Source organism: Variovorax sp. GW821-FHT09D05, assembly GCF_059416325.1.
The window spans coordinates 330576-385583 of record NZ_JBWKOZ010000002.1 but is presented as its reverse complement, the minus strand read 5'-3'; the positions used below and the strand labels follow the sequence as shown (position 1 = coordinate 385583).

The window sequence follows — 55008 nt, the reverse complement described above, 5'->3', positions numbered from 1 at the left end:
GCGCCATCGCCGCAATGTCCTCAGCCATCACGCGGCCCGGCAGGCATTGCGCCGCATCGATCTCCGCGCCCGATTCGGGCTTGACCCACAGCTTGATCTGCCGCTCGGTCATCACCCAGCCCGGCACGATCGAATTCACGCGAATGCTCTGCTTGCCCAGGTCGCGCGCCAGCGAGCGCGTGAGGCCGCGCGCCGCCGCCTTGCAGGCCTGGTACACCGGGTAGCCCTTGCCCTTGATCATCCAGCTGATGGAGCCGAAGTTGACGATCGAGCCGCCGCCCAGCGCGCGCATGTCGTCGGCCACAGCCTGCGCCGCGAAGAACTGGTGCTTGAAGTTGACGGCCACGAGGCGGTCGAAGTCGTCGCTGGTCACGTCGGCCATCTCGTGGCGGCGGTCGTTGGCCGCGTTGTTCAGCAGCACGGCGATCGGGCTGAAGCGCTGGCGCACTGCGTCGATGGCGGCGGCGAGCGCGACTGTATCGGTCACATCGCACGGCACGAACAGCGCCGGGTGCTCGCCTTGCAGCTGGGCTGCGAGCGCGTTGCCGGCAGCCGCATCGAGGTCGCAGAAACCGACCTTCGCGCCCTGCGCGTGAAAGGCCCGCACCAGCGATTCGCCGATGCCGCTGGCGCCGCCGGAGATGAACACGGTGCGCCCGGCCAGCGAGGGATAGCGGGCGGTGTAGGGCGAAAGTTGTGATGCGTTGGTCATGTGAATGCAGCAACAGCGGTAAGGAGAGGCGGCAAGCGTACCGGATGCATGTGCCCCTGCCGGGCGCGGGGCCGCCGGCCGGTGTATGGCTTACGGCGAATGGGCAGCGCGGGCCTGTGTGACTAGGCTTGCCCGCATGACGAAGACCTTTCCCCGCCGCGCCCTCCTTGCGCTCTCGCTTCTCCCTGCCGCCCTGGCGGTGCGCTCAGTTCGCGCCCAGGCGCCGGCAGCGCCCGTGCAGCTCTTCAAGGTGGTGTCACCGCGCGACGAGGTCGTCGTGGGCGTCGATGCGGCGCAGCTCGGCGCGGGTTCCAACCCCGCCGTGGAGCGGCTGGCCGCACAGCTCGCGGCGAAGGGTCAGCTCACGCTCTGGCAGTACGCCTCGCACAAGGATGCGAGCGGTGCGCTGGTGCAGGCGCCGCTCAAGCAGATCGTCGTCTTCAAGAACGAGCTGCTGCGCATCGAGCCCTATGCGACGCCGCTACCGATTCAGCCCTTGAAGTAGCGGCCGGCAGCCCTGGGCGTCAGACGCCGCGTGCGCGCTCCGACTTGAAGCGCGCGCGAAACTCCGTGAACGTGCCCGCGTCCAGCGACTCGCGGATCTCGCTCATCAGGTTCAGGTAATAGTGCAGGTTGTGGATGGTCGTGAGCATCGGCCCCAGCATCTCGCCGCAGCGGTCCAGGTGATGCAGGTAGGCGCGGCTGAAGCCCTCGCGCCCGCCGTCGTTCCAGCTCACGCCCGAGGTGCCCGCGCAGGCGTGGCAGGTGCAGCTCGGGTCGATCGGCTGCGGGTCGCTCTTGTGGCGCGCGTTGCGCATCTTCAGGTCGCCGAAGCGGGTGAAGAGCGTGCCGTTGCGCGCATTGCGCGTGGGCATCACGCAGTCGAACATGTCGACGCCGTCGGCCACGCCCTGCACCAGGTCTTCGGGCGTGCCCACGCCCATCAGGTAGCGCGGCTTGTTCGCGGGCAGCCGGTGCGGCGTGTGGCCCATGATGTGCAGCATCTCTTCCTTGGGCTCGCCCACGCTCACGCCGCCGATGGCATAGCCAGGAAAGTCCATGTCGACCAGCGCGGCCAGCGACTCTTCGCGCAGGTTCTCGAACATGCCGCCCTGCACGATGCCGAACAGCGCGTTCGGGTTCTCGAGCCGCGCGAACTCGCTCTGGCAGCGCTTGGCCCAGCGCAGGCTCAGCTCCATCGAGATGCGCGCCTCGGCCTCGGTCGTGATGTGGCCCTTGGTGTCGTAGGGTGTGCACTCGTCGAACTGCATCACGATGTCGCTGTTGAGGATGGTCTGGATCTGCATCGAGACCTCGGGCGTGAGGAACAGCTTGTCGCCATTGACGGGCGACGCGAACTTCACGCCCTCTTCGCTGATCTTGCGCATTGCGCCCAGCGACCACACCTGGAAGCCGCCCGAGTCGGTGAGGATGGGCTTGTCCCACTTCTCGAACTGGTGCAGCCCGCCGAAGCTCGCCATCACGTCGAGGCCGGGGCGCATCCACAGGTGGAAGGTGTTGCCCAGGATGATCTGCGCGCCCATCTCTTCCAGGCTGCGCGGCATCACGCCCTTGACGGTGCCATACGTGCCCACGGGCATGAAGATCGGCGTTTGCACCTTGCCGTGGTTGAGCGTGAGCGTGGCGCGGCGCGCGTGGCTGTCGGGGTCGGTCTTGAGGAGTTCGAAGTTCAGCATGTCATTCAGTCCTTGGTCCGTGCGAGCAGCATGGCGTCGCCGTAGCTGAAGAAGCGGTATTGATGGGCGATGGCGTGGGCATACAGCGCCATCACGCGCTCGTAGCCCGCGAAGGCCGAGACCAGCATCATCAGCGTGCTCTTGGGCAAATGGAAGTTCGTCACCAGCAGGTCGACGTGCTCGAAGGCGAAGCCCGGCGTGATGAAGATGCGCGTGTCGCCCGTGGCCTCGCCGCTCTTGGCCCACGACTCGAGCGTGCGCACGGTGGTCGTGCCGACCGCGACGATGCGTCCGCCCCGCGCCTTGCACTCGGCAATGGCGCGCTGCGTGGCCTCGGGAACCTCGTAGCGCTCGGCGTGCATCGTGTGTTCGGCGATGTTCTCGGTCTTCACCGGCTGGAAGGTGCCGGCGCCCACGTGCAGCGTGACGTTGGCGCGCTGCACGCCTCGCGCTTCGAGCTCGGCCAGCAGTCCTTCGTCGAAATGCAGCGCGGCCGTGGGTGCCGCCACCGCGCCGGGCACGCGCGCGAACACGGTCTGGTAGCGGCTTTCGTCGTCGGCCGAATCTGTATGCGTGATGTAGGGCGGCAGCGGCACGTGGCCGCAGCGGGCCATCAGCGCGTACGGGTCTTCGCCCGCGTCGCTCTCGAAGCCGAAGCGGAACAGCGCACCCTGCTCATCGGGCCAGCGGCCGAGCAGCGTGGCGCGAAAGCCGCCGACCATCTGCAGCGTGGTGCCGACCGGAGGCTTCTTGCTGACCTTCATATGCGCGACCACCTCGTGGCCCTGCAGCACGCGCTCGACCAGCAGTTCGAGCTTGCCGCCGGTCGGCTTCTCGCCGAACAGGCGCGCCTTGACCACGCGCGTGTCGTTGAAGACCAGCAGGTCGCCCGCGCGCAGCAGCGAAGGCAGGTGCTTGAAGATACGGTCGACCGGTGCGGGCCCTGTGCCGTCGAGCAGACGGGAGGATGTGCGTTCGGTGGCCGGGTGTTGCGCCACCAGATCGGGTGGCAATGCGAAATCGAAATCGGAGAGCGTGAAGGCGCGCATGGTGCTTGAGGGCCGGACGGGCCCGTGCCAAGGAGGCATGGGGAAAAGAAAAACAGGGCGGGAGCCGGGCAGAATTGTCCCATGCCCGCCGCGTCCAAGCCCGAACCGCCCGAAAAGACCGCAGCCGCGCCTGCGGCACCGGCGGCACCAGGTTCGGGCCTGAGCCTCGTGCAGCGCGCGCTGCGCAAGCTCGGCCTCGTGCGCGACATCGACTTTGCGCTCTACCTGCCGATGCGCTACGAGGACGAGACGCGCATCGTGCGGCTCGCCGACACGCGTGACGGCGACATGGCGCAGGTCGAAGGCGTCGTCACCGAATGCGAGGTGGTGTACCGCCCGCGCCGCCAGTTGCTGGCGACCATCGACGACGGCAGCGACACGTGCCAGCTGCGCTTCTTCAACTTCTATCCCTCGCAGCAAAAGCAGCTGGCGATCGGCGCGCGGGTGCGCGTGCGAGGCGAGATGCGCGGCGGTTTCGTGGGGCGGCAGATGATGCATCCGACCGTGAAGGCGGCCGGCACCGCGCTGCCGAATGCGCTCACGCCGGTGTATTCGACCGTGGCCGGGCTGGCGCAGCCTGTGCTGCGGCGCGAGGTGCGTTCGGGCCTTGCCCGCGCGGTGCTCGACGAGACGATTCCCGTGCAGATCGGCCTGCGCGGTGCGTGGGACCTGCGCGCCTCGCTGAGCTTTCTGCACTACCCGACGCCCGACGTGGCGATGGCCACGCTCGAAGACCACAGCCATCCGGCCTGGCAGCGCATCAAGGCCGAGGAACTGCTCGCGCAGCAGCTGTCGCAGCTGCAGGCCCGGCTGGAGCGCGCGGCGCAGCGTGCGCCGGTGCTGCCCGCGCCTGCCGAGCCGGTCGCGACTTCGCTGCACGCGCAGCTGCTCGCGGTGCTGCCCTTCGGCCTTACCGGCGCGCAGCAGCGCGTGGGCGAAGAGATCACGCGCGACCTGGGGCGCGAGATCCCGATGCACCGCCTGCTGCAGGGCGACGTGGGCTCGGGCAAGACCGTGGTGGCGGCGCTCGCGGCGGCGCGCTGCATCGACGCGGGTTTCCAGTGCGCGCTGATGGCCCCCACCGAAATCCTCGCGGCGCAGCATTTCGGCAAGCTGGTCGGCTGGCTCGATCCGTTGCTGGCCGAGCGCGGCCTGCGCGTGGCGTGGCTCACGGGCAGCCAGAAGAAAAAGGAGCGCGATGGGATGTCGGCCGCCGTCGAAAGCGGCGAGGCGGCGCTGGTCATCGGCACCCACGCGGTCATCTCGGAGAAGGTGCGTTTCAAGAACCTCGCGCTGGCCATCATCGACGAGCAGCATCGCTTCGGCGTGGCGCAGCGCCTGGCCTTGCGCGGCAAGGCCGGCGGGCACCTGGAGCCGCATCTGTTGATGATGAGCGCCACGCCCATCCCCCGCACGCTCGCGATGAGCTACTACGCCGACCTCGACGTGTCGACGCTGGACGAGCTTCCGCCTGGCCGCACGCCCATCGTCACCAAGCTGGTGGCCGACCACCGGCGCGATGAAGTCATCGACCGCATCCATGCGCAGATCGCGCAGGGCCGGCAGGTGTACTGGGTGTGTCCGCTGATCGAGGAGAGCGAAGCGGTCGACCTGCGCAACGCGACCGAAACGCGCGACGAACTGGCCGAGACGCTGGGCGATCCCATTCAGGTCGGCCTGCTGCATTCGCGCATGCCCACGGCCGAGAAGCAGGCCGTGATGGCCGCATTCACCGCCAATGAAATCCAGGTGCTGGTGAGCACGACCGTGATCGAAGTGGGCGTCGACGTGCCGAATGCCTCGCTGATGGTGATCGAGCACGCTGAGCGCTTCGGCCTCTCGCAGCTGCACCAGCTGCGCGGCCGCGTGGGGCGCGGCGCGGCGGCCTCGGCCTGCGTGCTGCTCTATGCGCCGGGCGACAGCGGCCGCGTCGGCGAGGCGGCGCGTGCGCGGCTCAAGGCGATGGCCGAGACCAGCGACGGCTTCGAGATCGCCCGGCGCGATCTGGAGATTCGAGGGCCCGGCGAGTTCCTTGGCGCGCGGCAGTCGGGCGCACCGCTGCTGCGCTTTGCCGACCTCACGACCGACACGCTGCTGCTCGACTGGGCCCGTGAGCTCGCGCCGGTCATGCTCCGCAAGCATCCCGACCTGGCCCAGCGCCACATCGACCGCTGGCTCGGCACCAAGGCCGAGTACCTGAAGGCCTGAGGAAGATCAGGCTGCAGGACGGCGCGTGAAGGCCAGGATGAGGCCGAAGCCGACCATCATGCTGCCGCTCACCCGGTTGAACCAGCGCATCGCACGGCTGCCATCGGCCAGCCGGCGCATGCGCGCACCGAGCATCGCGTAGAGCGCGATCGCGACCAGCTCGAACACCAGGAAGGTCACGCCCAGCAGCATGTAGCTGGAGGCGTAGGCGCCCGGCACCACGAACTGCGGAAAGAAAGCGGTGAACACCAGGATGGCCTTCGGGTTGCCCGCCGCCACGGTGAACTCCTGCCGCGCCAGCGCGCGCATGGAGGGCGGCGCGGATGCGTCGCGCGCCTGCACCTCGGCCGTCGGCGCCGGGGCGCGCAGCAGGCGGATGCCGATCCACACGAGATACGCCGCGCCGATGTACTTGATGACATCGAAGGCCAGCTCCGACGCCACCAGCACCGCGCCCATGCCCAGCCCCGCGATGGCGATCATGATCGCGAAGGCCACCAGCCGGCCGCTGGCCGCGATCACCGCCGGCGACACGCCGTGCTTTGCGCCGTTGGTCACCGACAGCAGGTTGTTGGGGCCGAAGGCCATGTTGATGGCGAAGCAGGCCGGCAGGAAGAGCAGGTAGGCAGACAGGGTCATGGCGGGTCCGTCGGCGGGGCGTTGCAGGGGCTGCCATTATTTCAGCTCATCCCGAGAAAGCCGCGGCGAATGCCATGACAACGAATTCCCCTCTGAAGATACGCAAGGCCGTGCAGGTCGATCTCCCCGCCATCACCGCCATGCTGGCCGACGACGTGCTCGGCGCAGCGCGCGAGCGCCTGGGGTTCGAGGCCACGCACGAGGGCATGAAGCTCGAACTGGCGGCTGCCTAGTTGTCGATGCCGCTTTCCGGCATCTGCCGCGCGTAGACCGCGAGCACGATGCGCTCGGAGTGAATGAGGTAGTCGTTGAGCGCCACCGCTCCCTCGGCGAACTTGCCGGCCTCGATGAGTTCGAGCAGCTTCGTGTTCATGTCCACGTAGGGCGCGTGCAGGAACTCCGGGTCCTTGAGCAGGCCGAAGGCCAGCCGAAGCTCGACCAGGATGTGCGCGAACAGCACGTTCAGCCGCTCGCTGTCGGCCAGCTCCACGATGCCCTTGTGGAACTCCATGTTGGCCGTGCCCACGCCCAGCCAGTCGCCTGCGTCGCGGCATTTCAGGGCCATTTCCACCGCCTCGCGCATGTGCTTCTTGGCCGGGTGGCGCGGGTAGGCCTGCGCCAGCGCCTGGCATTCGATGAGGCGGCGCACCCGGTAGATGTCGATGATCGACGCGATGCTCGGCACCGCCACGAACACGCCGCGGTTCGGCGCGTGCTTGAGCAGCCCTTCCTTGGTCAGCGTGCGGAACACCTCGCGCAGGGTGTTGCGCGAAATCTCGAAGCTGTCGGCCAGCGCGGCCTCCGACAGCCGCTGCCCCGGCGAGAACTCGCCCTTCACGATCTTCTGGCGGATGAGCTCCGCCACCCTGTCGTTGAGCGTCTGCGCGCCGGCGGCTGGCGAGGCGGGTGAAGTCGGGGAGGCCAGTGGAGTCATGCCGGAAGGGGGTGGAAGGAGCGGGGAGTCCGGGCGTTTGTAGCAGGTTTTCCCCGCCGGACGGCACCCGCGCGGCCGCCGGCCGATGCACCAAGTGTTGACACGCTCAGGGTTTTCATGGGGTCAACCGAGCACTGTTGTTGGGCACACTCGTATAAATTGTTCAACAATTTATGAGAAATGAGTGATTCAGATGATTTGAATTGCTCATTCATTGGCACGCAGTTTGCAAGAAGCGGCTTGCCGGCGCCCCCGCGCAAGGTGTCTCCGAATCCAGAACCGAAAGACCAACATGACTCCTGACATCCCTCATCTGTGGCCGCTGATCGGCGTCGCCGTGATCATTGCGGGCTTCATCCTGCGCTTCAATCCGATGCTGGTGGTGATCGTCACGGCCATCGCCACGGCGATCGCCGCGGGCTTCGGCCCGATGGCGATCCTCACGGCCATCGGCACCGGGTTCATCAAGACCCGCAACCTGCCGCTGATCATTCTTCTGCCGCTGGCGGTGATCGGGCTGCTCGAGCGCCACGGCCTGCGCCAGCACGCGCAGAACTGGATCAGCCGCATCAAGTCGGCCACCGCCGGGCGCCTGCTGATCGTCTACCTCGCGGCGCGCGAACTCACGGCGGCAGTTGGCCTGACCAGCCTGGGCGGCCACCCGCAGATGGTTCGCCCGCTGCTCGCTCCCATGGCCGAAGGCGCCACCGAAACCCGCTACGGCAAGCTGCCCGACCGCATCCGCCACAAGCTGCGCGCCTATGCAGCGGCCACCGACAACGTGGGCCTGTTCTTCGGCGAAGACATCTTCGTGGCCTTCGGCGCCATCGTGCTGATGAGCACCTTCCTGCACGAGGCCGGCATCGACGTCGAGCCGCTGCACATCGCGCTGTGGGGCATCCCGACCGCGATTGCCGCCTTCATCATCCACGCCTGGCGCCTGCGCCGGCTCGACCAGTCGCTGGCACGTGAACTGGGCGGCGCACCGGCGTCCGATGCGCCCGCCGTTCCGGCCACGCAGGAAGGCCGCTGATCATGATTCTCTCGATCCAGCACCTCTACATCCTGGTCGGCCTGATCCTCGCGATCACGGCGGTCATGACGCTGGCCGACCGCCAGCACCCCAAGCGCTACACCAGCGCGCTGTTCTGGGGGCTCTATTCGCTGGTCTTCCTGGTCGGCGACAAGCTGCCGCCCGCATGGGTCGGCGTGGGCGCCATCGGCATGGCCGTCATTGCCGGCCTGCGCGGCGTCGGCGCGGGCAAGCACAAGGAGCCCACGCCGGCCGAGTACGAAACCAGCGCCAGGCGCCTGGGCAACAAGCTCTTCATGCCGGCGCTGGCGATTCCGCTGGTCACGGTGATCGGCACCGTGCTGATGAGCAAGGTGAAGATCGGCGACGCCTTCCTGCTCGACCCCAAGAACACCACGCTGGTGAGCCTGGGCGTGGGCTGCGTGGTGGCGCTGGCGCTGGCCTGCTGGCTGACGCGCGAGACGCCGGTGCAGGGCATGCGCGAGTCGCGCCGCCTGACCGACGCGCTGGGCTGGGCCGTGGTGCTGCCGCAGATGCTGGGCATGCTGGGCCTGGTGTTCTCCGACGCGGGCGTGGGCAAGGCCGTGGCGTACATCACCACGAGCTACATCAACATGGACATCCGCTTCGTCGCCGTTGCGGTGTATGTGCTGGGCATGGCGCTGTTCACCATCATCATGGGCAACGGCTTCGCGGCCTTCCCGGTGATGACGGGCGGCGTCGGCGTGCCGGTGCTGGTGGGCGTGTACCACGGCGACCCGGCGGTGATGGCGGCCATCGGCATGTTCTCGGGCTACTGCGGGACGCTGATGACGCCGATGGCGGCCAACTTCAATATCGTGCCGGCGGCGCTGCTGGAGCTGCCCGACAAGAACGCGGTGATCAAGGTGCAGATACCGACCGCGGCCGCGCTGCTGGTGGTCAACATCTTCCTGATGTACTTCCTGATGTTCCGCTGAGGCGCCGAGCATGACGAAGACCACCGATGGCGCGGCGCCCCGCGTGCTGCTCGCGGGCTTCGAGCCTTTCGAGAACGATCCCGTCAACCCTGCGTGGGAAATCGCGCGCTCGCTCGACGGCTGGGCCTGCGAAGGCACCGTGGTGCAGGCGGTGCAGCTGCCCTGCGTGTTCGGCCGCGCCATCGACACGCTCGACCAGGCGCTGGTGGGGCCGCCCCCACGGCTGGTGCTGTGCATCGGCGCGGCAGGCGGGCGCACCGAGATCTCGCTGGAGCGCGCGGCGCTGAACGTCGACGACGCGCGCATTCCCGACAACGCGGGCTACCAGCCCATCGACACCGAGGTGGTCGCGGGTGGGCCGTCGGCCTACTTCTCGACGCTGCCGATCAAGGCCATGGTGCGCGACATGCGCGCAGCGGGGTTGCCTGCGGCGGTGTCGAACAGCGCCGGCACCTTCGTGTGCAACCACATCTTCTACGCGCTGATGCACCGCATCGCGACGAGCCCGGCGCTCGCACACACGCTCGGCGGATTCATCCACGTGCCCTACCTGCCCGAGCAGGCGGCCTCCAAGCCGGGCGTTGCCAGCATGGCGCTGGCCACGCAGGTCGAAGCCTTCCGCGTGGCGATACGCACCGCGCTCACCGTGCGCGACGACGTGCGCGAGACCGCCGGCCGCCTGCATTGATGACCCTGGGACCGACGATGAACATCGACTTGAACAGCGACCTCGGCGAGAGCCTTGGCGTTTGGCGCATGGGCGACGACGCCGCCATGCTTTCTCTCGTGAGCAGCGCCAACGTGGCCTGCGGCTTCCATGCGGGCGACCCGGCCGGCATTCTGCGCACGCTGCGCCAGGCGAAGGAGCGCGGCGTTGCCGTCGGCGCTCACGTGGCCTACCGCGACCTGGTGGGCTTCGGGCGCCGCAACATGGACGTCGACAGCGCCGACTTGCGCGCCGACGTCATCTACCAGATCGGCGCGCTGAAAGGCCTTGCCGCCGCCGCCGGCACCACCGTGCGCTACGTGAAGCCGCATGGCGCGCTCTACAACACCATCGCCCACGACGAGCGCCAGGCGCGCGACGTGATCGCTGCCATCCGCGAGATCGACCCCGGCCTGTGCCTGGTGGCGCTGGCGGGCTCGCCGCTGCTGGGCTGGGCGCGCGGCGAAGGCCTGCGCGCCGTGCCCGAAGCCTTTGCCGACCGCGCCTACACGCCGCAGGGCACGCTGGTGTCGCGCCGTGAACCCGGCGCGGTGCTGCACGACGCCGACGAAGTGGCCGCGCGCATGCTGCGGCTGGCCACCGATGGCACGGTCACGGCCATCGACGGCAGCACGGTGCGCATCGAGGCCGAATCGGTCTGCGTGCACGGCGACAGCCCGGGCGCGGTCGAGATGGCGCGGCAGGTGCGCGCGCGGCTCGAACAGGCAGGCGTGACGATCCGCTCTTTCGTGGATTCAGCCGCATGACGATGCGCTTCCTGCCGGTCAATTTGAACGCCGTGCTGGTCGAGCTCGACGACCTGCCGCAAACCCTCGCGCTGCTGGCCTCGCTGCGCGCCGAACCCATCGCGGGCGTCGAAGAACTGGTGCCTGCGGCGCGCACGTTGCTGATCACTTTCCGCCCGGCCGCCATCACGGCCGATGAACTGGTGCGGCAGGTCGGCGGGCGCAGCCTCGGCGCGCGCGAGACGCGCATCGACAAGCGCATCGAGATTCCCGTGCGCTACGACGGCGAAGACCTGGCCGAGGTGGCCGGTCTGCTGGGCATCGCGCCCGAGGAGGTGGTTCGCCGCCACACCGGCAGCGACTACACCGTCGCCTTCACCGGCTTCGCGCCGGGCTTTGCTTATCTCTCGGGCGGGCACCCGAGCTTGAACGTGCCGCGCCGCACGGTGCCGCGCACGCGCATTCCGGCGGGCGCGGTCGGCCTTGCGGGCAGCTTCAGCGGCGTCTATCCGCAGGCCAGCCCTGGCGGCTGGCAGATCATCGGCATCACCGATGCGCCGATGTGGGACCTGGCGCGCGAGACGCCGGCGCTGCTGCAGCCGGGCGACACGGTGCGCTTCGTGGATGTCACCGGATTGCCGCAGGCTGTGCCTGTGACCGTGGCGCCTGTGCCTTCGCAACCGGCTGCTGTGGAAGGCGGCTGCGCCTTCGAGATTCGCGCTGCGGGCCTGCAGGCACTGCTGCAGGACGGCGGCCGGCATGGCCAGGCCGGGCAGGGCGTGTCGGCCTCCGGCGCGATGGACCAGCGTTCGCTGCAGGCGGCCAACCGGCTGGTCGGCAACGCATCGGACATGGCCTGCGTGGAGATTGCCTATGGCGGCTTCCAGCTGGTGTGCCGTGGCGACGCGGTGGTGGCGATCACGGGTGCGGACGGCCCCGTCACGCTGACCCGTGCCGATGGCGCGAAGTGGCCGCTGCCGCGCTACCAGCCCATCGCGCTGGCCGATGGCGACGTGCTTGCGCTCGGCGAGCCGCAGGCCGGCATCCGCAGCTACATCGCCGTGCGCGGCGGCTTCGACATCGCGCCCGTGCTCGGCAGTCTCTCGACCGACACGCTGGCCCGCGTCGGCCCGCCAGCCATTGCCACGGGCGACGTGCTGCCCGTGCGTGCGGTCGCCACCGGCGCCGTGGTCGGTGCGCCCGAATCGCCGCCGGCGGACCTGCCCACCGTGCCGGAAGAAGTCGTGCTCGACATCGTGTTCGGCCCGCGTACCGACTGGTTCACGCCCGATGCGGTCGAGCTTCTGTGCAGCCAGCCGTGGGTGGTCACGCCGCAATCGAACCGCGTCGGCATCCGGCTCGCGGGCGAGGTGCCGCTGGCACGCGCCAATCACGCAGAGCTGCCCAGCGAGGGCACGGCGCGCGGCTCGATCCAGGTGCCGCCCAGCGGCCAGCCCGTGCTGTTCCTGGCCGACCATCCGCTGACCGGCGGCTATCCCGTGATCGCCTCTGTCGCCACCCACCACCTCGACCGCGCGGGGCAGATTCCCGTGAATGCGCGCGTCCGCTTCAAGCCGATGGCCGACGCCGGCTTCGTCGAAACCTTTGCACCGTGAGAGCCTCCCGATGAAAAAACTCCTGATCGCCAACCGCGGCGAAATTGCCGTGCGCATCGCACGCGCCTGTGCCGACCACGGCGTGCAATCGGTCGCGGTGTATGCCGATGCCGACTTGAATGCGCTGCACGTTCGCATGGCCGACGAGGCCTATGGGCTCGATGGCAACAAGCCCGCCGACACCTACCTGAACATCGGCAAGCTGCTGGCGGTGGCCGCGCGCAGCGGCGCCGACGCGGTGCACCCGGGCTACGGCTTTCTCTCGGAGAGTGCGGCGTTCGCGCAGGCCGTCATCGACGCCGGCCTCACGTGGGTCGGCCCGTCACCGGCCGCGATCGCGATGCTGGGCGACAAGGTGCAGGCCCGCAAGCTCGCGATGAAGGTCGGCGCGCCGCTGGTCGCGGGCACGGCCGATCCGGTGAAGAACGCTGGCGAGGTGCTTGCCTTCGCCGAGAAGCACGGATTGCCGGTTGCGATCAAGGCCGCGTTCGGCGGCGGTGGCCGCGGCATCAAGGTGGCGTGGCGGCTCGACGAGGTTGAAGGCCTCTACGAATCGGCCGTGCGCGAAGCGGTAACGGCCTTCGGTCGCGGCGAGTGCTATGTCGAGCAGTTCCTCGACCGCCCGCGCCACGTCGAGGCGCAGGTGCTGGCCGACACGCACGGCAACGTTGTGGTGCTCGGCACGCGCGACTGCTCGCTGCAGCGGCGCAACCAGAAGCTGGTGGAAGAGGCGCCCGCGCCCTTCCTGAGCGACGAGCAGCGCGAGCGCATTCACCAGTCGGCGCGCGACATCTGCGCGGAAGCCGGCTACACGGGCGCCGGCACGGTCGAGTTCATGCTGAGCGCGAGCGGTGCGATCTCTTTTCTCGAAGTGAACACGCGGCTGCAGGTGGAGCATCCGGTGACCGAGGAAACCACGGGCATCGATCTCGTGATCGAGCAGCTGCGCATTGCCGAGGGGCTGCCCTTGTCGGTCAGGCAGACGCCGGTGCCGCGCGGCCATGCCTTCGAATTCCGCATCAATGCAGAGGACGTGGGGCGCGGCTTCATGCCTTCGCCCGGGCCGGTCAAGGTGTTCGATGCGCCTTCGGGCCCAGGCGTGCGTGTCGATGCCGGTGTGGATGCCGGCTCGCAGGTGCCGGGCACCTTCGATTCGCTGATGGCCAAGCTCATCGTCACCGGCGCCACGCGCGAGCAGGCCATTGCGCGGGCGCGTCGTGCGCTGAAGGAGTTCCGCATCGAGGGCCTGCCCACGGTGCTGCCGTTTCATCGTGCCGTGATGGCGCACCCCGACTTCGTGTCCGGCGATGCCTTCAAGGTGCACACGCGCTGGATCGAGACCGACTTTGCGAACGGCGAGGCCGCAGCTATGCGGCCGGACCCGTTGCCCGATGCGGCCCTGCTGCGCACGTCGATCGAGGTGGATGGGCGGCGGATGTCGCTGGGCCTGCCTGCCGTGCTGCTGAGCGGGCTGTCGGCGGCCGCTGGCGGCGCGGGCGCTGCACCGGTTGAAGCGGCAGCAGTGGTGGACGCCGCTGCAGTGGCCGCGCCGGTCTCCGGCACGGTGCAGGGCTGGAAGGTCGCTGACGGCGACGAGGTCGCAGCGGGCAGTGTCATTGCCGTGATGGAGGCGATGAAGATGGAAATGCAGGTGCTCGCGCATCGCGCCGGACGCATCGTGTTCTCGGTCGCTGCGGGCGGCTACGTGGCGGCCGGCGCCGCCATCGCGACCATTGGCTGAGGCCATGAGCCAGCACCTCATCACCCGCCGGACCTTCGCACTGCTGGTGGGCGGTGCGGGCGCCTTGTCTTCCGCCGCATCTGCTGCTCCCGGGGCGACGGTGTGGCGGCTGGCCACCGGCTATCCGTCGGAAAACTTCCACACGGCTAATTTGCTGGCCATGGCGAAGGAGGTCGAGCGCTCGACTGCAGGGCAATTGCGCATCGAGATCCACGCCGGGAACTCGCTGTTCGCGCTGAACGCCATCCGCGCGGCGGTGCAGGACGGCAAGATCGAGGCCGGCGAAGCCATCATGAGCAGCCTTGCTGCCGACGTGCCGCTGGCCGGCGCCGATTCCGTCCCGTTCATCACCAGCAGCTATGCCGACGCGCAACGGCTCTGGCGCATCCAGCGCCCGCTGATCGAACAGGCCTTCGCCGAGCGCGGGCTGCGCGTGCTCTACGCCGTGGCGTGGCCGCCGCAGGGCCTGTACTCGACCAAGCCGCTCGGCGCGATGAGCGACCTGCGCGGCATGCGGATGCGTGCCTACAACGCCACCACCGCGCGCATCGCGACGCTGATGGGCGCGGTGCCCGTCGACGTGCCGGCCACCGAACTCGGCAAGGCGCTGGCGGACGGCCGCATCGACTGCATGATGACCTCCGCCGTCACGGGCGTGGAGAGCCGGGTGTGGCAATCCATGCGCTTCTTCTACGAGATCAATGCCTGGTTTCCCAAGAACCTCGTGTTCGTCAACGACAAGGCCTGGAGCGCCCTCGAGGCGCCTTCGCGCGATGCGCTGAAGGCCGCCGCTGCAGCCGCCGAACTGCGCGGTTGGGCGAACAGCGCTGCCGCAGCAGCACGCTCCATGGACGAATTGCGGCGCAACGGCATGAAGATCGAGCAGGTGTCCTTCCTGTTCAGCCGTGATCTCCAGCGCCTTGGCGAGCACTTCTCGCTGGACTGGGTCAAGCAGGTGGGCGTGGCCGCCAACGGCGTTTTCATTCCGTATTTCGACAAGCGGTGAGGCGGCGAACAGAGGGAAGACCCTACTCGTCGCTGAAGAAGTTGCTGCACCGCAACATGCTTTTGTAGCGGTTTTTTTTCGCAATACGACTAAAGATTCCCAATTCCGGAAACCGCGAATTGGGTGATCGCTTTGCGATGAAATCTTTCGCGCTCAAAGCTCCACGTGAAATGTTTTCACCCGGAAAGCTGTCTCTGAAATTGTTGAAACAGCTTGTACATTGATTCGGAGTTTGCGATTGTTTCCTGAGGGATTCGATCGCTGCCGATTCAATTCAAGACGTGGAGAAGTTCATGAGCACGGTCGATCCCCAGGGCGCCGCATCTGCCCTTACCTCGGGTCAGATGGCGATGTGGCTCGGCGCGAAATTCGCCTCGCCCGACACCAACTTCAATCTCGCCGAAGCCATAGAAATCGACGGCTGGATCGATCCCGCCGTCTTCATGGCCGCCATGCGGCAGGTGACCGAAGAAGCCGAGGCCACGCGCCTGAGCTTTGCCGACACCCCGCAGGGGCCGCGCCAGATTGTCGCGCCCGCTTTCATGCGCGAAATGCCTTACCTGGACTTCAGCGGCGCAGAGGATCCGGCCGCCGCCGCGCAGTCGTGGATGCACGCCGACTTCAGCCGCAAGGATGACCTGGCGCGGGACCAGCTCTGGATGTCCGCGCTGATCCGCATGGCGCCCGAGCGCCACATCTGGTACCACCGCAGCCATCACATCGTGCTCGACGGTTTCGGCGGCGGCCTGGTTGCGCGCCGCTTCGCCGACGTCTACACCGCACGCATCAACGGCACCGAGGTGCCCGAGGCTTCGCGCATCGCGCCCATCTCGCAACTGGTCGAGGAAGAGAAGGCCTACCGCGAGTCCGGCCGCTTCCCGCGCGACCGCCAGTACTGGACGGAACGCTTCGGCGACGCGCCCGACCCGCTGAGCCTTGCTTCGCACCGCTCGGTCAACGTCGGCGGGCTGCTGCGCCAGACGGCGCACCTGCCGGCCGCCAGCGTGCGGGCCCTGGCGGACATCGCGCAGCAGCTGGGCACCACGCTGCCGCAGATCCTGATTGCCACCACTGCGGCCTACCTGTACCGCGCCACCGGCATCGAGGACATGGTGATCGGCATTCCCGTCACGGCGCGCCACAACGACCGCATGCGGCGCGTGCCCGCGATGGTGGCGAACGCACTGCCGCTGCGGCTCGCGATGCGCCCGGACCTGCCGGTGCCTGAGCTCATCAACGAAGTGGGCCGGCAGATGCGGCAGATATTGCGGCACCAGTCGTACCGCTACGAGCACCTGCGCAGCGACCTGAACATGCTGGTCAACAACCGGCAGCTGTTCACCACCGTGGTCAACGTCGAGCCCTTCGACTACGACTTCCGCTTTGCCGGGCACGCCGCCAAGCCGCGCAACCTGTCCAACGGAACGGCCGAGGATCTGGGCATCTTCCTGTACGAGCGCGGCAACGGGCAGGACCTGCAGATCGACTTCGACGCCAATCCGGCGGTCTACACTGCGCAGGAGCTGGCCGATCACCAGCGCCGGCTGCTTGCCTTCATGACGGCAGTGATCCGCCAGCCCGACCAGGCCATCGGCCACATTGACCTGCTGCAAGCCAGCGAGCGCGAGCAACTGCTGGTGACGTGGAACGACACGGCCCATGCGGTGCCCGACACCCATCTCACTGCGTTGATCGAGGCACAGCTTGCGGCCAACCCGCAGGGCATCGCATTGCGCTTCGCCGGCGAGGACATGCGCAACGACGAGCTCAACCGGCGCGCCAACCGCCTCGCGCACCTGCTATGCGCACGCGGCGCGGGCCCGGAGCGCACCGTGGCGCTGGCCATTCCGCGTTCGCTGGACCTGATGGTGGCCTTGCTTGCCACGCTGAAGACCGGCGCCGCCTACCTGCCCGTCGACCCGGACTTTCCGCAGGACCGCATCGCCTTCATGCTCGGCGACGCGCAGCCGGTGTGCCTGGTCACCACCGCAGCGCTCGCGGAGTCGCTGCCGGCAGACGCCCCGAAACTTCTGCTCGATGTAGCGCAAACGTTTGCGGATCTGGCGAATTGCGCCGAAACCGATCCCGCCGTCGCGATCGATCCCTCGCACCCGGCCTACGTGATCTACACCTCGGGCTCGACCGGGAAGCCGAAGGGCGCGGTCGTGTCGCACCGCGCCATCGTCAACCGCCTGCGCTGGATGCAGGACCGCTACGGCCTGCAGGCCGATGACCGCGTGCTGCAGAAGACGCCGTCGAGCTTCGACGTGTCGGTCTGGGAATTCTTCTGGCCGCTGATCGACGGCGCCAAGCTGGTGCTGGCACAGCCGGGCGGCCACAAGGACGCGGCGTACCTTGCGGGGCTGATCGCGGACGAAGGCATCACCACGATCCACTTCGTGCCGTCGATGCTGGAGGTTTTCCTGCTCGAACCCATGGCCGCCAATTGCACCTCGCTGCGGCGCGTGATCTGCAGCGGCGAGGCCTTGTCGCCCGCGCTGCAATCGCAGTTCCAGCAGATCCTGCCGTGCGAGTTGCACAACCTCTACGGGCCGACCGAGGCCGCTGTCGACGTCACCTCGTGGGAGTGCCCGCGCACGCCCGAAGACGAGCTGTCGTCGAAGAGCGTGCCTGCCGTTCCTACCGTTCCGATTGGCCGCCCGATCTGGAACACACAGATGCACGTGCTCGACAGCGGCCTGCAGCCGGTGCCGCCCGGCACGACCGGCGAGCTGTACATCGCGGGCATCGGCCTGGCGCGCGGCTATCTGAACCGCCCGCTGCTGAGCGCCGAGCGCTTCATTGCCAACCCGTACGGCGAACCCGGCAGCCGCATGTACCGCACCGGCGACCTCGCGCGCTGGCGCGCCGACGGCAGCCTGGACTTTCTCGGCCGTGCCGACCAGCAGGTGAAGATCCGCGGCCTGCGCATCGAGCCGGGCGAGATCGAATCGGCGCTGCTGCAGCATCCGCAAGTCGCACAGGCCGCGGTGATCGCGCGTGAAGACGTGCCGGGCGAGAAGCGACTCGTGGCCTACGTGGTGGCGGCGGATGCGGCCGACCCGCAGGCGGCCGAACTGCGCACCCACCTCGCGCAAACGCTGCCCGAGTACATGGTGCCCTCGGCCTTCGTCGGCATGCCGGCCTTGCCGCTGGGCCCGAGCGGCAAGCTCGACCGCAAGGCGCTGCCGCCGCCCGAACTGCAGGCGGCCACACCTTATGCCGCGCCTCGCACGCCCACCGAACGCATCCTCGCGGGGCTCTGGGCCGAGACGCTGCACCTGCCGCGCGTCGGCATCAACGACAACTTCTTCGAGCTCGGCGGGCACTCGCTGATGATCGTGCAGCTGATCTCGATGATCCGGCAGCAGTTCATGATCGACCTGCCGCTGGACACGCTGTTCCAGGTCTCCACCATCGCCGGCCTCGCGGAGCTGCTCGACCAGGCCTCGCAGGCGCGGCCCAGCCTCACGCCGATGCCGCGCCCGGCGCGCATTCCGCTGTCGTTCGCGCAGCGCCGCCTGTGGCTGATGAACCAGCTCGAGAACTCGAACCCGGCCTACAACATGCCGCTGGCCCTGCGCCTTTCGGGCGTGCTCGACCGCGATGCGCTGCAGGCCGCGCTGGACGACCTGGTGCAGCGCCACGAAAGCCTGCGCACCATCTACCCGAACGAAGACGGGCTGCCGTACCAGCAGATCCTCGATGGCGCACAAGCGCGCGCGCTGCTGATCGAAGCCGACAGCAGCGAAGACGAGATCGCTGCCCAGTTGCACGCCGCGGCACGCCTCGGTTTCGACCTCGGCAACACGGCCCCCTTGCGCCCCCATCTGTTCAGGCTGGCCGCCGACGAGCACGTGCTGCTGCTGCTGACGCACCACATCGTCGGCGATGGCGCCTCGCTGCTGCCGCTGGCGCGTGACCTGAGCATCGGCTACGCCGCACGCAGCGAAGGCAAGGCGCCCGGCTGGTCGCCGCTGCCGCTGCAATATGCCGACTACGCGCTGTGGCAGCAGGAACTGCTCGGCAGCGAAGACGACGCCGAGAGCATGGCCGGCCGCCAGCGCGAGTTCTGGCGCGAGACCCTGCGCGACCTGCCGGAGCGGCTGAGCCTGCCGGTCGACCGTCCGCACCCGGCCGTTCCCAGCTACCACGGCGACGTGGTGCCGGTGCAGATACCGGCGCATGTGCACGAACGCATGCTGCAGCTGGCGCGCGACGGCCAGGCCAGCGTCTTCATGGTGCTGCAGGCCGCGCTCGCAGGCTTGCTGAACCGGCTGGGCGCGGGAGACGACATCGTCATCGGCACGCCGGTTGCCGGCCGCAGCGATCACGCGCTGGACGACCTGATCGGCTGCTTCGTCAATCCGCTGGTGCTGCGCACCGACACCTCGGGGCAACCGGGCCTGCGCGACCTCGTCGCGCGGGTGCGGGCCACCAACCTTGCCGCGTATGCGAACCAGGAGTTCCCGTACGACCGGATCGTGGAACTGCTGCGGCCGCAACGCTCGGGTGCCAACCTGCCGCTGTTCCAGGTCATGCTGGGATTCCAGCAGGGCGGCAACCGGTTGTCGTTCAGCCTGCCCGGCCTGTCGATCACGCCGCAGCCGGTGGCCGTGGACACCGCCAAGTTCGACCTGTCCTTCATCCTCGACGAACTGCGCGGCGCCGATGGTCTGCCGGGGGGCATTGCTGGCGGCATCCAGTACAGCACCGACCTGTTCGACCGCAGCACCGTCGAAGCCATCGCGGCGCGACTGGTGCGCCTGCTGGAGCAGGCCTGCGACGCGCCCGACGCCGCGCTGGGCAGCCTGGACATCCTGAGCGAAGAGGAAGACCAACGCCTGCTTGCCGACTGGAGCGGCAGCACGCTCGGCATCGCGCCGCTCTCGCTGGCCGCCATGGTGGAGTCGCATGCCGCCGAGCGTCCGAATGCACCGGCGGTGGTGCTCGACGGCGCGACCGTCAGCTACGCCGCGCTCGACGTGCGGGCCAACCGGCTTGCGCACCTGCTGCGGGGCCGGGGCATCGGCGCCGGCGCCATCGTCGCGACGGTGTTGCCGCGTTCGCTCGACCTCGTCGTGGCGCACCTTGCCATCGTGAAAGCAGGCGCGGCCTACCTGCCCATCGACCCGAACCACATGGCCGGGCGCAGCGCCTTCGTGTTCGGCGAGGCGGCGCCCGCAGGCGTGTTGACCCATGCATCGCTGCTGCCGGAGCTGGCCGGCATTCCGCATTGCCTGGCGCTCGACAGCGACGAGACGGTCGCCGCACTGGCGATCCAGTCTGACGACCCCGTGGCGCAGTCGCGAGCGGTCGATGCGCGCGATGCCGCCTACGTCATCTACACCTCCGGCTCCACCGGCCTGCCCAAGGGCGTGGTGGTGCCGCATGCCGGCCTGAGCAGCCTTGGCGCATCGATGGCGCAGCGCTTTGCCATCGGCCACGACTCGCGCGTGCTGCAGTTCTCTTCCAGCGGCTTCGACGCTTCGGTGATGGACCTGCTGATGGCCTTTCACGCCGGCGCCGCGCTGGTGGTGCCGTCGCCGCAGCAACTGCTGGGCTCGGAACTGGCCGAGCTGCTCGAGCGCCAGGCCGTGAGCCATGCGCTGATTCCGCCGGCCGCGCTGGCAACCCTGCCGCACGGCGAATTCCCGCATCTGCAGACGCTGGTGGTGGGCGGCGATGCCTGCCCCGCCGCGCTGGCCGCGCGCTGGTCGCAAGGTCGCCGCATGATCAATGCGTACGGCCCGACGGAGATCACCATCTGCGCGAGCACGAGCGCGCCGATGAATGCCGAAGAGCAGCCCTCCATCGGCCAGCCGGTCTGGAACACGCGGGTGTACGTGCTCGACGACAGCCTGCAGCCGGTGCCACCCGGTGTCGCGGGCGAGCTCTACATCGCCGGCAGCGGGGTGGCGCGCGGCTACCTGAACCGCCCGCTGCTCAGCGCCGAACGCTTCATCGCCAACCCCTTCGGCGAACCCGGCAGCCGCATGTACCGCAGCGGCGACCTGGTGCGCTGGCGCGGCGACGGCAGCCTCGACTTCCTGGGCCGCGCCGACCAGCAGGTGAAGATCCGCGGCTTCCGCATCGAGCTGGGCGAAATCGAATCGGTGCTGCTGCAGCACCCGCTGGTGACGCAGGCGGCAGTGATCGTCCGCGAGGACGTGCCGGGCGAGAAGCGCCTCGTGGCCTACGTGGTCGCCGCGGCCGATCCGCAGCCGATCGAGTTGCGCGCCCACATGGCGAAGGCGCTGCCCGACTACATGGTGCCCTCGGCCTTCGTCCATCTGCCGTTCCTGCCGCTGACCCAGAGCGGCAAGCTCGACCGCAAGACATTGCCGGCGCCCGAGCAGCAGGCTGCGGCACCGTATGCCGAACCTCGCACACCCACCGAAAGGCAACTGGCCGTGCTCTGGGCCGAGACGCTGCACCTGGAACGCGTCGGCATCCACGACAACTTCTTCGAGCTCGGCGGGCATTCGCTGATGGCCATCCAGCTCGGCATGCGCATCCGCCAGCAGGTGCGTGCGGACTTCCCGCATGCCGAGGTCTACAACCGACCGACCGTCGCCGAACTCGCCGCGTGGCTCGACGACTCTGCCGGCACGGCCGAGGCGCTGGACCTGTCGCGCGAACTCGATCTGCCCGCGCACATCCGCAGCCAGGATGCTGCGCCGCCGCTGGCTGCAAAGCGCGTGTTCCTGACCGGTGCCAGCGGCTTCGTCGGCAGCCACCTGCTGGCTGCGCTGCTGCGCGACACATCGGCCTGCGTGGTCTGCCACGTGCGCGCCGTCGACGAAGAGGCGGGCAAGCGCCGCCTGAAGCTCACGCTGGCCCAGCGCCAGCTCGGCGCGATCTGGAACGACACGCGCATCAAGGTCGTCACCGGCGACCTCGGCAAGCCGCTGCTCGGCCTCGACGACAGCGCCGTGCAACTGGTGCGCGACGGCTGCGACGCCATCTACCACTGCGCCGCGCAGGTCGACTTCCTGCATCCTTATGCCAGCCTGAAGCCCGCCAATGTCGACAGCGTGGTCACGCTGCTCGAGTGGACGTCGCAGGGCCGGCCCAAGAGCATGCATTACGTCTCGACGCTGGCGGTGATCGACCAGAACAACAAGGACGGCACGGTCACCGAGCAGTCGACCCTCGCTTCGTGGAGCGGGCTGGTCGACGGCTACAGCCAGAGCAAATGGGTCGGCGATGCGCTGGCCCGCGTGGCGCAGGCGCGCGGCATGCCGGTCGCGATCTACCGGCTGGGGGCGGTCACCGGCGACCACACCCACGCGATCTGCAATGCCGACGACCTGATCTGGCGCGTGGCGCATCTCTATGCCGACCTGGAAGCGATTCCCGACATGGACCTGCCGCTCAACCTGACGCCGGTGGACGACGTGGCGCGCGCCATCCTCGGCCTTGCGGGCCAGCAGGCGTCGTGGGGCCAGGTGTTCCACCTGATGAGCCAGGAGGCGCTGCGGGTGCGCGACATTCCGCCGGTGTTCGAGCGGCTTGGCATGCGGCTCGAACCGGTGGGGCTCGAGCCCTGGCTGGAGCGGGCGCATGCACGGCTCGCCGTGGGGCAGGACCGCGACCTTGCGGCGGTGCTGGCGATTCTCGACCGCTACGACACCTCGGCCACGCCGCCGCAGGTCAGCGGCGCGGCCACGCATGCACAGCTCGAAGCCATCGGCGCGGCGATCCGCCCGGTGGACCGCGAGCTGCTGCAGCGCTACTTCGTCGACCTCGGCATCGACACCAAGGCACGCCGTGCCCTGGAAACCAGCGCTTCATAGGAGACCCGACATGGCACGCTATCTCATCGCGGCAACCGCATTGCCGGGACACGTGTTGCCGATGCTGGCCATCGCCCAGCATCTGGTGAACCTCGGGCACGAGGTGCGGGTGCACACCGCGAGCCGGTTCCGGGCGCAGGCCGAGGCCACCGGCGCGAGCTTCACCGCCTTCGACGCCGCGATCGACTTCGACTACCGCGAACTCGACCAGCGCTTTCCGCAGCGCCAGCGCCTGCCGTCTGCGCACGCGCAGCTGTGCTTCGGCCTGAAGCACTTCTTTGCCGACGCCATGGCCGCGCAACGGGCCGGCCTGGGCGCGATCCTGCAAGACTTCGAGGCCGACGCCATCGTGGTCGACACGATGTTCTGCGGCACCTTCCCGCTGCTGCTGGGGCCGCGCGAGCATCGCCCGGCGATCGTTGCCATCGGCATCTCGGCGCTGCCGCTGTCCAGCTGCGACACGGCCTTCTTCGGCACCGCGCTGCCGCCGTCATCCACGCCGGAAGGGCGCGTGCGCAACCGGGCGATGAACGCCAACCTCAAGCAGGCGATGTTCGGCGAGGTGCAGCGCTACTTCGATGCGTTGCTGACGTGCGCGGGCCTGCCCGCGCTGCCGGACTTCTTCATCGACGCCATGGTCAAGCTGCCGGACCTGTATCTGCAGCTGACGGCGGCGTCCTTCGAATACCCGCGCAGCGACCTGCCCGCCTCGGTGCGTTTTGTCGGCCCGCTGCTCGCGCCCGCCAGCCGCGACTTCACGCCGCCCGACTGGTGGCACGAGCTGGACGACGGCCGCTCGGTCGTGCTGGTCACGCAAGGCACGCTGGCCAACCAGAACCCGGCGCAGCTGATCGGCCCGACATTGCAGGCGCTGGCCGGGGTGAAGGACATCCAGGTCATCGCCACCACCGGCGGCCCGCCGCCGGCCGCGCTGAACATGGCGGTTCCGGCCAACGCCCGCGTGCTGCCGTTCCTGCCCTACGACCGGCTGCTGCCCAAGGTGCATGCGATGGTGACCAACGGCGGCTACGGCTCGGTCAACCATGCGCTGAGCCTCGGCGTGCCGCTGGTCGTGGCCGGCGCCACCGAGGAAAAGCCCGAGATCGCCGCGCGCGTGGCGTGGTCGGGCGCGGGCATCAACCTCGGCAACGGCCAGCCGAGCGCACGCCAGATCGGCGACGCCGTGCGCAGGCTGTTGAGCGAACCCAGCTACCGCCAGCGTGCGGGCGTGCTGCGCGAGGACTTCGCGCGCCATCACGCATTGACCGAAATCACCACGGCCCTCGTGGCGCTGCGCGAGGCAGCGCCCGAGTCCGTGGAAATGGCTTGAACGCCTGAACCCCATTCAAGGAAACCGACCATGAGCAACCCGTTTGACGACAAGAACGCCACCTTCCTGGTGCTGGTGAATGAAGAAGGCCAGCACTCGCTGTGGCCGAGCTTCATCGAGGTGCCCGCCGGCTGGCAGGTCGCGCTGGCCGCGACCGACAGGGCGGCCTGCAGCGCCTTCATCGAGGCGAACTGGACCGACATGCGGCCGCGATCCCTTGCGGCCATGGACCACGATGCCGCCAGGGCATGAGGGTGTTTGCCCTGCATCGGCGCGGCGCTGCCTGGGCGTATGCGTCGCGGTTCCGGTCGCCTGCTGCCGATGACTTGAACAAGGAACGCACCGAGCCGGCGGGGGGAGGGGCCAGCGTTCTTGTGAAGGCGCCTGGAGCAAGAAGGCAACAACAGGGCAGGCCGCGCCAGCGATGAGCGTCTTGTCCGTCTGGCCGTATTTCGTGCTCGTGCTGGTCGTGCTCGGTGCGCTGGCGCTGCCGGTTTTCCGCGCGGCCGACGAACCGCCGCAGCGCGACCAGCGCACCGCGACGCTCGACGGGCTGCGCGGCTTTCTCGCGCTGAGCGTGTTCGTGCACCACCTGACGGTGACCCACGGCTACATCGAGCGCGGCGAATGGACGTTTCCACACTCGGGCTTCCACACCCTGCTCGGGCAGGTCGGCGTAACGGTCTTCTTCATGATCACTGGCTTCCTGTTCTGGGGGAAATTGCTCGACGCCAAGGGCAGGCCGGACTGGACGAGCCTCTACATCGGGCGGCTCTGGCGCATCGGTCCGATGTACCTGGTGGCGGTGGGCCTGATGTTTCTCATCGTCGCCTGGAGAACCGGGTTCGAGCTCAAGGAGCCGGGCTGGTCCGTGCTGGGCGAGATGCTGCAGTGGCTGGCCCTTGGCATCGTGCCGATGCAGCCCGACATCAACGGCTATGACGGGACAAGGTTCATCCTCGCGGGCGTGACCTGGACGGTTTTCGTGGAATGGCTGTTCTACGGATCGCTCCGGCTGATGGCGCCCCTCGCGCGCGGTGGGCGGACGCCGCGCTTCGTCGCCGGGGCCTTGCTGCTGTGCCTGCTGGTGCTGACGTTCTCCGCGCTTTCGCCGGACGGCTCGCTTTGGCACCCGACGCTTTTGCTTGTGATCGGCGCCCTGGCGTGGGTGCTGGCGTCGTTCCTCATGGGCATGCTGTCGGCTTGGCTCGTCCGGCGCGATGGCGCGAGCATGGCGAGGCTGCGACTGCCGGAATGGGCGGCTTCGCTGCTCGCGCTGGTCTGCCTCGGTGCCGTGTTCCTCTGGTTCGAGCACATGGTTGGCCCCATTCAGGCATTGCTGCTCTGGGTCTTCTTCCACCTGGTCTGCCGCGGCAGCACGCTGTTCGGCCTGCTGGCCACGCGCGCGGCCCGGCGCATGAGCACGGTGAGCTACAGCATCTATCTGCTGCAGGGGCTCGTTCTGACCGTGGTCTTCGCGGCACGGCCGGTGCGCGATTTCGCGATGACCGGCGTACTGCAGTACTGGCTGGTGGGCATCCTCTGCGCGCTGCTGCTCGTGGCGGCCTCGGTCGTCAGCTACCGCCTGGTCGAGAAGCCGGGTATCGCTCAAGGCAAGCGTGCGCGATCGGGCCTGCGCCGGCTGCCCGCCGCACAGGGCGCCCGGCCCTGAGGGGGGCGGATCTGCGCTCTCCAAGACCCCAGGCCTGCCGGGTCACACACCCTTGCGCATAATTGACGCAAGCTATGACTCTCACCGAACTCAAATACATCGTCGCAGTAGCCCGCGAACGGCACTTCGGCAAGGCGGCCGAGGCCTGCTACGTTTCACAGCCGACCCTCTCGGTCGCGATCAAGAAGCTCGAGGACGAGCTCGAAGTCAAGCTCTTCGAGCGCAGCGCCGGCGAAGTGACCGTCACGCCGCTGGGCGAGCAGATCGTGCAGCAGGCGCAGAGCGTGCTCGACCAGGCGGCCAGCATCAAGGAAATCGCCAAGCGCGGCAAGGACCCGCTGGCAGGTCCGCTGAACCTGGGCGTGATCTACACCATCGGGCCGTACCTGCTGCCCGACCTCGTGCGCCAGGTGATCGCGCGCACGCCGCAGATGCCGCTGGTGCTGCAGGAGAACTTCACCGCCAAGCTGCTCGAGATGCTGCGCGCCGGCGAGATCGACTGCGCCATCATGGCCGAGCCCTTTCCCGACACCGGCCTCGCGATGGCGCCGCTGTACGACGAGCCCTTCATGGCGGCGCTGCCCAACAAGCACAAGTTTGCCGATCGCGAATCGATCACCTCCGAAGAGCTGCAGAGCGAAACCATGCTGCTGCTGGGCACCGGCCACTGCTTCCGTGACCACGTGCTGGAGGTGTGCCCGGAGTTCGCGCGCTTCTCCAGCAATGCCGAAGGCATCCGCAAGAGCTTCGAAGGCTCTTCGCTCGAAACCATCAAGCACATGGTGGCCTCGGGCATGGGCGTGACGCTCGTGCCGCGCCTGTCGGTGCCGGCCGAGGCGATCAAGCCCAAGGTCAAGGGCCGCAAGGAGCCCGAGCAGATGGTGCGCTATCTGCCGGTGCGCGATGCGCACGACCGCGACCCGCCCACGCGCCGCGTGGTGCTCGCATGGCGGCGCACCTTCACGCGCTATGAGGCGATTGCGGCGCTGCGCAACGCGATCTATGCGTGCGAGCTGCCGGGCGTCAAGCGCCTGTCGTAGATCGCTGGGATAGAGTCACGCTGTTGCGAAGCCGCGTGCCGGCTTTCAGAATTCAGGTGTTCTCCCCTCCAAATTGAAGAAAGACCTCCCGCCATGGCCAAAGACTCGAAAAAATCATCGTCCGCCTCCTCCGCCGGCAAGGTGCCCAAGAAGGGCGGTGCGGTGGTTGCGCAGGAGTCGGGCAGCCGCAATGCGCCGATCATCAACATCGGCATCGAGCGCCAGGACCGCGCCGCCATCGCCGAAGGCCTGAGCCGCGTGCTGGCCGACACCTACACGCTCTACCTCACCACGCACAACTTCCACTGGAACGTGACGGGCCCGCACTTCAATTCGCTGCATGCGATGTTCATGGGCCAGTACACCGAGCTTTGGGGCGCAACCGACGTGCTGGCCGAGCGCATTCGCGCCCTGGGCCACTACGCGCCGGGCTCGTATGCCGAGTTCAGCAAGATCGCCACCGTGCCCGACGTGCCGCAGACCCCGCCCAAGGCGATGGAGATGGTGCGCATTCTGGTGAAGGGCCACGAAACCGTGTCGCGCATTGCGCGCGAATTCATTCCTGTCGCCGAAGAAGCCGGCGACGACCCGACGGCCGACATGCTGACCGCGCGCTGCACGGTGCACGATCAAACGGCCTGGATGCTGCGTTCGCTCCTTGAAGACTGAGTCCGCTCCCCCCGTCACTGCGCCCGCGCCTCCCCGCGGGCGTTTTGCGTTGTACCTCGACCTGATCCGCTGGAACCGTCCCGCGGGTTGGCTGCTGTTGCTGTGGCCCACTCTCGGCGCGCTCTGGTTCGCGTCGGGCGGCTGGCCCGGCTGGCACCTGCTGGTCGTGTTCACGCTCGGCACCTTCCTCATGCGCAGCGCGGGCTGCTGTGTCAACGACGTGGCCGACCGCGACTTCGACCGCCATGTGAAGCGCACGGCGCAGCGGCCCGTTACCAGCGGCGCGATGTCGGTCAAGGAAGCGCTTGGGCTGGGCATGGTGCTGGCGCTGGCGGCCTTCGGCCTGGTGCTCACGACCAACCGCACGACAGTGCTGTGGTCGTTCGCGGCGCTGGCCATCACGCTGATCTATCCGTTTGCGAAGCGCTTTGTCTCGGTGCCGCAGGCGGTGCTGGGCATCGCCTTCAGCTTCGGCATTCCGATGGCCTTTGCGGCGGTGCAGTCGACCGTGCCGGTCTTTGCCGCATGGCTGCTCGCGGGCAACCTGTTCTGGGTGCTGGCCTACGACACCGAGTACGCGATGGTCGACCGCGACGACGATCTCAAGATCGGCATGAAGACCTCGGCCATCACCTTCGGCCGCTTCGACGTGGCGGCAGTGATGGCGAGCTACGCGATCTTCCTTGCGGTCTGGACCTGGGCCGGCGCGAGCCGTTCGCTGGGCGTGTTGTTCTACGTGGGCATTGCCGTGGCCGTGGCGCAGGCGCTGTGGCACTGGCGGCTGATTCGCGACCGCACGCGCGAAGGCTGCTTCAAGGCCTTTCGCCTGAACCACTGGCTGGGCTTCACGGTGTTTGCCGGCGTCGTGGCCGGCTACGCCGTTCGCTGAGAGCGCGCATGCTGGAGCGACTGAAGCAGAAGATCGGCCAGGAGGGCTTCTCTGAATGGCACCGCATCACGCAGGAGATGGTCGATCGCTATTCGGAGCTGTCGGGCGACGGCGAAGGCGAGTGGATTCACCTCGACCCCGAGCGTGCGGCGCGTGAGGCGGACTACGGCGGCACCATCGTGCAGGGCTTCTTCCAGGTCTCGCACCTCATCCGGCTGACCGGCGAAGCCATGCGCACGCTGCTGCCCTTCGATTCGAACCATGCGCTCAACTACGGCTTCGACCGCCTGCGCTTCGTGCGGCCGATGCCGGTGGGCGCGCGCTTCAGGGCACGGCTGCGCATCGCGGAAGTGACGCCCAAGCCCGGCGACAGCTTTCTGCTGAAGGAAGAAGTCTGGCTGGAGCTGGAGGACGGCACCGTCACGCTGGCCGCCGAATGGCTGTTCTTCCTCGGGCCGCGCGCGCTGCCCGAAGCCTGAAATCAGTCGCGGCCGAATTCTTCGCCCAGTTCGGCGGCGCGCTTCTGTGCCGCGCGGATCGCGGTCTTGAACTGTGCCTTCACGTCGGCCTGTTGAAGCGAGGTGATGGCCGCGTAGGTCGTGCCGCCCTTGGAGGTCACGCGCTCGCGCAGCACCGAGGGAGGCTCGGTCGCGCTGTGCGCCAGCGCCGAGGCGCCGGTGAAGGTGCCGATGGCCAGCCGCTGGGCTTGGTCGGGCGTGAGGCCCATCTCGACGCCGGCTTCGGTCATCGCCTCGATGAAATAGAACACGTACGCCGGGCCCGAGCCGGACATGGCGGTCACGGCGTCGAGCGCCGGTTCGGCGTCGACCCAGATCAGTTCGCCGGTGGGCGCCAGCAACTTCGCGACCGTCGAGCGGTCGGTGTTCTCGACGCCTGGCCGGGCGAACAGGCCGGTCATGCCCTTACCCACCAGCGCGGGCGTATTGGGCATGGCGCGCACCACGCGTTCCGTGCCCAGCCAGCGGGCGATGCTGCCGGACGGAATGCCCGCGGCCACGCTCAGGTGCAGGGCGTCTTCGGCAAAGTCGCGCACCGCGCGGGCGGCTTCGGCAAAGGTCTGGGGTTTGACCGCCCACACCACCACGCCGCAGCGCGACAGGGCCTCGCCCGCCTCGGCCTTCGCGACGATGCCGAAGGACTGGGCCAGCTTCGTGCGGGCCTCCTCGAAGGGCTCGACCACCTCGAACGCATCCGCCGGGGTGCCTTGCTGGATCAGCCCGCCGATGATGGCGCTGGCCATGTTGCCGCCTCCGATGAAGGCGACGGGGGGCAGCGGCGCGGGGCCGGTGCGGGGCAGGAAGGTCACGGCGATGGTCATGGTCGGTCGGCGTATTCGAAGGCTGCGAACTGGGTGATTTGAAGCGGATTGAAATTGTCGTCGCTCACGACCACCAGCATGCGCTTGCCGTTGGGCAGGGGCGGCCCCCAGCACATGCCTTCGGTGTTGTCGAGGCGGGACAGGCCGAGCGCGGCGAAGTCGGCCACCAGAGTCTTGGCGGCTGGCCGGTGGTTACCCGGCGCCAGCGTGTCGACCGCGAGCACGTCGCTGGCAGCGCGGGTGTCGATTTCGTAGAGGCGCAGCGAATTGCCGGCGCCGGTGGCGTAGGCGCGCTCCAGCACCAGCATGCGGTCGGCGTCGAGCATCAGGATCTCGCTCACGCCGTTGTCGGCGTAGCTGCCGGGAAGCAGCGGGCGCAGCGGGATGGCGTCGGGTATGTAGGCGATCTGGCGGTCGGCCTGGCCGGTTTCCAGGTCGATCCGGGTCAAGCGGCAGGGGCCGCCGGGCGCGCCGGTGGTGGGCTTGGGGCCGTCCTGGATCAGTGCGTTTTCCATCGCCAGCCAGGCGAAACGGCCGTCGGGCGTGAGGGTGACGCCTTCGAAGGTCAGGTTGTCGCGCGGGCCGCGGCGCAGGGCCGGGTCGGGCTGGAACATCGCCGGCATCGGGAATTCGCGCAGAAAGCGGCCGTCGCGGGCCGATTCGTACAGCGCGGGGCCGAAACCACGGGCGATATCGCCCTCGCTGGTCCAGAGCAGGGTGTTGGTCGCCGGGCGCAGCCGCAGGGCTTCGGGGTCGGGCACGGGAAGTCCGTCGACCGCGTGGCGACGATCCGGCCAGGGTCCGCCGCCGGGGCGTTGCAGCTGCACAACGCCCGTCGGTTCGGGCTGTTGTGCGGCCTGTGGGTAGGGCCAGCGGGCGATGTAGTAGCGCACGGGTGCTTGGTCTGACCGGTCATCGCTGATGAGTAGGTACTCACCTCGGATCGGGTCGTAGTCGATGCCGGAGAGGCCGCCGGCCACGGTGCCTTCTATATGAAGGCGGTGCGGCCAGCGCGCCTCGCCAATGCGGCGTAGCCGGCCAGGGTCCGGATTCGGAGTCGCGCTCTTGCAGCCGGCCAGGCCCAGCGCCACCAGGCTAGCCCCGCTCGCCAGCAGGTGACGACGCTGGAGCAATGAGGGCGAAAGGGAGGATTTCAGGGGCTGGCGCACGCCCCGGAGTCTAGTGGCAGCGCGAGATGGTGTAATGGGGTTGTTGACATCGGCATTAGTGCGTGCAACAATCGCGGGCTTCGCTTCTAAAAGGCGAAGCTTTCAGCCCAAAGCGGAAGTGTCTCGAGTGGTTCGAGGCATGGACGACGGGCCCAAGACTGACCGCGGTGCCTCCCTCCTGGATGCACATCGGTACAAGTTGGGAATATCAAGAAATGATCCAAACTGAATCCCGGCTCGAAGTGGCCGACAACACAGGCGCGAAATCCGTCCTGTGTATCAAGGTGCTCGGTGGCTCCAAGCGGCGTTATGCCAGCGTGGGCGACGTCATCAAGGTCAGCATCAAGGAAGCCGCTCCGCGTGGTCGCGTCAAGAAGGGCGAGATCTACAGTGCAGTGGTGGTCCGCACCGCCAAGGGCATCCGTCGCGCAGACGGCTCGCTCGTTAAGTTCGACGGCAACGCAGCAGTGTTGCTCAACGCCAAGCTGGAGCCCATCGGCACCCGCATCTTCGGACCGGTCACGCGCGAACTGCGCACCGAGAAGTTCATGAAGATCGTGTCGCTGGCACCTGAAGTTCTGTAAGGACAACAACGCCATGAACAAGATTCGCAAAGGCGACCAGGTCATCGTGTTGGCCGGTCGTGACAAGGGCAAGCGAGGCACCGTGTCGCTCCGCAAGGACGATTCGCACGTGCTCGTCGAAGGCATCAACGTCGTCAAGAAGCACACCAAGCCGAACCCGCTCAAGGGTACGACCGGTGGCATCGTCGAAAAGTCCATGCCCATTCACCAATCCAACGTGGCGATCTTCAATGCCGCGACCGGCAAGGCCGATCGCGTGGGCATCAAGATCACCCAGGGTGCTGACGGCAAGCGCGTGGCTGTTCGCGTCTTCAAGTCCAGCGGCGACGAAATCAAGATCGCCTAAGAGGTACTCACATGGCACGTCTCCAACAACACTATCGCGAAAAGATCGCGAAAGACCTGACGGAAAAGTTCGGCTACAAGTCGCCGATGCAGGTTCCGCGCCTCACCAAGATCACCCTGAACATGGGCGTGGGTGAAGCAGTCGCCGACAAGAAGGTTCTCGACAACGCTGTCGCCGACCTGACCAAGATCGCTGGCCAGAAGCCCGTGGTTACCAAGTCGAAGAAGGCTATCGCCGGTTTCAAGATCCGCGAAAACCAGCCGATCGGCTGCATGGTCACGCTGCGTGGCGTGCAGATGTATGAGTTCCTGGATCGTTTCGTGACCATCGCGCTGCCGCGTGTTCGCGACTTCCGCGGCATCTCCGGCCGTGCGTTCGACGGCCGTGGCAACTACAACATCGGCGTCAAGGAACAGATCATTTTCCCCGAGATCGAGTACGACAAGGTCGATGCCCTGCGCGGTCTCAATATCAGCATCACGACGACGGCCAAGACCGACGAAGAAGCCAAGGCGCTTCTCGCTGGTTTCCGTTTCCCGTTCAAGAACTGAGGTGATCTGTGGCTAAAGCATCTTTGATCCAGCGCGAACTCAAGCGCGACAAGCTGGTTGCCAAGTTCGCTGCGAAGCACGCGGAACTGAAGGCAATCTCCAACGACGTGAAGAAGAGCGACGAAGAGCGCGCTGCAGCCCGCCTGGGCCTGCAAAAGCTCCCGCGCAACGCGAACCCCACGCGTCAGCGCAACCGTTGCGAAATCACCGGTCGCCCGCGTGGCACCTTCCGTCAATTCGGTCTGGCCCGCGCCAAGATCCGCGAACTGGCTTTCAATGGCGACATCCCCGGTGTCACCAAGGCCAGCTGGTAAGCCAGGCAGGAGCAAACAACATGAGCATGAGTGATCCCATTGCCGACCTGCTGACGCGTATCCGTAACGCGCAGATGGTGGCGAAGCCCACCGTGTCGGTCCCGTCTTCCAAGGTGAAGATCGCGATCGCACAAGTCCTGAAGGACGAGGGCTACATCGACGGCTTCCAGGTCAAGACCGAAGCCGGCAAGAGCGAGCTTGAAATTTCGCTGAAGTACTACGCTGGCCGTCCGGTCATCGAGCGCATCGAGCGCGTGAGCCGCCCTGGCCTGCGCGTCTACAAGGCGAGTGCTTCCATTCCGCAGGTTCAGAATGGCCTCGGCGTTGCGATCGTCACGACCCCCAAGGGCGTGATGACCGACCGCAAGGCTCGCGCCACCGGTGTCGGCGGCGAAGTTCTGTGCTACGTCGCCTAACCGAGACATCGAGGAGTTACTGAAATGTCCCGAGTAGGAAAAATGCCGATCACCATCCCCGCAGGCGTGGATGTGTCGATCAAGGAAGACCAGATCAGCGTCAAGGGCACGGGCGGCACGCTCAGCCTGTCGCGCAATGCACTGGTGAAAATCGTCAGCAATGACGGCAAGCTGAGCTTCGAGCCCGCAAACGAGTCGCGTGAAGCGAACGCGATGAGCGGCACGATTCGCCAGCTGGTGAACAACATGGTCGTCGGCGTCACGAAGGGCTTCGAGAAGAAGCTCAGCCTGATCGGCGTCGGCTACAAGGCTGCAGCGTCCAACAACAAGTTGAACCTGCAAGTCGGTTACTCGCACCCGGTCAACATCGACATGCCGCAAGGCATCACGGTGGCCACCGCGACCCCGACCGAAATCGTGATCAAGGGTGCTGACCGTCAGCGCGTTGGTCAAATCGCCGCTGAGATCCGCGCTGTTCGTCCGCCAGAGCCCTACAAGGGCAAGGGCATCCGCTATGCGGACGAGAAGATCGTGATCAAAGAGACCAAGAAGAAGTAAGGGGCAGCAAAATGATGTTGACCAAAAAAGCACAGCGTCTTCGCCGCTCGCGCCAGACCCGCATTCGCATTGCGACGCAGGGCGTGGCCCGTCTGACGGTGAACCGCACCAACCTGCACATCTACGCGACCGTCATCTCCGACGACGGCACCAAGGTGATTGCAACCGCATCGACGGCAGAAGCCGAAGTGCGTACCTCGCTCGGCGGTTCGGGCAAGGGCGGCAACGCCGCTGCAGCCACCGCCGTCGGCAAGCGCATCGCTGAAAAGGCGAAGGCTGCCGGCGTCGAGAAGGTCGCCTTCGATCGCGCAGGTTTCGCATACCACGGCCGCGTCAAGGCGCTGGCCGAGGCCGCCCGCGAAGCCGGCCTGCAGTTCTAACCGGACACGAGATTCAAAATGGCAAAGATTCAGGCAAGAACGCAGAACGAAGGCCCCGAGGACGGTTTGCGCGAGAAGATGATCGCGATCAACCGTGTCACCAAGGTGGTGAAGGGTGGTCGTATCCTCGGTTTCGCAGCACTCACCGTGGTCGGTGATGGCGATGGTCGCGTCGGCATGGGCAAGGGCAAGTCGAAGGAAGTGCCCGCTGCAGTGCAGAAGGCCATGGAAGAAGCGCGTCGCAACCTGCTGAAGGTTTCGATCAAGAACGGCACGCTGCACCACCAGGTGCAAGGCCACCATGGCGCTGCGACGGTCGTGATGTATCCGGCTCCCAAGGGTACCGGCATCATCGCCGGCGGCCCGATGCGCGCCGTGTTCGAAGTGATGGGCATCACCGACATCGTGGCCAAGAGCCATGGTTCGTCGAACCCCTACAACATGGTTCGCGCCACGCTCGACGGGTTGAAGAACTCGACGACGGCGGGCCAGGTGGCTGCCAAGCGCGGCCTCACCGTCGAAGAAATCTTCGCTTAAGCGCAAGCCGAAAGAAGCATTCAAATGACGACGCAACAACAAACCCTCAAGGTCCAATTGGTCAAGAGCCCGATCGGTACCAAGGAATCGCATCGCGCGACCGTGCGTGGCCTCGGCCTGCGCAAGCTCAACAGCGTGAGCGAGCTGCAAGACACCCCTGCGGTGCGCGGCATGATCAACAAGATCAGTTATCTGGTCAAAGTTCTGTAAGAGAGACTGATATGGAACTCAATGGCATCAAGCCGGCGGATGGCGCCAAGCACGCCAAGCGCCGCGTCGGCCGCGGTATCGGCTCCGGCATCGGCAAGACCGCAGGTCGCGGTCACAAGGGCCAGAAGTCGCGCGCAGGCGGTTTCCACAAGGTCGGCTTCGAAGGCGGTCAAATGCCGCTGCAGCGCCGGCTGCCGAAGCGTGGCTTCAAGTCGCATCTGCTGAAGTTCAACGCCGAAGTCACGCTGACTGCCCTCGAGCAGCTCGGCCTGGCCGAAGTGGACGTCCTGGCGCTGAAGCAAGCCGGCCTCGTTGGCCAGCTCGCCAAGGTCGTCAAGATCGTCAAGACCGGTGAGCTCACCAAGGCCGTCAAGCTGACGGGCGTGGGCGCAACGGCTGGCGCCAAGGCTGCGATCGAAGCGGCCGGCGGCAGCATCGCCTGATCACCATCGGACTGAAAGAAGTTCTTCGTGGCAACTAACGCGGCAACGATCGCAAAAACAGGCAAGTTCGGCGACCTCCGCCGTCGGCTCGTCTTTTTGCTGCTCGCGCTCGTGGTCTACCGGATTGGCGCGCACATTCCTGTGCCGGGTATCAACCCGGACCAGCTGGCGGCGCTGTTCCAGGGCCAGCAGGGCGGCATTCTGAGCCTGTTCAACATGTTCTCGGGCGGGGCGCTGTCGCGCTTCACCGTGTTCGCGTTGGGGATCATGCCGTACATCTCGGCGTCGATCATCATGCAGCTGATGACCTACGTGCTTCCGACCTTCGAGCAATTGAAGAAGGAAGGCGAGGCCGGCCGCCGCAAGATCACGCAGTACACGCGCTACGGTGCGCTGGGCCTGGCTCTGTTCCAGTCGTTCAGCATCGCGGTGGCTCTCGAGTCGTCGGCCGGTCTGGTCATCTCGCCTGGTTTCGGCTTCCGCCTGACCGCCATGGTGAGCTTGACGGCAGGTTCGATGTTCCTGATGTGGCTCGGCGAGCAGATCACCGAACGCGGCCTGGGCAACGGCATCTCGATCCTGATCTTTGCAGGTATCGCGGCCGGTCTGCCCAACGCCATCGGCGGCCTGCTGGAGCTGGTGCGTACCGGTGCCATGAATGTCATCGTCGCGCTCTTCATCGTCGCGGTGGTGGTGCTGGTCACCTACTTCGTGGTGTTCGTCGAACGCGGTCAGCGCAAGATCCTCGTGAACTATGCGCGGCGCCAGGTCGGTAACAAGGTCTATGGCGGCCAGTCGTCGCACCTGCCCTTGAAGCTGAACATGGCCGGTGTGATCCCGCCGATCTTCGCTTCGTCGATCATCCTGCTGCCCGCAACGGTGGTTGGCTGGTTCAGCACCGGTGAAGGCGGCTTCCGCTGGATCAAGGATGTTGCCGGCGCTCTGCGTCCGGGCGAGCCGATCTACGTGCTGCTGTACGCTGCTGCGATCGTTTTCTTCTGCTTCTTCTACACGGCACTCGTGTTCAACAGCAAGGAAACGGCCGACAACCTGAAGAAGAGTGGTGCATTCATTCCTGGCATTCGCCCGGGTGACCAGACCGCTCGCTACATCGACAAGATTCTGGTTCGCCTGACGTTGGCTGGCGCGGTGTACATCACCTTCGTCTGCCTGCTGCCCGAGTTCCTGATCCTGAAGTACAACGTGCCGTTCTACTTCGGTGGTACCTCCCTGCTGATCATCGTGGTCGTCACGATGGACTTCATGGCCCAGGTGCAAAACTACATGATGTCCCAGCAGTACGAATCGCTGCTGAAGAAGGCGAACTTCAAGACATCGTAGGGCTGTGTTTCAGTATTGAGTCCGGGCGGTAGACCGCCACGTTAAACAGTTTTAGGAGAATGAAATGAGAGTTTCGGCTTCGGTCAAAACCATCTGCCGTAATTGCAAGGTCATCCGCCGTAAAGGTGTGGTGCGTGTGATTTGCACCGACCCGCGCCACAAGCAGCGCCAGGGTTGATTGAAGAGTATTAGAGGACGCACATGGCACGTATTGCTGGCATCAACATTCCGCCGCACAAGCACGCTGAAATCGGCCTGACCGCCATCTTCGGCATCGGTCGCACCCGCGCCCGTCAGATCTGCGAAGCGAGCGGCATCGAATATTCGAAGAAGATCAAGGATCTGACCGACGCCGATCTCGAAAAGATCCGCGACCAGATCGCTCTGTTCACCATCGAAGGCGATCTGCGTCGCGAGACGACGATGAACATCAAGCGTTTGATGGACATCGGCTGCTATCGCGGCTTCCGTCACCGTCGCGGCCTGCCGATGCGCGGCCAGCGCACGCGCACCAACGCTCGCACCCGCAAGGGTCCGCGCAAGGCTGCGCAGTCCCTGAAGAAATAAGGATAGAACAGCATGGCTAAAGCACCTGCAAACAACGCCGCACAGCGCGTTCGCAAGAAGGTTCGCAAGAACGTCGCGGACGGTATCGCTCACGTGCACGCTTCGTTCAACAACACCATCATCACGATCACCGATCGCCAGGGCAACGCCCTGTCGTGGGCTTCGTCGGGTGGCCAGGGCTTCAAGGGCTCGCGCAAGTCGACGCCGTTCGCTGCGCAGGTGGCTTCCGAAGTGGCCGGCCGTGCTGCTGTCGAACAAGGTATCAAGAACCTCGACGTCGAGATCAAGGGCCCTGGCCCCGGTCGCGAATCGTCGGTGCGCGCACTGGCTGCGCTCGGCATCCGGATCAATTCCATTGCCGACGTGACGCCCGTTCCGCACAACGGCTGCCGTCCCCAGAAGCGTCGCCGCATCTGATCGTCAGTCCGCAAGGCGCAGCCAGCTTTGAATAGCGGCTGCGCATTTGTTTTTTAACTAAGCCCACCGCCATCCGCGTTTCGCCGATGGCTCCCGCAGGCAACTGCGGCAGATGACACAAAGGAAAAATCGTGGCACGTTACCTCGGCCCCAAGGCCAAACTTTCCCGCCGTGAAGGCACCGACCTGTTCCTGAAGAGCGCCCGCCGTTCGATCCAGGACAAGGCCAAGTTCGACTCCAAGCCCGGCCAGCACGGTCGTACCTCGGGTCAGCGCACTTCCGACTACGGCCTGCAACTGCGTGAAAAGCAGAAGGTCAAGCGCATGTACGGCGTGCTCGAAAAGCAATTCCGCCGCTACTTCGAAGAAGCTGATCGTCGCCGTGGCAACACCGGCGCCAACCTGCTGTTCATCCTCGAATCGCGCCTGGACAACGTCGTCTACCGCATGGGCTTCGGCTCGACCCGCGCCGAAGCGCGCCAGCTCGTGTCGCACAAGGCGATCACGGTGAACGGTCAGTCGGTCAACATCCCGTCGTACCTGGTCAAGACCGGCGACGTGATCGCCGTGCGCGACAAGTCGAAGAAGCAGAACCGCATTGTCGAAGCGCTGCAACTCGCCCAGCAAGTCGGTATTCCGGCTTGGGTCGACGTGAATGCCGACAAGGCCGAAGGCACGTTCAAGAAGGTGCCCGATCGCGACGAATTCGCCGCCGACATCAACGAATCGCTGATCGTCGAACTGTATTCGCGTTGATTTTTTCTACCCGCTTGCGCGTCTTTGCGCTGGCGGGAGATTGATATTGTTGTTCACGTTCCTGCTCCGCGCTTCGTCGCGGATCAGGTGCTTCACCAGCCTTACCGGTGTAACGAGCCGGGGGTATTGAGAGGAAGTCTGCATGCAAACCACCCTGCTGAAACCCAAGACCATCCAGGTCGAGCAACTTGCCCCCAACAAGGCCAAGGTCACGCTCGAACCTTTCGAGCGCGGCTACGGCCACACGCTCGGCAACGCGCTGCGTCGCGTTCTGCTGTCGTCCATGGTCGGCTACTCGGCCACCGAAGTCACGATCGCTGGCGTTCTGCATGAGTACTCGTCGATCGACGGCGTGCAGGAAGATGTCGTCAACATCCTGCTGAATCTCAAGGGCGTGGTGTTCAAGCTCCACAACCGCGACGAAGTCACGCTGAGCCTGCGCAAGGACGGCGAAGGCCCGGTCCTGGCGTCGGACATCCAGACCCCGCACGACGTCGAAATCATCAACCCTGACCACGTGATCGCGCACCTGTCGCAAGGCGGCAAGCTCGACATGCAGATCAAGGTCGAAAAGGGTCGTGGCTACGTGCCCGGCACGATGCGCCGCTACGCCGACGAGCCGACCAAGTCGATTGGCCGTATCGTTCTCGACGCGTCGTTCTCGCCCGTAAAGCGCGTGAGCTATACGGTCGAAAGCGCCCGTGTCGAACAGCGTACCGACCTCGACAAGCTGCTGGTTGAAATCGAAACCAACGGTGCGATCACCGCCGAAGACGCTGTGCGCGCATCGGCTAAAATCCTGGTCGAACAGCTCGCCGTGTTTGCGCAGCTCGAAGGCGGCGAACTCGCTGCATTCGATGCACCGGCACCGCGCAGCGCACAGCAATTCGATCCGATCCTGCTGCGCCCTGTTGACGAGCTCGAGCTCACTGTGCGTTCGGCAAACTGCCTGAAGGCCGAAAACATCTACTACATCGGTGACCTGATTCAGCGCACCGAAAACGAGTTGCTCAAGACCCCGAATCTGGGTCGCAAGTCGCTCAACGAAATCAAGGAAGTCCTCGCTTCGCGCGGCCTGACCTTGGGTATGAAGCTCGAAAGCTGGCCGCCGGCTGGTCTCGACAAGCGTTGATTTGAATTTTTGAAATAGGCTCCCTTAAAAGGGCCAGTGCACCGGGCAGTACCTGATACGGCTGCCTGTTTTTATAAAGTAAAGGAAAGCACCATGCGTCACGGACACGGACTTCGCAAACTCAACCGCACCAGCTCGCACCGCCTTGCGATGCTGCAGAACATGATGAATTCGCTCATCGAGCACGAAGTCATCAAGACCACGGTCCCCAAGGCCAAGGAACTGCGCCGCGTCATCGAACCAATGATCACGCTCGCCAAGAAGCCCACGCTGGCCAATAAGCGCCTGGCTTTCGATCGCCTGCGCAGCCGCGACAGCGTCGTCAAGCTCTTCGGCGAACTCGGCCCGCGTTTCGCCGCGCGTCCGGGCGGCTACACCCGCATCCTGAAGATGGGTTTCCGCGTGGGCGACAACGCTCCGATGGCACTCGTCGAACTGGTCGACCGTCCTGAAATTAAAGAAGAAGCAGCCGAGCAAAACGCTGCTGAATAAGCTATAATTCCATCTTGCCGCGCGATGGAGCAGCCTGGTAGCTCGTTGGGCTCATAACCCAAAGGTCGCAAGTTCAAATCTTGCTCGCGCAACCAATTTAAAAGGCCCTTTGAATTCAAAGGGCCTTTTTTCTCGGCCGGTAAATGAATTGAAAAAGCCCTCGCAAAGAGGGCTTTTTTGTTTCCGGAATTTGCGCGCTCGCTTGGCCTTAACCGTGCCAGGCCGAGCAGCGGATTACGCTGCAGAAGTTGCCCTGGTGGAAGTGCGGCTCCTTGTCCGCGATCACGTCCGCCTTGACGTTCCCGAACGTCGTCTCCGGCTTGTGCCGGATGCCATCGTAGAAGGCCTGGATGATGTCTTCTTTGAAGTGTTCGGTGCGCGGATGCGCATGCACGACCTTCGTGCGCTCGGCCTCGCTGTACTCCTTGTAGGTCAGGCCCAGCACGTCCATCTCGACGCCGGCCGTGACCAGCGCCACCACCGGATGCATGTGCTGCGGGATGCCCGGCGTCGTGTGCAGCGCGATCGAGGTCCACACCAGGTCGATGTCCTGCTTCGAGATTCCATGCCCGCACAGGAAGTCGCGCGCCACGTTCGCGCCGTCGACTTCGAAGCGCTCGTGCGCGCTGCTGTGCTTCTTCACCAGCCCCATGTCGTGGAACATCGCGCCGGCGTACAGCAGCTCCGGGTCGAAGGTCAGCCCGCGGCGCTTGCCGGCGAGCGCTCCGAAGTAGTAGACCCGGCTCGAATGGTGAAAGAGCAGCGGCGGGGCCGTGTCCCGGACCAGTTCCGTGATCTCGTGTGCGAGCTTGCTGTCGGGGATGCGCACCCCTTCGATATCAGTCGTCGTCAAAGTCATTTGGATTTCTCCTGTGAAGTTGAGACAACTTTAGGAGTAGGCTGTGATGGCCTCATTTGACGTAGTGCGGCGAATCCAGACATTGTCCGTCCGAAAGCGCCACAGATCCATGAAAGCTCCGAAGACCGTCGCCATCCTCGCCATGCCCGGCGTCCAGTTGTTGGATGTGTCCGGCCCGCTCGACGTGTTCGCCGAGGCCAACCTGCAAGCTCGTTCGCAGGCCTACAGGCTGCAGGTGATCGCAACCCGGCGAGGGCCAGTTCGCAGTTCCTCGGGTGTGCGGCTCATGCCCGATGCAGTCATCGGCGATGCAATGGACGAACCCATTCACACACTGCTCGTCGCGGGCTCTCCGCACGCGGCCGACGCGGTGTCCGATGCCAACGTGACCACGTGGCTGAGGAAACTCACACCCAAGATGCGCCGTTTCGGCTCGGTCTGCAGTGGCGCCTTCGTGCTGGCCCAGGCCGGGCTCCTGAACGGCCGGCGCGTCACCACGCACTGGGCCGTTGCCGACCAGCTCGCGCAGGAGTTCCCTTCGGTCACCGTCGACGCCGATGCCATCCACGTGCGCGACGGCCGCCTGCGCACCGCCGCAGGTGTCACGGCGGGCCTGGACCTATCGCTCGCACTGGTGGAAGAAGACCTCGGCCGCGACATCGCAATGAAGGTTGCCGCGCAGCTCGTGATGTTCTTCAAGCGCCCTGGCGGCCAGATGCAGTTCAGCCGCAAGGGCGAGGCCGCGCCCACCGGCCGTTCGGCCCTTCAGGAGGTCCAGCGCTGGATCTCGGCCAACCCTGCCGAGGATCACGGCGTTGCGAATCTCGCGGCGCGCATGGGCCTCAGCGAACGTCACTTCGCGCGGCTCTTCAGGCAGGAGGTCGGAGTCACACCCGCGGCGTGGGTGGAAGACGTTCGCGTGGCCGCCGCGCGCCGCCTGCTGGAGGCTGGAGACGCGGCACCCAAGCAGGTGGCATATGAATGCGGATTCGCCGATGCCGATACGCTGCGCCGCGCGTTCCAGCGGCAGGTCGGCATCACGCCCGCGGAGTACCGCAAGCGTTTCGGGGCGGCGTCAATCAGTCTGGAATGACTGCCGTCACCTCGATCTCGACCTTCGCGCGGTGCTCGACCAGTGCCGCCACCTGCACGCAGGTCATGGCCGGGAAGTTGCGGCCCATCGCATCGCGGTAGACGGGGCCGAGCTCGGCGAGCCGGCTGCTGTACTCGTCGCGGTCCGTCACGTACCAGGTCATGCGCACCATGTGTTCAGGGCCCGCACCGCCTGCGCGCAGCACCTCGGCGATATTGCGCAGCGCCAGGCCGCATTGGTCGATGAAGTCGTCCGACTCGAACTGCTGCTGCGCATTCCAGCCGATCTGTCCGCCGACGAACAGCGTCGTGCCGCGCGCGGCAACGCCGTTCGCATAACCTTTGGGAGGCAGCCAGCCTTCGGGCTGCAGGAGTTTGTGGATCATGATGTTGTGTTGAGTTGTCTCAGTTTGAATCGCTGGAGCTTGCCGGTTTCGGTGCGTGGCAGCACCGGCACGAACTCGATTTCCCGCGGGTATTTGAAAGGCGCAATCGTCGCCTTCACGTGGTCCTGCAGCGCTTTCACGAGGGCTGCGTTGCCCTCGTTACCGGGCTTGAGGACACAGAACGCTTTCACGATCATGCCGCGGTCGGCATCGGGCTTGCCGATCACGCCGCACTCGGCCACGGCCGGGTGCTTGAGCAGCGCGTCTTCGACCTCCGGACCGCCGACGTTGTAGCCGGCCGTGATGATCATGTCGTCGGCGCGTGCCTGGTAGAAGAAATAGCCGTCGTCGTCCTGCACGAACGAATCGCCCGGATAGTTCCAGCCGTTCTTCACGTAGTCGGCCTGGCGCGGATCGTCGAGATAGCGGCAGCCCACTGGGCCCTGCAGCGCGAGTTTGCCGACCGTGCCGCGCGGCACCTCGTTGCCTTCGTTGTCCACCACCTTCGCGGTGAAGCCCGGCACTGCCTTGCCGACCGCGCCGCGGCGCACGTCGCCGCCCGCAGCCGAAATGTAGATGTGGAACACCTCGGTGCCGCCGATGCCGTCGAGCATCTCGATGCCGGTGGCGTCCTTCCACAGTTGGCGCGTGGCGTCGGGCAGGGCCTCGCCGGCGCTCACGCTGATGCGCAGGCTGGGCATGCCGTGCTGCTTCACGAACGGCGCCATCTGGCGATAGAACGTGGGCGCCGTGTAGCAGATGGTCGCGCCGACCTCGTTGATGAGCTTCACCAGCCCCTCGGGCGTGAACGGCGCATCGGGAAAGTAGACCGAAGCCCCCGCCCACATCGGGAACACCAGCAGCCCACCGAGGCCGAAGGTGAAGGCCAGCGGCGGAGAGCCCACCACGATGTCGTCGCTGCGCGCGCGCAGCACATGGCGCGGCCAGGTCTCGCACATCGCGAGCACGTCGCGGTGTGTGGTGACGGGCGCCTTCGGCTTGCCCGTGGTGCCCGATGTGAATGCCAGCAGCGCGATGTCGTCCGATGCCGTGGGGCAGGCCTTGAACACACCGCTCTTCTTCTCCGCGCGTGCAGAGAGCGAGTCATCCGCTTCAGGCTTGTTGAATGCAATCACCGTGGCGAGCACCGGATGTGCCTGCTGAGCGATCACGAGTTCGTCGAGCAGGCGCCCATCGCACAGCGCGGCCACGGGTTGCGCCTTCTCGATGATCTCGCCCAGCTCCTTCGCGCGCAGCAGCGGCATCGTTGCCACCGCGATCAGCCCGGCCTTCACCACCGCGAGCCACGACAGCGCCATGGCCACCGAGTTGCCGCCACGCAGCAGCACGCGATTGCCCGGCACGAGTCCGAGGTCTTCCGTCAGCACCTGCGCGATGCGATTGACCTCGACGGCCGCTTGCGCGTACGTCAGCGTGCCCTGCGGCGAACGCAGCATCGGCTTGTCGCCGAGGCCCTTGGCCACCGCTTTGTCGAGCAACTCCTCGACCAGGTTCAGCTGGTCGGGCAACTGCAGCTCGGGCAGTTCGTAGCGAAAGACGGGCAGCTGCGCGGCAGGCGGCAGGCGGTCGTGAACGAAGCGGTCGACTTGGGCAGACACGGTGTTTATCCCCGCAGAACAGATTTACCGATGATCAGTTGTTGGACTTCCGTCGCGCCCTCGTAGATGCGCAGCGAGCGGATGTCGCGGTAGAGGCTTTCAATCTTCGTGCCAACCTTCACGCCGAGGCCGCCGTGCATCTGTAGCGACATGTCGATCACGCGGCTTGCGTTTTCGGTGGCGCACATCTTGGCCATTGCGGCTGCGGCAGAGACGTCGCCCACTGCCGGTGCACCGCGTTGCTCTGCGTCGTCGCGCATCCACGCAGCGCGGTACGTGAGCAGCGCGGCGCTGTCGATCAGCGCGGCCATCTCGCCGAGCTTGGCCTGCGTGAGCTGGAAGTCGGCCAGCGTCTGGCCGAACATGCGGCGGCTCTTCGAATGCGCAATGGCTTCAGCCAACGCGCGACGACCCATGCCGAGCGCAGCAGCCGCTACCGAAGCGCGGAAGATGTCGAGCGTGCGCATCGCGAGCTTGAAGCCGCCGTTGAGCTCGCCGAGCTGCGCCGAGCGCGGCACGATGCAGTTTTCGAAGCGCAGCGTGGCCAGCGGATGCGGTGCCATCACGTCGATGTGCGCAGAGGTGTCGAGGCCGGGCGTCGTTGCATCGACGATGAAGGCCGTGATGCCGCGCGTGCCTCCGGTGGGGTCGGTCTTCGCGAAGACGCAGTAGAAGTCGGCGATGCCACCGTTGCTGATCCAGGTCTTCTCGCCGTTGAGCATCCAGCCGTCGGCGGTTGCTTCGGCGCGCATTGCCATCGCGCCCACGTCGGAGCCCGCTTCGGGCTCGCTGAGCGCGAAGGCCGCGATCTTGCTGCCCTTGGCAACCGCCGTCAGGTAGTTGGCGTGCTGCTCCGGCGTGCCTGCAAGTGTGATCGCCCCGCTTCCGAGGCCCTGCATCGCGAACGCGAAGTCGGCGAGCGGCGAGTGAAAGGCAAGCGTTTCGCGCAGCAGCACGAGGGCACGCGAGTCGAGCCGTTCGAGCGCGCCGCCGGACGTGCCCGGCACGCAGTAGCGCAGCCAGCCGCCGGCGCCGAGCTGCTGAACCCAGTCGCGGCAGGCGGCACGGTCATCGCGCTCGTCGACTTCTTGCGCAGCGGCCCAGGGCAGCAGGCCGTCGGCGAGCGCGCGATGCGCATCGTCGAAGAACGGCAGCGCAAGGTGCGCAGTCGATGGCGGGGCGGGTGCTTTGGTCATCATCGCGTCAGTCTCCGCCGAACACCGGCTTGCGCTTGGCCGCGAAGGCTTCGTACGCGCGCTTGAAGTCTTCCGTCTGCATGCAGATGGCTTGTGCCTGCGCTTCGGCCTCGATGGCCTGGTCGATGGTCATCGACCATTCCTGCGACAGCATGGTCTTCGTCATGCCGTGCGCGAAGCTCGGGCCTTCGGCCAGCTCGCGCGCAACCTTCGTGGCGGCTTCGAGCAGCGCATCGCTTTCGTGCAGCGCGTTGAAGAAGCCCCAGGCGTGGCCTTCCTGCGCCGTCATCGCGCGGCCGGTGAACAACAGCTCCGATGCGCGGCCCTGGCCGATCACGCGCGGCAGCAGTGCGCAGGCGCCCATGTCCGCACCGGCAAGACCCACCCGCGTGAAGAGGAATGCAGTGCGCGTGGCGGGCGATCCGTAGCGCAGATCGCAGGCCAGAGCGATCATCGCGCCGGCGCCGGCACACACGCCGTCGATGGCTCCGACGATGGGCTGCGGGCACGCACGGATCGCCTTCACCAGGTCACCCGTCATGCGCGTGAACTCCAGCAGCTCGGGCATGCGCATGCCGGTCAGCGGGCCGATGATCTCGTGCACGTCGCCGCCAGAGCAGAAGTTGCCGCCCGCGCCGGTCACGACGATCGCCTTCACGTCGGTCGCGTAGTTCAGCGCGCGGAACAGGTCGCGCAACTCGGCATACGAGTCGAACGTGAGCGGGTTCTTGCGCTCCGGCCGGTTCAGCGTGACGGTGCCGACGCCGGCCTCGTAGCTCCATGCGAAGTGCTCGGCCTTGTAGCCTGCCTTCGCTTCGAATTGCGCGCGCATGGGGTTGCCTGCGCCGATGTAGTGCTTCATTCGGTCTCCACTATCAATTGGTTGTGTGAGTGTTCCTTGACCTTGCCGAGCAGCTTGTGGAGCTGCGAGATCTCCTTGCCGCTGAGGCCCGCGAAGGCCTCGACGATCCAGTCTTCGTGCTGCTGCGCCATTTCGTTGAAGAGCTTGCGCCCGCGCGGCGTGAGGCGCACGCGCCAGGCGCGGCGGTCGCCCTCGACGTTGATGCGCTCGACCAGCCCTTCGGTCACGAGCTGGTCGGTGATGCCGGTCACGTTGCCGCCCGTCACCATCATGCGGCGCGAGAGCTCGTTCATCTTGAGACCGTCGGGCGAGCGTTCGAGCTGCGACATCAGGTCGAAGCGCGGCAGCGTGGTGGCGAACTGCGAGCGCAGTTCGTTGCGCACCTGCTTCTCGATCAGCTGGGTGCAGGTGAGCAGCCGCAGCCAGAGCCGCAGTGCTTCGGGGTGTTCGCTGTGCGCGCGCGCTTCGAGGTCCATGTCAGTGCGTCTCCTCGCCGCTCTGGGCGGCCATCGCGGCATTCGCTGCCGCTGCGAGCTGTTGCTGCTTGGCGATCTCGCGGTACATCTGGTCGCGTCCGCTCAGGTATTGCTTGGGCCAGTCGACGTCGCGGCTCTGCAGCTTGGCGGCTTCGTGCAGCGTCCACGCCGGGTCGGCCAGGTGCGGACGCGCGACGGCGCACAGGTCGGCGCGGCCGGCGGCGATGATGCTGTTGGCCTGGTCGGCGTCGGTGATGGCGCCGACCGCGATGGTCGAGATGCCGACCTCGTTGCGGATGCGGTCCGAGAACGGCGTCTGGTACATGCGGCCGTACACCGGCTTCGCGTCGCGCGTGGTCTGGCCGGAAGACACGTCGATGAAGTCGGCGCCGGCTTTCTTGAAGAGGCGCGCGATCACGATTGCATCGGCATCGGTGTTGCCGCCGGGCGCCCAGTCGTGCGCGGAGATGCGCACGCTCATGGGCTTGTCTGCTGGCCACACGGCGCGCATGGCGCGGAACACTTCGAGCGGATAGCGGCAGCGCGCTTCGATGTCGCCACCGTATTCATCGGTGCGCAGATTGGTGAGCGGGCTGATGAAGGCCGACAACAGGTAGCCGTGCGCGCAGTGCAGTTCGAGCCAGTCGAAGCCGCATTCGACGGCGCGACGGGTGGAGGCGACGAACTGGTCGCGCAGCGTGTCCATCTCGGCCCGCGTGATGGCGGCGGGCAGCTGGTTCTGTTCGCCGTAGGGCAGCGCGCTCGCAGCCAGCAGCGGCCAGTTGCCGCTTTCGAGCGGTTCGTCGGTGCCTTCCCAGCCCACGCGGGTGGAGCCCTTGGGGCCGCTGTGGCCGAGCTGCATGGCGATCTTTGCGCTCGACTGCGTGTGCACGAAATCGACGATGCGCTTGAACGCGGCCTGCTGCGTGTCGTTGTACAGGCCCGTGCAGGCCGGCGTGATGCGGCCTTCGGGCGTCGGGCTGGTCATTTCGACGAACACCATGGCGGCGCCGCCGAGAGCGCGCGCGCCCAGGTGCACGAGCAGAAAGTCTTGAGGCACGCCGTCGACCGCGCTGTAGGTGGCCATCGGCGACACCAGGATGCGATTCTTCAGCGTAAGCCCGCGCACCTTGTAGGGCATGAGCATCGGCGCCATCGCCTTGCCGCCCGCAAGCCATTGCTCGTAGCCGCCGAGCCATTGCGTGTCGCGCACGCGCAGGTTCTCGTGGCTGATGCGCTGCGAGCGCGTGAGCAGCGAATAGGCGAACTGCTCGATCTCCATGCCGGTGTAGCGCGGCACGTTCTCGAACCACTCGGTGGAGTTGCGCGCGGCGTTCTGGATCTTCAGTACCTCGACGCTGCGGCGCGCTTCGTAGCCTTCGAGCACATGGTCGACCGTGCCGCCCTGCGCGAATTCGTTGGCCAGGTCGATCGCGTCTTCCAGCGCGAGCTTGGTGCCCGAGCCGATGGAGAAGTGCGCCGTGTGCGCGGCGTCGCCCATCAGCACCACGGGCACCGAGCGGCCTTCGACGTCGATGCGGTGCGTCCAGCGCTCGCACACCACGCGCGGAAAGCGGATCCAGTTGGCCGAGCCGCGCAGGTGCGTGGCATTGCTGATCAGCGAGTGGCCACCGAGGTACTTGGCGAACAGCTTCTCGCAGAAGGCGATGGCCTCGGGCTGCTCCATCTGGTCGAGGCCATGGGCCTTCCAAACGGCCTCGGGCGTCTCGACGATGAAGGTCGATGTCTTGTCGTCGAACTGGTAGGCGTGCGCCTGGAACCAGCCGTGCTCGGTCTGTTCGAAGGCGAAGGTGAAGGCGTCGAAGGTCTGGTGCGTGCCCAGCCAGACGAAGCGGCAGTTGCGCAGATCGACGTCGGGCTTGAACACGTCGGCGTAGCGCTGGCGGATGCGGCTGTTGAGGCCGTCGCTGGCAATGACCAAGTCGGCCTTGTACTGCGCGGCAATGGCCTGGTCGTCGGTGGCGTCGGTCTCGAACACCAGATCGACGCCAAGCGCGAGGCAGCGCTCCTGCAGGATGTTCAGCAGCCGCTTGCGGCCGATGCCGCAGAAACCGTGGCCTCCCGAGCGCACGTGGCGGCCCTTGAAGAACACCTGGATGTCGTCCCAGTGATGGAACTCGTTGCCGATGAGCGCCGCGGTGTCGGCGTCGGCCGCGCGCAGGTTGCCCAGCGTCTGGTCGCTCAGCACCACGCCCCAGCCGAAGGTGTCGAAGGGGCGGTTGCGCTCCACCACGGTGATCTGCAGCGCAGGGTTGCGCGCCTTCATCAACAGGGCGAAGTAGAGACCCGCCGGCCCCCCGCCAATGCACAGGATGCGCTGGAGGTCCGAAGCGGGAGCGGATTTGAGCGGGCTGATGCTGTTCATGGTTCAATAGTTTAGACATAAACAATCTCATGTCAATCCCGATTCGCACCGGGCGCCCGGCGTGCCGCTCGCGGCCGCCGCTGACACGGGTAGTCATGCAAAAACTTGGAAAAATCAATACCATGGGCCCCATGCAAAACTTGATACCCAAGATCGAGTCGCAGCTGGCTTCGCTGCCTGTCCCCATCGCGCTGGAGCTGCCAGATGGCCGGCGCGTTGCCCAGGCGGGAGCCCGCGTCACCCTGGCCTTCAAGGAGTGGACGGTGCTCGCCAAGCTGGCGGCCCGACAGGTGGGCGCCATCGGCGAGGCGTATGTCGAGGGCAAGGTGCAGATCGAGGGCGCCATGCGCGACCTGATCGACGCCACCGTCGGCATGCTGCCCGGCAACCCGGCCGAAACCGACACCGGCTGGTGGAGCCGCCTGCAGCACCGGGCCAAGTCCCACGGTTCGCATTCGCTGCGCAAGGACGCGGCCCAGATCGAGTTCCACTACGACGTCTCCGACGACTTCTACGCGCTGTGGCTGGACCCGCGCCGCGTGTATTCATGCGCCTACTTCCGCACGCCCGACCTCACGCTGGCGCAGGCGCAGGAGGCCAAGCTCGACCACATCTGTCGCAAGCTCATGCTGCAGCCGGGCGAGCGCTACCTCGACATCGGCTCAGGCTGGGGCGCGCTGCTGCTGTGGGCGGCCGAGCACTACGGCGTGGACGCCACCGGCATCACGCTGTCGAAGAACCAGCATGCCTACGTGCAGCGGCTCATCGAGCAGAAGGGCCTGCAGGGTCGCGTGCGCGTCGAACTGCGCGACTACCGCGAGCTGTCGGTCGACCAGCCCTTCGACAAGATCTCGTCGGTGGGCATGTTCGAGCACGTGGGCGCGGCCAACATGCCGACCTACTTCCGCAAGATCCATTCGCTGCTGAAGCCGGGCGGCCTGGTGATGAACCACGGCATCACTTCGGGCGAGCTCAACTACCGCCAGTTGGGCGCCGGCATGGGCGACTTCATCGAGAAATACATCTTCCCCGGCGGCGAACTGCTGCACGTGACGCACGTGCTGCGCGAAACGGCTGCGGCCGGCCTGGAGATGGTCGACACCGAGAGCCTGCGCCCGCACTATGCGCGCACGCTCTGGGCCTGGTCGGATGCACTCGAGGCGCAGCTCGACACCGCGCGCGAGGTGCTGCAGCGCAACGGCGGCCGCCAGGCCGAGAACGCCGAGCGCGTGCTGCGGGCCTATCGCCTCTACCTCGCGGGCTCGGCCATGAGCTTCGAGCAGGGCTGGATCTCGCTGCACCAGATGCTGTCCACCAGGCCCGACGGCAAGGTCGAGCACGGCGTTTTGCGCGGCGCGCAATCGGTGTACCCTTTTGCCCGTGACTACATCTACAAGTGAGTGAAAACACCATGCTCTATCGATTCCAGTCCCGAGCCTCCCCCGACTTCGTGATGCTCGAAGTGCATGCGCGCCAGTTGCTGGACATCGTCGGCAAGTCGGCGGCCCCGCAAGGCATCATCACGGTCGAGCAGATCCCCGGCGCCATCGCGGCCATCGAAGCCGCGCTGGCGCGCGAGGGCTCCAACGCCCACAACAACGACGACTACGCCGTCGAAGGCCACGCCAACGAAGCCGAGAAGCAGCATGTCGGGCTGCACCAGCGTGCAATCCCGCTGCTTCACATGCTCAAGGATTCGCTGGCCGAGAAGAAAGACGTGACCTGGAAGACCTGAGCTCCGTCAGTCGACTTTCGCGCCTGAGTCTTTGACGACCTTCGCCCACTTCACATGCTCGCTCGCAATGAGCTTCGTGAAGTCGGCGGGTGAATTCCCGCTCGGAATCGCGCCCTGCGCGAGCATCTTTTCCTTGATGGCCGGCGTGCCCAGCGACTTGGCCACTTCCTGCTGAATCCGGTTCACGATCTCGGGTGAGGTGCCGGCCGGTGCCAGCAACCCGAACCACGAGCTCGCCTCGAAGCCCTTGAGCGACGGGCCCCCCACTTCTTCCACCGTCGGAATGTCCGGCAGGGCAGGCGAACGCTGCGCGCTCGTCACGGCCAGGGCCGTGAGCTTGCCTGCCTTGATCTGCGCCATCGACGAGGGCAGGTTGTCGAACATCACGTCGGCGTTGCCGCCCACCATGTCCAGCAGCGCCGGGCCCGAGCCCTTGTACGGGATGTGCGCCATGAACGTGCCCGTCATGCTCTTGAACAGCTCGCCCGCGAGATGGATCGACGTGCCGCTGCCGCTGGAGGCCATGTTCAGCTTGCCCGGGTTGGCCTTGGCGTACTTGATGAAGTCCTGCACGTTGCGGATGTTCAGCGTCTTGGCCTTGTCGGCGTTCATCTCCATCACGTTCGGCACGGCGGCCACCAGCGTGATGGGCGCGAAGTCCTTGATCGGGTCGAAGGGCAGCTTGGGATACAGCGCGCGGTTGATGCCGTGCGTGCCCACCGTGCCCATCAGCAGCGTGTAGCCGTCGTTCGGCGCGCGCGCCACGATCTCGGCGCCCACGTTGCCGCCCGCGCCCGCACGGTTGTCCACGATGAACTGCTGGCCGAAGGCCTTCGACAGTTCGGGCGCGACGGCGCGCGCCAGGATGTCGGTGGTGCCGCCGGCCGCAAACGGCACGACGATGCGCACCGGCTTGGTCGGCCAGGTGCCTTGTGCCCACGAAGGGGCGGCCATCAGGGTCAGGGCGGTGGCTACGGATGCGGCCAGCGCGGTGCGGCGACTGGGCTTGAAGAGAGGGAAAGAAGAAGTCATGCGCGCGTTTGTACAGGTGCGCGCCACGGGCGTCGCGGGTGAAAACCCCGTGAGCCGGTGGGTCGACGCACAGTCGGCTCAGGCGACCTGCATGCGCTGCGCAAACCGCTCGTTGCGAAAACGCTCCAGCACGAAGTCGATGAACACGCGGGTCTTCGGCGGCAGCAGCTTCTTGCTCGGGTAGTAGAGCCACACTGCGCCCGCGTCCTGGTGCCATTCGGGCAGCAGCCGCAGCAGCTCGCCGCTGCGCAGCCCGCGTTCCACGAAGGGCATCGGCAGCATCGCCACACCCAGCCCCATCAGTGCGGCATGCGCGATGGCTTCGGGGTCGTTGAAGATCGCGCGCGGCCGGGGCAGATCGACCGTGACCTCCTCTGCGCGTGCCTGCCGCAGCGTCCAGCTGCGCAGCCGCCCCGTGGGCGAGGAGCGGCGCAGCAGGGTGTCGAGTTCCGCCAGATCCGAGGGGTGCCGCGGCCGCTTGCGCCCCTCCATGTAGCGCGGCGACGCCACCGCCACCACGTGGATGCGCGCCAGCTCCCGCGCCACCAGCCCGGCCGACAGCTCGATGCCGCCGCCGATGGCCGCGTCGAAGCCCTCGCCGACCAGGTCGACCTGCTGGTTGTCGAAATGCCAGTCCGGCAGGATGGCCGGGTAGCGCGCGAGAAAGTCGCCCATCAGCGGCAGCACGTGCTCGCGCCCGAAGGCCTGGCCCATGCTCACCTTCAGCGTGCCGGCGGGCTGACCGTCGTCGGTGTCGATGCCGGCCACGGCCTCCTGCAGCGTGGCCAGCGCGGGGCCGATCTGCGCCAGGAAGCGCTCGCCGCCCTCGGTCAGCGTGAGGCTGCGCGTGCTGCGCTGGAACAGCCGCACGCCCAGCCGCGCCTCGAGCCGCGCCACGTTCTTGCTGACCGCGGCCGGCGTCAGCCCAAGGCGCCGGGCGGCCGCCGAGAAGCTGCCGCCCTCCGCGCTCTGCACGAAGGATTCGAGGTGATTGAGCGGTTCCATGGCCGCATTTTCGTGGGCATCTTCAACTTCGGGTTGAATTTGATTGCGCCAATTGATGGCTACCGCCGAGGGAATGAAATGCCGACACTGAAGGTCTTCTTTCTCCCGTCCTCCTTCAACTGATCGGAAAAATCATGACTTCCAGCACTGCTTCTTCTTCCGCCGTCCTGGCCGGCAAGGTCGCCTTCGTCACCGGCGGTTCGCGCGGCATCGGCGCCGCCATCGTGCGGCGCCTGGTGCGCGACGGCGCCGCCGTGGCCTTCAGCTACGCCAGCTCGGCCGCCCCGGCCGACGAACTGGTGCGCAGCATCCAGTCCGAAGGCGGCCGCGCCCTCGCGCTGAAGATCGACAGCGCCGACGCTGCCGCGCTCACCGCCGGCATCGACGAAGCGGCCCGCGCCTTCGGCAAGATCGACATCCTCGTGAACAACGCCGGTGTGTTCCTCGGTGGCACCCTCGACGACTTCTCGCTCGAAGATTTCGACAAGACGCTGAACGTCAACGTGCGCGCCGTGTTCGTCGCGGCCAAGGCGGCCTCGCGCCACATGGGCGAAGGCGGCCGCATCATCAACATCGGCAGCACCAACGCCGAGCGCATGCCCTGGCCGGGCGGCAGCGCCTATGCGATGAGCAAGTCGGCGCTGGTCGGCATGGTCCAGGGCCTGTCGCGCGACCTCGGCCCGCGCGGCATCACGGTCAACAACGTGCAGCCCGGCCCGGTCAACACCGACATGAACCCGGTCGACGGCCCCAACGCTGCCGCCATGCACGGCCTGATGGCGCTGGCCCGCCATGCCCATCCGGAGGAAATCGCCGGCATGGTCGGCTACCTGGCCAGCCCCGAAGCGGCGTTCGTGACCGGTGCCAGCCTGACCATCGACGGCGGCTTCGCGGCCTGACTGTCGCTCGCCAGGCCGGTCCTTTCTTCTCTACTTATTTCTCTTATTAAAGATAGTAGTAGTAGATAAGGGTAAACCCCCGCTGTGGAAACTGCGATTTTTTCCATGGCTGACAACGACTTGCGCTGCCTGCTTCACTGTGCGCACCTCTGCTTTCGGGGCTGCCTAGAAAAAGGAACAACTTAAGGGCGATCAGGCCGGCTGTGGACAACCGGTCCCTTGTGCCAAAACTTTCCCCAGAGTTTTCCCGAACGTGTCGCGGCGAACAGTCGCACGACCGATAGCGGCCTCGATTCCTACGCCACTGAAAGACGCCTCGGCAATCGGTTGCAGGACGAGCGCCCGACCTGTGCCGCGGGCCTTCGATCCGCGAACGCGTGTGGCATCGTCCTGTCCTCCTTCCGCTTGCTCGCGGCCATCCACCTGCCAGGAGGCACATACCATGATCAAGATCGGCATCGTCGACGACCACGCCGTCGTTCGCACAGGCCTGAAGGCGTTCTTCTCTACATTCGTCGACTTCCGCGTTGCCGGCGAAGCAGGCACCGGTCGCGAAGCCATCGATCTCGTGCGTACCGCCGACCTCGATGTGCTGGTGATGGACCTGTCCATGCCCGGCCAGAGCGGCATCGATGCGCTCGCCATGGTGCGCGCCAAGGCGCCGGACCTCGGCGTGCTGATTCTCAGCGGCTACCCGGAAGAGCACTACGCGGTGCACCTGATCCGCCAGGGCGCCTCGGGCTATCTCAACAAGGAATGCGAGCCCGATGAAATCGCCAAGGCGATCCGCACGGTCGCGCTAGGCCGCCGCTACATCTCGCCGTCGGTGGCCGAACTGCTCGCGGGCCAGCTGGAGCGCAAGGACAACGCGCCGCCGCACAAGCATCTGTCGGAGCGCGAGTTCCAGGTGTTCCTGAAGCTTGCCAAGGGCGAATCGGTGGGCGCCATCGGAGAGGCGCTGTCGCTGTCGGTGAAGACCATCAGCACCTATCGCACGCGGCTGATGGAGAAGATGAACCTCTCCACCAACAGCGACCTGACCTACTACGCCATCAAGACGCAGCTCATCGACTGAGCACGCGGCGCGTGACCTCCGGCATGCGCGGATCCGACGGAGCTCGCCTATCCTCGGGGCTTTCATCCGACCCGACCCGCGTCCCATGCGCTTCCGATCCATAGCCCCGACACCCGCCGCGAACATCGCGCAAACCGCCATCGACGTATCGCCAGACCGGCCGGCGGCAGGGGGCTGCGGATGCTGAGCCCCGCGGCCCGGCGCCGGACCGTCGTTGCGCTCCTGGTCGCCGGGGCGTTCGTCGCGACTGGAGTGTCCGTGTACGGGGCTGCGACCTATCTCAATCTCAATCCGTCGCGGGAAGTGGGCTCGGTGGTCGACGAGTTCAACGGCGTGAAGGTCTACTACAACGGCGGCGTCAACAACTCCGAGGGACGCAACCTGTTCCGC

57 protein-coding genes and 1 tRNA gene (2 of these 58 running past the window's edge) are annotated in these 55008 nt (G+C 66.5%); 42 read left to right on the top strand and 16 right to left on the bottom strand.

The window, feature by feature from the left end; genetic code table 11:
- Positions 1–712 carry the 5' portion of an SDR family NAD(P)-dependent oxidoreductase gene (locus tag AC07O3_RS06410; RefSeq protein WP_495338862.1) on the bottom strand. 71 nt of this gene lie to the left of the window's left edge, so only the first 712 of its 783 coding nucleotides appear in the window; the start codon lies at positions 710–712; the stop codon falls past the left edge of the window.
- Positions 713–848: 136 nt separating this feature from the next.
- Between AC07O3_RS06410 and AC07O3_RS06405 the strand changes: the two genes are divergently transcribed.
- On the top strand, positions 849–1217 hold the full coding sequence (locus tag AC07O3_RS06405) for a hypothetical protein (protein ID WP_256329066.1): 369 nt from the start codon (positions 849–851) through the stop codon (positions 1215–1217).
- A gap of 19 nt (positions 1218–1236) precedes the next feature.
- On the opposite strand, the gene tgt is transcribed toward AC07O3_RS06405, so the two are convergent.
- Together tgt and queA are read right to left on the bottom strand one after the other, a co-directional pair.
- Complete coding sequence (gene tgt / locus AC07O3_RS06400; RefSeq protein ID WP_495338861.1) at positions 1237–2409, bottom strand: tRNA guanosine(34) transglycosylase Tgt; 1173 nt, start codon at positions 2407–2409, stop codon at positions 1237–1239.
- 5 nt (positions 2410–2414) lie between these two features.
- Positions 2415–3458, bottom strand: a complete 1044-nt coding sequence (gene queA, locus AC07O3_RS06395) for a tRNA preQ1(34) S-adenosylmethionine ribosyltransferase-isomerase QueA (RefSeq protein WP_354336696.1) — start codon at positions 3456–3458, stop codon at positions 2415–2417.
- A gap of 81 nt (positions 3459–3539) precedes the next feature.
- Between queA and recG the strand changes: the two genes are divergently transcribed.
- On the top strand, positions 3540–5666 hold the full coding sequence (gene recG, locus AC07O3_RS06390) for an ATP-dependent DNA helicase RecG (RefSeq protein ID WP_093174260.1): 2127 nt from the start codon (positions 3540–3542) through the stop codon (positions 5664–5666).
- Positions 5667–5672: 6 nt separating this feature from the next.
- On the opposite strand, the gene AC07O3_RS06385 is transcribed toward recG, so the two are convergent.
- Positions 5673–6305, bottom strand: coding sequence for a LysE family translocator (locus AC07O3_RS06385; protein WP_093174258.1), 633 nt, complete (start codon positions 6303–6305; stop codon positions 5673–5675).
- 74 nt (positions 6306–6379) lie between these two features.
- Between AC07O3_RS06385 and AC07O3_RS06380 the strand changes: the two genes are divergently transcribed.
- Positions 6380–6538: a hypothetical protein gene (locus AC07O3_RS06380; protein WP_218137500.1), complete on the top strand. Its 159-nt coding sequence runs from the start codon at positions 6380–6382 to the stop codon at positions 6536–6538.
- On the opposite strand, the gene AC07O3_RS06375 is transcribed toward AC07O3_RS06380, so the two are convergent.
- Positions 6535–7239: a GntR family transcriptional regulator gene (locus tag AC07O3_RS06375; protein ID WP_354336702.1), complete on the bottom strand. Its 705-nt coding sequence runs from the start codon at positions 7237–7239 to the stop codon at positions 6535–6537. The genes AC07O3_RS06380 and AC07O3_RS06375 overlap by 4 nt on opposite strands.
- A gap of 292 nt (positions 7240–7531) precedes the next feature.
- On the opposite strand from AC07O3_RS06375, the gene AC07O3_RS06370 reads away from it, so the two are divergent.
- From AC07O3_RS06370 to AC07O3_RS06300, 15 genes are all read left to right on the top strand, one after another.
- On the top strand, positions 7532–8272 hold the full coding sequence (locus tag AC07O3_RS06370; protein WP_093055460.1) for a DUF969 domain-containing protein: 741 nt from the start codon (positions 7532–7534) through the stop codon (positions 8270–8272).
- Between the two features lie 2 nt (positions 8273–8274).
- Entirely contained in the window at positions 8275–9231 is a 957-nt protein-coding gene (locus AC07O3_RS06365) for a DUF979 domain-containing protein (protein ID WP_093055462.1), read from the top strand.
- A gap of 10 nt (positions 9232–9241) precedes the next feature.
- Positions 9242–9919, top strand: coding sequence for a pyroglutamyl-peptidase I (gene pcp / locus AC07O3_RS06360; protein ID WP_495338860.1), 678 nt, complete (start codon positions 9242–9244; stop codon positions 9917–9919).
- A gap of 17 nt (positions 9920–9936) precedes the next feature.
- Positions 9937–10704 carry a LamB/YcsF family protein gene (locus tag AC07O3_RS06355; RefSeq protein ID WP_495338859.1) on the top strand — a complete coding sequence of 256 codons (768 nt, stop codon included), beginning with the start codon at positions 9937–9939 and terminating at the stop codon, positions 10702–10704.
- Between the two features lie 2 nt (positions 10705–10706).
- Positions 10707–12299 (top strand): 5-oxoprolinase subunit B/C family protein, encoded by a 1593-nt coding sequence (locus AC07O3_RS06350; protein WP_495339005.1) that lies wholly within the window; start codon positions 10707–10709, stop codon positions 12297–12299.
- Between the two features lie 10 nt (positions 12300–12309).
- Positions 12310–14040 carry an acetyl/propionyl/methylcrotonyl-CoA carboxylase subunit alpha gene (locus tag AC07O3_RS06345; RefSeq protein WP_495338858.1) on the top strand — a complete coding sequence of 577 codons (1731 nt, stop codon included), beginning with the start codon at positions 12310–12312 and terminating at the stop codon, positions 14038–14040.
- Positions 14041–14044: 4 nt separating this feature from the next.
- The gene (locus tag AC07O3_RS06340) at positions 14045–15046 is read left to right on the top strand and encodes a TRAP transporter substrate-binding protein (RefSeq protein WP_495338857.1); all 1002 of its coding nucleotides are present in this window, start codon (positions 14045–14047) and stop codon (positions 15044–15046) included.
- 293 nt (positions 15047–15339) lie between these two features.
- Positions 15340–22845 (top strand): non-ribosomal peptide synthetase, encoded by a 7506-nt coding sequence (locus tag AC07O3_RS06335; protein WP_495338856.1) that lies wholly within the window; start codon positions 15340–15342, stop codon positions 22843–22845.
- Between the two features lie 10 nt (positions 22846–22855).
- Positions 22856–24175 carry a glycosyltransferase gene (locus AC07O3_RS06330; RefSeq protein ID WP_495338855.1) on the top strand — a complete coding sequence of 440 codons (1320 nt, stop codon included), beginning with the start codon at positions 22856–22858 and terminating at the stop codon, positions 24173–24175.
- A gap of 30 nt (positions 24176–24205) precedes the next feature.
- A complete protein-coding gene (locus tag AC07O3_RS06325) occupies positions 24206–24427 on the top strand; it encodes an MbtH family protein (RefSeq protein WP_495338854.1) in 222 nt (73 codons plus the stop codon).
- 172 nt (positions 24428–24599) lie between these two features.
- Complete coding sequence (locus tag AC07O3_RS06320) at positions 24600–25847, top strand: acyltransferase family protein (RefSeq protein ID WP_495338853.1); 1248 nt, start codon at positions 24600–24602, stop codon at positions 25845–25847.
- A 74-nt stretch (positions 25848–25921) separates the two neighbouring features.
- Complete coding sequence (locus tag AC07O3_RS06315) at positions 25922–26887, top strand: LysR substrate-binding domain-containing protein (protein ID WP_093059408.1); 966 nt, start codon at positions 25922–25924, stop codon at positions 26885–26887.
- Between the two features lie 93 nt (positions 26888–26980).
- A complete protein-coding gene (locus AC07O3_RS06310; protein ID WP_093059406.1) occupies positions 26981–27556 on the top strand; it encodes a Dps family protein in 576 nt (191 codons plus the stop codon).
- Positions 27546–28445, top strand: coding sequence for a 4-hydroxybenzoate octaprenyltransferase (ubiA, locus tag AC07O3_RS06305; RefSeq protein WP_495338852.1), 900 nt, complete (start codon positions 27546–27548; stop codon positions 28443–28445). The genes AC07O3_RS06310 and ubiA overlap by 11 nt, the downstream gene beginning before the upstream one ends.
- Before the next feature lie 8 nt (positions 28446–28453).
- Positions 28454–28924 (top strand): MaoC/PaaZ C-terminal domain-containing protein, encoded by a 471-nt coding sequence (locus AC07O3_RS06300; RefSeq protein ID WP_426390725.1) that lies wholly within the window; start codon positions 28454–28456, stop codon positions 28922–28924.
- A 2-nt stretch (positions 28925–28926) separates the two neighbouring features.
- Here the strand turns inward: AC07O3_RS06300 and proC are convergent, their stop codons facing one another.
- Positions 28927–29784, bottom strand: a complete 858-nt coding sequence (proC, locus tag AC07O3_RS06295) for a pyrroline-5-carboxylate reductase (protein WP_354336713.1) — start codon at positions 29782–29784, stop codon at positions 28927–28929.
- On the bottom strand, positions 29781–30917 hold the full coding sequence (locus AC07O3_RS06290) for an esterase-like activity of phytase family protein (protein WP_495338851.1): 1137 nt from the start codon (positions 30915–30917) through the stop codon (positions 29781–29783). The genes proC and AC07O3_RS06290 overlap by 4 nt, the downstream gene beginning before the upstream one ends.
- A gap of 251 nt (positions 30918–31168) precedes the next feature.
- On the opposite strand from AC07O3_RS06290, the gene rplN reads away from it, so the two are divergent.
- The 18 genes from rplN (at position 31169) to AC07O3_RS06200 (ending at position 40091) form a co-directional block, all read left to right on the top strand.
- Positions 31169–31537: a 50S ribosomal protein L14 gene (rplN, locus tag AC07O3_RS06285; protein WP_009124801.1), complete on the top strand. Its 369-nt coding sequence runs from the start codon at positions 31169–31171 to the stop codon at positions 31535–31537.
- 13 nt (positions 31538–31550) lie between these two features.
- A complete protein-coding gene (gene rplX / locus AC07O3_RS06280; RefSeq protein WP_093059397.1) occupies positions 31551–31883 on the top strand; it encodes a 50S ribosomal protein L24 in 333 nt (110 codons plus the stop codon).
- A gap of 11 nt (positions 31884–31894) precedes the next feature.
- Positions 31895–32434, top strand: coding sequence for a 50S ribosomal protein L5 (rplE, locus tag AC07O3_RS06275; RefSeq protein WP_013544114.1), 540 nt, complete (start codon positions 31895–31897; stop codon positions 32432–32434).
- A gap of 8 nt (positions 32435–32442) precedes the next feature.
- A complete protein-coding gene (rpsN, locus tag AC07O3_RS06270) occupies positions 32443–32748 on the top strand; it encodes a 30S ribosomal protein S14 (protein ID WP_042577476.1) in 306 nt (101 codons plus the stop codon).
- A 20-nt stretch (positions 32749–32768) separates the two neighbouring features.
- On the top strand, positions 32769–33164 hold the full coding sequence (gene rpsH, locus AC07O3_RS06265) for a 30S ribosomal protein S8 (protein WP_093059395.1): 396 nt from the start codon (positions 32769–32771) through the stop codon (positions 33162–33164).
- A 24-nt stretch (positions 33165–33188) separates the two neighbouring features.
- Positions 33189–33722: a 50S ribosomal protein L6 gene (gene rplF, locus AC07O3_RS06260; RefSeq protein WP_093059393.1), complete on the top strand. Its 534-nt coding sequence runs from the start codon at positions 33189–33191 to the stop codon at positions 33720–33722.
- 14 nt (positions 33723–33736) lie between these two features.
- On the top strand, positions 33737–34102 hold the full coding sequence (gene rplR, locus AC07O3_RS06255; RefSeq protein WP_042672913.1) for a 50S ribosomal protein L18: 366 nt from the start codon (positions 33737–33739) through the stop codon (positions 34100–34102).
- Positions 34103–34120: 18 nt separating this feature from the next.
- Entirely contained in the window at positions 34121–34639 is a 519-nt protein-coding gene (rpsE, locus tag AC07O3_RS06250) for a 30S ribosomal protein S5 (protein ID WP_093059391.1), read from the top strand.
- Between the two features lie 24 nt (positions 34640–34663).
- On the top strand, positions 34664–34849 hold the full coding sequence (gene rpmD / locus AC07O3_RS06245; protein WP_009124818.1) for a 50S ribosomal protein L30: 186 nt from the start codon (positions 34664–34666) through the stop codon (positions 34847–34849).
- An 11-nt stretch (positions 34850–34860) separates the two neighbouring features.
- Positions 34861–35292 carry a 50S ribosomal protein L15 gene (gene rplO, locus AC07O3_RS06240; protein ID WP_093059389.1) on the top strand — a complete coding sequence of 144 codons (432 nt, stop codon included), beginning with the start codon at positions 34861–34863 and terminating at the stop codon, positions 35290–35292.
- Positions 35293–35319: 27 nt separating this feature from the next.
- Positions 35320–36633, top strand: a complete 1314-nt coding sequence (secY, locus tag AC07O3_RS06235; protein ID WP_093059387.1) for a preprotein translocase subunit SecY — start codon at positions 35320–35322, stop codon at positions 36631–36633.
- Positions 36634–36697: 64 nt separating this feature from the next.
- The gene (rpmJ, locus tag AC07O3_RS06230; RefSeq protein WP_013544106.1) at positions 36698–36811 is read left to right on the top strand and encodes a 50S ribosomal protein L36; all 114 of its coding nucleotides are present in this window, start codon (positions 36698–36700) and stop codon (positions 36809–36811) included.
- A 23-nt stretch (positions 36812–36834) separates the two neighbouring features.
- Positions 36835–37200 (top strand): 30S ribosomal protein S13, encoded by a 366-nt coding sequence (rpsM, locus tag AC07O3_RS06225; RefSeq protein ID WP_013544105.1) that lies wholly within the window; start codon positions 36835–36837, stop codon positions 37198–37200.
- A gap of 12 nt (positions 37201–37212) precedes the next feature.
- Positions 37213–37617: a 30S ribosomal protein S11 gene (gene rpsK / locus AC07O3_RS06220; RefSeq protein ID WP_009124825.1), complete on the top strand. Its 405-nt coding sequence runs from the start codon at positions 37213–37215 to the stop codon at positions 37615–37617.
- 131 nt (positions 37618–37748) lie between these two features.
- Positions 37749–38372 (top strand): 30S ribosomal protein S4, encoded by a 624-nt coding sequence (gene rpsD / locus AC07O3_RS06215; RefSeq protein ID WP_009124826.1) that lies wholly within the window; start codon positions 37749–37751, stop codon positions 38370–38372.
- A 142-nt stretch (positions 38373–38514) separates the two neighbouring features.
- Positions 38515–39504, top strand: coding sequence for a DNA-directed RNA polymerase subunit alpha (locus AC07O3_RS06210; RefSeq protein ID WP_093059385.1), 990 nt, complete (start codon positions 38515–38517; stop codon positions 39502–39504).
- A gap of 93 nt (positions 39505–39597) precedes the next feature.
- Positions 39598–39996, top strand: coding sequence for a 50S ribosomal protein L17 (gene rplQ, locus AC07O3_RS06205; protein WP_093059382.1), 399 nt, complete (start codon positions 39598–39600; stop codon positions 39994–39996).
- An 18-nt stretch (positions 39997–40014) separates the two neighbouring features.
- Positions 40015–40091: transfer RNA gene (locus tag AC07O3_RS06200), tRNA-Met, on the top strand.
- Between the two features lie 113 nt (positions 40092–40204).
- On the opposite strand, the gene AC07O3_RS06195 is transcribed toward AC07O3_RS06200, so the two are convergent.
- Positions 40205–40855 carry an HD domain-containing protein gene (locus tag AC07O3_RS06195; protein WP_495338850.1) on the bottom strand — a complete coding sequence of 217 codons (651 nt, stop codon included), beginning with the start codon at positions 40853–40855 and terminating at the stop codon, positions 40205–40207.
- A gap of 109 nt (positions 40856–40964) precedes the next feature.
- Between AC07O3_RS06195 and AC07O3_RS06190 the strand changes: the two genes are divergently transcribed.
- Complete coding sequence (locus tag AC07O3_RS06190) at positions 40965–41948, top strand: GlxA family transcriptional regulator (protein WP_426390722.1); 984 nt, start codon at positions 40965–40967, stop codon at positions 41946–41948.
- On the opposite strand, the gene AC07O3_RS06185 is transcribed toward AC07O3_RS06190, so the two are convergent.
- The 6 genes from AC07O3_RS06185 to AC07O3_RS06160 are packed head-to-tail and all read right to left on the bottom strand — an operon-like array spanning position 41935 to position 48872.
- Positions 41935–42333, bottom strand: coding sequence for a RidA family protein (locus AC07O3_RS06185; RefSeq protein ID WP_093059376.1), 399 nt, complete (start codon positions 42331–42333; stop codon positions 41935–41937). The two genes, AC07O3_RS06190 and AC07O3_RS06185, sit on opposite strands and share 14 nt — an antisense overlap.
- Positions 42330–43952, bottom strand: a complete 1623-nt coding sequence (locus tag AC07O3_RS06180; protein ID WP_495338849.1) for an AMP-binding protein — start codon at positions 43950–43952, stop codon at positions 42330–42332. Before AC07O3_RS06180 ends, AC07O3_RS06185 begins: the two co-directional genes overlap by 4 nt.
- A gap of 5 nt (positions 43953–43957) precedes the next feature.
- Positions 43958–45151, bottom strand: a complete 1194-nt coding sequence (locus AC07O3_RS06175) for an acyl-CoA dehydrogenase family protein (protein ID WP_495338848.1) — start codon at positions 45149–45151, stop codon at positions 43958–43960.
- A 4-nt stretch (positions 45152–45155) separates the two neighbouring features.
- Positions 45156–46010: an enoyl-CoA hydratase family protein gene (locus tag AC07O3_RS06170; RefSeq protein ID WP_093059370.1), complete on the bottom strand. Its 855-nt coding sequence runs from the start codon at positions 46008–46010 to the stop codon at positions 45156–45158.
- A complete protein-coding gene (locus AC07O3_RS06165; protein WP_093059368.1) occupies positions 46007–46486 on the bottom strand; it encodes a MarR family winged helix-turn-helix transcriptional regulator in 480 nt (159 codons plus the stop codon). Before AC07O3_RS06165 ends, AC07O3_RS06170 begins: the two co-directional genes overlap by 4 nt.
- Before the next feature lies 1 nt (position 46487).
- Complete coding sequence (locus AC07O3_RS06160; protein WP_495338847.1) at positions 46488–48872, bottom strand: bifunctional salicylyl-CoA 5-hydroxylase/oxidoreductase; 2385 nt, start codon at positions 48870–48872, stop codon at positions 46488–46490.
- 131 nt (positions 48873–49003) lie between these two features.
- Here AC07O3_RS06160 and AC07O3_RS06155 point away from each other — a divergent pair, with 131 nt between their 5' ends.
- Both AC07O3_RS06155 and AC07O3_RS06150 read left to right on the top strand, forming a co-directional pair.
- Positions 49004–50272 carry a class I SAM-dependent methyltransferase gene (locus tag AC07O3_RS06155; RefSeq protein ID WP_093059430.1) on the top strand — a complete coding sequence of 423 codons (1269 nt, stop codon included), beginning with the start codon at positions 49004–49006 and terminating at the stop codon, positions 50270–50272.
- A gap of 11 nt (positions 50273–50283) precedes the next feature.
- Positions 50284–50607, top strand: a complete 324-nt coding sequence (locus tag AC07O3_RS06150) for a DUF1840 domain-containing protein (RefSeq protein ID WP_093059364.1) — start codon at positions 50284–50286, stop codon at positions 50605–50607.
- 6 nt (positions 50608–50613) lie between these two features.
- On the opposite strand, the gene AC07O3_RS06145 is transcribed toward AC07O3_RS06150, so the two are convergent.
- Positions 50614–51639: a Bug family tripartite tricarboxylate transporter substrate binding protein gene (locus tag AC07O3_RS06145; protein WP_093076142.1), complete on the bottom strand. Its 1026-nt coding sequence runs from the start codon at positions 51637–51639 to the stop codon at positions 50614–50616.
- A 78-nt stretch (positions 51640–51717) separates the two neighbouring features.
- Positions 51718–52644 (bottom strand): LysR family transcriptional regulator, encoded by a 927-nt coding sequence (locus AC07O3_RS06140; RefSeq protein ID WP_495338846.1) that lies wholly within the window; start codon positions 52642–52644, stop codon positions 51718–51720.
- Positions 52645–52778: 134 nt separating this feature from the next.
- Between AC07O3_RS06140 and AC07O3_RS06135 the strand changes: the two genes are divergently transcribed.
- From AC07O3_RS06135 to AC07O3_RS06125, 3 genes are all read left to right on the top strand, one after another.
- Positions 52779–53543, top strand: a complete 765-nt coding sequence (locus tag AC07O3_RS06135; RefSeq protein WP_495338845.1) for an SDR family oxidoreductase — start codon at positions 52779–52781, stop codon at positions 53541–53543.
- Between the two features lie 442 nt (positions 53544–53985).
- Complete coding sequence (locus AC07O3_RS06130) at positions 53986–54618, top strand: response regulator (RefSeq protein ID WP_495338844.1); 633 nt, start codon at positions 53986–53988, stop codon at positions 54616–54618.
- Positions 54619–54876: 258 nt separating this feature from the next.
- A protein-coding gene (locus AC07O3_RS06125; protein ID WP_495338843.1) for a CHAP domain-containing protein crosses the window boundary here: on the top strand, positions 54877–55008 show its start. The gene runs 432 nt beyond the window's last position; 132 of the gene's 564 nt are visible here — the first part of the coding sequence; it begins with the start codon at positions 54877–54879; the stop codon falls past the right edge of the window.

Coding starts and splice junctions, on each gene's coding strand:
- AC07O3_RS06315 (WP_093059408.1), top strand. CDS start 25,922: ATGACTCTCACCGAACTCAAATACATCGTCGCAGTAGCCCGCGAACGG.
- pcp (WP_495338860.1), top strand. CDS start 9,242: ATGACGAAGACCACCGATGGCGCGGCGCCCCGCGTGCTGCTCGCGGGC.
- rpsH (WP_093059395.1), top strand. CDS start 32,769: ATGAGCATGAGTGATCCCATTGCCGACCTGCTGACGCGTATCCGTAAC.
- AC07O3_RS06190 (WP_426390722.1), top strand. CDS start 40,965: ATGAAAGCTCCGAAGACCGTCGCCATCCTCGCCATGCCCGGCGTCCAG.
- AC07O3_RS06135 (WP_495338845.1), top strand. CDS start 52,779: ATGACTTCCAGCACTGCTTCTTCTTCCGCCGTCCTGGCCGGCAAGGTC.
- AC07O3_RS06355 (WP_495338859.1), top strand. CDS start 9,937: ATGAACATCGACTTGAACAGCGACCTCGGCGAGAGCCTTGGCGTTTGG.
- AC07O3_RS06370 (WP_093055460.1), top strand. CDS start 7,532: ATGACTCCTGACATCCCTCATCTGTGGCCGCTGATCGGCGTCGCCGTG.
- rplE (WP_013544114.1), top strand. CDS start 31,895: ATGGCACGTCTCCAACAACACTATCGCGAAAAGATCGCGAAAGACCTG.
- AC07O3_RS06165 (WP_093059368.1), bottom strand. CDS start 46,486: ATGGACCTCGAAGCGCGCGCGCACAGCGAACACCCCGAAGCACTGCGG.
- AC07O3_RS06345 (WP_495338858.1), top strand. CDS start 12,310: ATGAAAAAACTCCTGATCGCCAACCGCGGCGAAATTGCCGTGCGCATC.
- AC07O3_RS06150 (WP_093059364.1), top strand. CDS start 50,284: ATGCTCTATCGATTCCAGTCCCGAGCCTCCCCCGACTTCGTGATGCTC.
- rplX (WP_093059397.1), top strand. CDS start 31,551: ATGAACAAGATTCGCAAAGGCGACCAGGTCATCGTGTTGGCCGGTCGT.
- AC07O3_RS06210 (WP_093059385.1), top strand. CDS start 38,515: ATGCAAACCACCCTGCTGAAACCCAAGACCATCCAGGTCGAGCAACTT.
- AC07O3_RS06175 (WP_495338848.1), bottom strand. CDS start 45,151: ATGATGACCAAAGCACCCGCCCCGCCATCGACTGCGCACCTTGCGCTG.
- rplQ (WP_093059382.1), top strand. CDS start 39,598: ATGCGTCACGGACACGGACTTCGCAAACTCAACCGCACCAGCTCGCAC.
- queA (WP_354336696.1), bottom strand. CDS start 3,458: ATGCGCGCCTTCACGCTCTCCGATTTCGATTTCGCATTGCCACCCGAT.
- AC07O3_RS06325 (WP_495338854.1), top strand. CDS start 24,206: ATGAGCAACCCGTTTGACGACAAGAACGCCACCTTCCTGGTGCTGGTG.
- AC07O3_RS06330 (WP_495338855.1), top strand. CDS start 22,856: ATGGCACGCTATCTCATCGCGGCAACCGCATTGCCGGGACACGTGTTG.
- rpsM (WP_013544105.1), top strand. CDS start 36,835: ATGGCACGTATTGCTGGCATCAACATTCCGCCGCACAAGCACGCTGAA.
- AC07O3_RS06185 (WP_093059376.1), bottom strand. CDS start 42,333: ATGATCCACAAACTCCTGCAGCCCGAAGGCTGGCTGCCTCCCAAAGGT.
- AC07O3_RS06320 (WP_495338853.1), top strand. CDS start 24,600: ATGAGCGTCTTGTCCGTCTGGCCGTATTTCGTGCTCGTGCTGGTCGTG.
- AC07O3_RS06310 (WP_093059406.1), top strand. CDS start 26,981: ATGGCCAAAGACTCGAAAAAATCATCGTCCGCCTCCTCCGCCGGCAAG.
- AC07O3_RS06140 (WP_495338846.1), bottom strand. CDS start 52,644: ATGGAACCGCTCAATCACCTCGAATCCTTCGTGCAGAGCGCGGAGGGC.
- AC07O3_RS06385 (WP_093174258.1), bottom strand. CDS start 6,305: ATGACCCTGTCTGCCTACCTGCTCTTCCTGCCGGCCTGCTTCGCCATC.
- AC07O3_RS06195 (WP_495338850.1), bottom strand. CDS start 40,855: ATGACTTTGACGACGACTGATATCGAAGGGGTGCGCATCCCCGACAGC.
- rpsE (WP_093059391.1), top strand. CDS start 34,121: ATGGCAAAGATTCAGGCAAGAACGCAGAACGAAGGCCCCGAGGACGGT.
- recG (WP_093174260.1), top strand. CDS start 3,540: ATGCCCGCCGCGTCCAAGCCCGAACCGCCCGAAAAGACCGCAGCCGCG.
- rpmD (WP_009124818.1), top strand. CDS start 34,664: ATGACGACGCAACAACAAACCCTCAAGGTCCAATTGGTCAAGAGCCCG.
- tgt (WP_495338861.1), bottom strand. CDS start 2,409: ATGCTGAACTTCGAACTCCTCAAGACCGACCCCGACAGCCACGCGCGC.
- AC07O3_RS06130 (WP_495338844.1), top strand. CDS start 53,986: ATGATCAAGATCGGCATCGTCGACGACCACGCCGTCGTTCGCACAGGC.
- AC07O3_RS06170 (WP_093059370.1), bottom strand. CDS start 46,010: ATGAAGCACTACATCGGCGCAGGCAACCCCATGCGCGCGCAATTCGAA.
- rplR (WP_042672913.1), top strand. CDS start 33,737: ATGTTGACCAAAAAAGCACAGCGTCTTCGCCGCTCGCGCCAGACCCGC.
- AC07O3_RS06365 (WP_093055462.1), top strand. CDS start 8,275: ATGATTCTCTCGATCCAGCACCTCTACATCCTGGTCGGCCTGATCCTC.
- AC07O3_RS06375 (WP_354336702.1), bottom strand. CDS start 7,239: ATGACTCCACTGGCCTCCCCGACTTCACCCGCCTCGCCAGCCGCCGGC.
- AC07O3_RS06335 (WP_495338856.1), top strand. CDS start 15,340: ATGAGCACGGTCGATCCCCAGGGCGCCGCATCTGCCCTTACCTCGGGT.
- AC07O3_RS06340 (WP_495338857.1), top strand. CDS start 14,045: ATGAGCCAGCACCTCATCACCCGCCGGACCTTCGCACTGCTGGTGGGC.
- rplF (WP_093059393.1), top strand. CDS start 33,189: ATGTCCCGAGTAGGAAAAATGCCGATCACCATCCCCGCAGGCGTGGAT.
- proC (WP_354336713.1), bottom strand. CDS start 29,784: ATGACCATCGCCGTGACCTTCCTGCCCCGCACCGGCCCCGCGCCGCTG.
- AC07O3_RS06405 (WP_256329066.1), top strand. CDS start 849: ATGACGAAGACCTTTCCCCGCCGCGCCCTCCTTGCGCTCTCGCTTCTC.
- rplN (WP_009124801.1), top strand. CDS start 31,169: ATGATCCAAACTGAATCCCGGCTCGAAGTGGCCGACAACACAGGCGCG.
- AC07O3_RS06300 (WP_426390725.1), top strand. CDS start 28,454: ATGCTGGAGCGACTGAAGCAGAAGATCGGCCAGGAGGGCTTCTCTGAA.
- AC07O3_RS06350 (WP_495339005.1), top strand. CDS start 10,707: ATGCGCTTCCTGCCGGTCAATTTGAACGCCGTGCTGGTCGAGCTCGAC.
- AC07O3_RS06145 (WP_093076142.1), bottom strand. CDS start 51,639: ATGACTTCTTCTTTCCCTCTCTTCAAGCCCAGTCGCCGCACCGCGCTG.
- AC07O3_RS06380 (WP_218137500.1), top strand. CDS start 6,380: ATGACAACGAATTCCCCTCTGAAGATACGCAAGGCCGTGCAGGTCGAT.
- rpsK (WP_009124825.1), top strand. CDS start 37,213: ATGGCTAAAGCACCTGCAAACAACGCCGCACAGCGCGTTCGCAAGAAG.
- rplO (WP_093059389.1), top strand. CDS start 34,861: ATGGAACTCAATGGCATCAAGCCGGCGGATGGCGCCAAGCACGCCAAG.
- rpmJ (WP_013544106.1), top strand. CDS start 36,698: ATGAGAGTTTCGGCTTCGGTCAAAACCATCTGCCGTAATTGCAAGGTC.
- AC07O3_RS06155 (WP_093059430.1), top strand. CDS start 49,004: ATGCAAAACTTGATACCCAAGATCGAGTCGCAGCTGGCTTCGCTGCCT.
- AC07O3_RS06160 (WP_495338847.1), bottom strand. CDS start 48,872: ATGAACAGCATCAGCCCGCTCAAATCCGCTCCCGCTTCGGACCTCCAG.